Genomic DNA, 51,092 nt, shown 5'->3' on the forward strand with positions numbered 1-51,092 from the left:
ACATCGATTTGTTTAAATTGACCAGCAGCACACTCTAGCCACTCTTTCACTTCTTTACCGGTTACTTTCATCGCAACAAGTGTGTTCGGGTATAGGTAAAGGTCAGCAGCGTTACGGAAGGTTAGTTGACCAGATTCAACTTCAGTAAAGTTTGCTGGATCGTTTTTACGGCCGCCGGCTTTAAATGGTGCAGCTGCAGAAAGTACTGGAATATCAGAAAGATCAGGGTCACCTTGAATAAATCGTTCAACATAATCTTTCTGCGCTAGGTTTACGATTTGTACTGTTGGATCGTCTTGAACCAAAGCTAGGAAGCTGTACATTACATCATTCGCCTGACCAATTGGTTGATTAACGAACTCACGAGTCCCTTTGTGGTCAGCTTCGAGTGCTTTAACTATACCAGCGTCTTCTTTAGCTAGAGGTTTATTGTGCGCTTTATCGAAGATTGGACGTGCTTCAGACTGGCCGCTAACGACCGTCCACTTACCATCTTTTTCTTTCAATTCAAGGTCGATAACACCAACGTGGCTGCCCCAACGTCCTGGCATGACAGAAGCAACACCATTAATCGTGCCTTTCTCGTTGTCTACGCCTTGAATGTTATCAAAGCCTTTACCTGGGAAGACGGCATGGGAGTGACCAAATGCAATTGCATCGATACCTTTAACGTTAGCAAGGTAGTACGTTGAGTTTTCAGCGCCATACTTGTACGGGTCTGATGACACACCAGAATGAGCTATTGCGACAATGACATCCGCGCCTTCTTTTTTCATTTGAGGAATCAGTTTTTCGGCTGTTTCTTTAATGTCTTTGGCGACAACTTTGCCCTCTAAGTTCTTTTTATCCCAAACCATGATTTGTGGTGGTACAAAACCGATGTAGCCCACTTTAATTTTATGCTCGACACCATCTACATCTTTAAAGGTATGTGTTTTGATGACATACGGCTTAAAGTGGTGTTCCCCTGTTTTTTTATCGAAAACGTTGGCATTAATGTATGGGAAGTTTGCGTCGTTGATCGTTTCCGCTAAGAATTTAAGACCGTAGTTAAACTCATGGTTACCAATATTGCCCACATCATAATTGAGCTGGTTCATTGCTTTGTAAACAGGGTGGACTTCACCTGGCTTAATACCTTTAGCGGCCATGTAATCGCCCATTGGACTACCTTGGATAAGGTCGCCATTATCCACAAGAACGCTGTTTTCGACTTCTGCACGAGCTTGTTTAACGATAGTAGCAGCACGAGCTAGGCCAATCTTTTGTGATGGTTTGTCTTTGTAGTAATCGTAATCCATGACATTCGTGTGAATGTCAGTCGTTTCAACGATACGTAGTTTGATGGTATCAGCCATAGCTGGGCCAGCCATAGTTAACATACCACCGAGTACAGCAAGAGACAGAGGTTTCACTGCTACTTTCATTTTTAAGCTCCGATAGCGTTACGTTAGAAGTTGCATAATGTAACAAAATGAAATGAAACAATGCGGCTAATCACTATTAAAACGTGATCTTTACCAATTTCTTTATGGCGTTCTGCCTAGAGTCTCTCAAAAATGATCGATTCGTAATCACTTATAACAAATTTCCTTATCAGAAATTGATATAAAAAATGAAATTTTAGAATTTCCGGTAATATAACTACAACGCCATAATGCCCAAAGAGAAATGGAAAGGGTGACATTATGGCGAGCAAGGATACGATCTCTCAATTCCCACTGAGTAGTCGGCATGCACAGCGCAGCAATCGAACGGATCTGAATTCAATAGGGCAGAGTCTCCTTGGACAAGGTGAGGTTGCGCTTGTCGGTTCAGGGCCGGGCGATGTTGAACTATTGACACTTAAAGCGATTCGCTTTTTGCAGCAAGCCGATGTGGTTCTCTATGACTACCTTGTCTCGGACGAGATTATGGCGCTAGTGCCCAGCGACACCATTTTAGTTTGTGTCGGTAAGCGAGCTGGTCACCATAGTGTTCCGCAAGAGAAAACCAACCAGCTATTAGTCGACTTTGCTAAGCAAGGTCATCGTGTCGTTCGCATTAAAGGTGGTGATCCGTTCATTTTCGGCCGCGGTGGTGAAGAGCTTGAAGTTCTCGCCGATGCTGGTATCTCATTTCAAGTCATTCCAGGTATCACCGCTGCTGCGGGGGCAACCGCCTACGCTGGCATTCCATTGACTCACCGTGATTATGCTCAGTCTGCGATGTTCATTACCGGTCACTTAAAAGCAGAAAGCGATCAAATGGACTGGTCAACCCTCGCCCGCGGCAATCAAACGCTAGTGATATATATGGGGTTGATGAAGTCCAATTATATACAGAGTCAGCTTGTTGAGTATGGTCGCAGCCCAGAGACGCCGATCGCCATTATTGAGCGTGGCACTCAATCAACTCAAAGAATTTTTAAAGGACAGCTTGCTCAACTCGCTGAACTTGCTAAAGACGCGCAATCGCCGTCTCTTATCGTCATTGGTGAAGTGGTGTCCCTGTCAGAGAAGTTGGCGTGGTTCACTCCAGAGCCACAACAACAATCTCAACAACGCCAATTTGCATAACTCATTATTTGATTAGTCGAAGCTCATGATGAGCCTTAAAGGAAGCACTAACATGGACCAAGAACGTTTAACCCACCTAAAGCAGCTAGAAGCGGAGAGTATTCATATCATCCGTGAAGTTGCCGCTGAGTTTGATAACCCAGTGATGATGTACTCGATAGGTAAAGATTCATCGGTGATGCTACACCTTGCTCGTAAAGCATTTTACCCAGGTAAGATTCCATTCCCGTTGCTGCACGTAGATACCGATTGGAAATTCAAAGAGATGATCGAATTTCGCGATCGTACCGCAGAAAAGTATGGCTTTGAGCTTTTGGTTCACAAGAACCCAGAAGGTCTCGCTATGGGTTGTAGTCCATTTGTTCATGGCTCATCGAAGCATACTGACATCATGAAAACGCAAGGCCTAAAACAGGCGCTGAACAAGTACGGTTTTGATGCTGCATTTGGTGGTGCTCGCCGTGATGAAGAGAAGTCTCGTGCTAAAGAGCGTGTCTATTCATTCCGAGATAAAAACCACACTTGGGACCCAAAGAACCAGCGCCCAGAGTTATGGAAAACCTATAACGGGCAGATCAACAAAGGTGAAAGCATTCGTGTCTTCCCACTATCAAATTGGACTGAGTTGGATATCTGGCAATACATCTACCTAGAGAACATCGAAATTGTCCCGCTTTACCTAGCGGACAAGCGCCCAGTTGTAGAGCGCGATGGCATGCTGATCATGGTTGATGACGATCGTATGGAGCTTCAACCGGGTGAGAAGATTGAAGAGAAGAGTGTGCGATTCCGTACTCTCGGCTGCTACCCATTAACGGGTGCAATTGAGTCAGAAGCGAATACCCTGACCGGCATTATTGAAGAGATGCTAGTTGCGACTTCAAGTGAGCGACAAGGACGAGCGATCGACCACGATCAGTCAGGATCGATGGAATTGAAAAAGCGTCAAGGTTATTTCTAATAAGGATCTAAGGAAAGAAAATGAATAGCGCAGTTGAAGCTCAACTCGAAGAGCTTGGTATCGAAGGATACCTAAAACAACATCAATACAAATCACTACTTAGATTCCTAACTTGTGGTTCTGTAGATGATGGCAAAAGTACACTGATTGGCCGCTTACTGCATGACTCTAAGCAAATATATGAAGATCAGTTAGCAGCCGTTCACAATGATAGCCAACGTGTTGGTACAACGGGTGAGCGTCCTGATTTGGCATTGCTAGTTGATGGCCTACAAGCAGAGCGTGAACAAGGTATTACCATTGACGTAGCATACCGCTACTTCTCGACGCAAAAACGTAAGTTCATCATTGCAGATACGCCAGGACACGAGCAGTACACACGTAACATGGCGACAGGTGCTTCTACTTGTGATGTCGCAGTGATCTTAATTGATGCGCGTAAAGGTGTACTCGATCAAACACGTCGTCACTCGTTTATCTCAAACCTATTAGGCCTTAAGCACTTTGTTGTTGCGGTAAACAAAATGGATCTGGTTGATTACTCACAAGATCGTTTTGAACAGATTCGTGATGAGTACTTAGAGTTCTCGAAAAACTTGCAAGGTGAAACTGACATTCAGATTCTTCCACTGTCTGCCCTAGAGGGCGATAACGTGGTTGAAGCAAGTCAAAACCTAAGTTGGTTTGAAGGCCCGTCACTACTTGAGATTCTTGAAAATGTTGATGTTGACCAAGATAAAGAAATCGGTGAGTTCCGTTTCCCAGTTCAATACGTTAACCGACCAAACCTCGACTTCCGCGGTTTTGCCGGCACGATTGCATCGGGCTCAGTAAAAGTCGGTGATGAAGTTAAAGCGCTGCCTTCAGGTAAGACATCCAAAGTGGCTCGTATTGTCACATTTGACGGCGACTTAGAGCAGGCTCAAGCGGGTCTCGCGGTAACGCTGACGCTCGAAGATGAGATTGATATCAGCCGTGGTGACCTGATTGTACTAGAGAATGCGCAGGTAGAGTCGAGCAATCACTTGCTTGCAGATGTGGTTTGGATGACTGAGCAGGCGCTACAGCCAGGGCGTGAATATGATATCAAGATCGCAGGTAAGAAAACCGTTGGTCGCGTTGAATCCATTCGTCATCAATACGATATCAATAACCTGTCGACCCACAGTGCGGTTGAGTTACCACTTAATGGTATTGGATTGTGTGAGTGGACGCTAACCGAGTCTGTGGCACTGGATAACTATCTAGCCAGCCAAGACACAGGAGGCTTTATCATCATTGATCGCCTAACCAACGTTACCGTCGGTTCCGGCCTAGTGCGTGAGAGTCTATCTAGTGTCGAAACCAAAACGGCCGATATTTCAGCGTTTGAACTTGAGCTTAATGCTTTAGTTCGTAAGCACTTCCCGCACTGGGAAGCGAAAGATATCAGTCAATTGCTCAAGTAAACACTCAGAGTTACAAGGAAGCGTTATGTGGCAGCAAGGGTTTGTATTAGCAATTTTACTCGGCATAGTGACTTGCTTACTGACAACGCGAATCAAGCCAAGTCATATCTTTGCTGGCGCTGCATTTATTGCATTTCTGGCGGGCATGACTGACGTTAGTGAGATAGCGACCAATTTCACTAACTCTTCCTTGTTAACTTTAGTGCTGCTGATCTTAGCGTCAGCAGCACTAGAAAAAACCCGCCTAATTAGTTGGGTCGGCCGCTCTTTGTCCACTGGTTGTTTAGGCACCGTGGTGGCGAAGTTGGGCTTATCGACGGCATTATTGTCTTCATTTACTAACAATACAGCAGTGGTTGTTTCCTTGATTAGTGCGATTAAGCGCAATCAACAACATGCCCCGTCGAAACTGCTAATTCCGCTCTCCTACACCGCGATCCTTGGTGGTACCTTAACTTTGATCGGGACCTCCACCAACTTGATCATTAATAGCTTTGTTGAAGATGCAGGCTTACCAAGTTTGAGTTTTTTTGCTCCGACAATGATCGGTTTGTCAGTGTTGGCTGGCGGCTTGTTGATCTTGATCCCGCTCAGTTACTTACTGCCGAACTATGATGATCAAAACCAAGATGAACTGCCTTATTTCTTAGAGGCGAGGGTAGAGCCTGGATCGCCATTAGTCGGACGCAGTATTAGTGAAAACAATCTGCGCGCGTTAAGAAAACTGTTTTTAGCCGAAGTGGTGCGTGATGGAGAAACGATGCCATCCGTCGAGCCTGACTTTGTCTTGCAAGCTCGAGATAGGTTGCTGTTCTGTGGTGATATTGAAAGTGTTGCGACGTTGCAAGAAATTCAAGGCCTAACGCTATTTGGTCAGCACCACTTAAATGGCCAGGGCTTCGTTGAAGTCGTGGTGAGTTCATCGGCCAGTTTTTGTAATAAGACTTTAAAATCGAGTCACTTCCGCGATCGTTTCGATGCGGTTGTCGTTGCGATTCGTCGTGGTCATGAGCGCTTACAAGGTGGCTTAGGTAACATCACTTTGAATGCGGGTGATACCTTGGTGCTAGTACCAGGTAAGCGCTTTGAGCAAGAAAAGCAAGCGCATCGCAAAGAGTTTGTATTAATCAATGATTTAGATTCTAGTGCTCGTTTAGATGCCAACAAATCAGCGCTGGTGCTGGTGGGCTTTGCGAGTGTGATTGCATTAGCTTTGCTCGATATGGTGCCACTGATTAAAGGTCTATCTGTCTATTTACTGGCTGCTCTGCTTAGCGGAGTGATTCAACTGGGTGAATTACGTCGCCGTTTCCCGATCGATATTGTCGTTATCGTCGGTTCTGCACTCTCTATTGCCCAACTTATGTTGTCGACTGGCTTATCGGTCAGCTTAGGCCAGATGTTTATTGAAGGCTTTAACGGTTGGGGAGTATTTGGCGCACTGGTCGCGACTTACTTGTTAACGCTGATTTTGACTGAGCTTGTCACCAACAATGCGGCAGCAGCTTTGGCCTTTCCGATTGGCTATAGCATGGCGGTAGGCTATGGCGTCGACCCGATGCCTTTTATTATGGCAGTGCTGTTTGGTGCTAGCGCAAGCTTTATCTCTCCCTATGGCTATCAGACTAATTTACTGGTCTATAGCGTAGGTAATTATAAATTAACGGACTATGTTCGAATCGGGATTCCTATTTCAATTGTTTACTCTGTACTAGTGTTAACGCTTATCCCGATCTTCTTCCCGTTTTAAAAGGACGCAATTATGACGACGGAGACTCCCGTTAAAGACGAAAACGTAGTGTGGCATCAACATGCGATCGACAAAACGTTTCGTTCTCAGCTTAAAAAACAGAAGCCAGTTGTGCTTTGGTTTACTGGATTATCGGGTGCTGGCAAATCAACGGTTGCTGGTGCACTGGAAACTCGCTTAGCGAAGTCGGGTTACCATACTTATCTATTAGATGGTGATAACGTTCGTCATGGGTTATGTAGTGATCTTGGTTTCTCTGAGCAAGATCGCCGCGAGAACATCCGTCGTATTGGTGAGTTGGCTAAGTTAATGGCTGATGCAGGTCTGATTGTTTTGTCGGCGTTTATCTCACCGCACCGCGCGGAACGACAATTGGTAAGAGAAATGCTTCCACAAGGCGAGTTTCTTGAGGTGTTTGTTAATACGTCGCTTGATGTGTGTGAGCAGCGTGATCCGAAAGGACTATACAAGAAAGCGCGCGCAGGAGAGATTAGCAATTTCACAGGCATTGATTCTGAGTATCAAGTGCCACTGAATCCTGAGATAGACTTACTGGCGGGTGAAAAAAGTATTGAGGCATTAGTCGATGACTGCCTTGTTGCGCTACAAGAGCGTGGCATCATCGGCTAAAAATAAAAAACGCTTCCTAAGGAAGCGTTTTTTATATCTAATTCAACATCAAAGTATTCGATTATTCGAAACAAATCTCGATGAATGCATTACCCCACTGAGATGAGAAAGGCATGATGATGATCGAGCCTTCACATTTGTGGCGAATGGTATGGCCTTTACCTGATACAACAACAGGAGTTGCCATATCAAAATCAAAACCACTTTCCGCAAGGATACGTTTCGCACCGCCAGTCACCATGTTGGTGATTTCACCAACCATATCGGTCACTTCGTCATTTAAACCATTCGGGCGCTCGCCTAGCATGTTCTGCATGATTTCTAGAGCAAGGCTTTCGTCAAAGGTAATAGACATCGAGCCACGGCTTTGCGTGCCGACCATCCCTATTAAACCTGATACGTCCCCACGTGCAATTTCATCTTTCTTTACACGAGGTTTCTGTGGCTTCAATTCCAGTGAAGCCATCGTTTTTAAAACATTCATCAATGATGCTAAAAACGGGTTTACAAATTCAGCGCGCATAATCTTCTTCTATATCTTTAGTTCGCTTTGTCAGAGGAACATGACTGACAAATACCGTGTGATTCAATCACGTGATTAATGATGGTAAAGCCATGCTTTTCTGCATTATCTGCCAACAAGGCTACCAAACTATCATCTTGTAGTTCAATAACGTTACTGCATTTATCGCATATCAATAGATGCGAATAATGTTTATGAGCATTGCAAGAACAGCATTGGATGTAGCTATTGGTCGATTCAACGCGATGGATGAATCCTTGTTCGAGCAAAAAGTCCAATGCACGATAAACCGTTGGAGGCTTTGCTTGAGGTTCACTCAGCTTCAATTCTTCTAATAGCTCATAAGCACTGGATGCTTTCGGGCTTGCACAAATCAGCTCAAACACACGTTTTCGTTGAGTCGTGAGCCTTACGCCACGGGCAGTGCATATCTCTTCTATTTGTTTTACTAACTGCAGGTCCAAACTTATCACCATTACCAATGGACATTTTTAATAATATACCATTTATCGAGGTTTATCGTTCCTCATTTGGTAATATCTAATAGCTGTGTCAGTAAGTTACTCATTCTGGAAATGAATAGAACTGAAGGTAACTTAAGGCGTATAAGTTACCTTATCTACGAAAAAAACGATACCTACTTAGCGTAAATTGCTGATAACTCACTTTTGGCTTGTGGCTAAGATCTCTAATCCTCGGTCAAAATCAAATTCTTCCAATGCTTGGCTAAGTACAGAAAGCTCTCCTGATTTTTCCTGAATGTTTTCTTATCTGTGTGTATAATCGCGGATTCTGTTTTAACCACGATGCTCACTGTACAGCGAGACTCACTTTATGAAACCTGATAATACTAGTAAATTCGCGGCTAACCGCTTTTCAATAGCACCCATGTTGGATGGGATCTACTTTCTAGCAAAATAAAGGGTTTTGGTTGGTTGAGGCGTACCATAGGCGATCTGCGAATTTTCGGTACACCTTAAAATTGATTAGTACGCCTTGCTTCAGATACAAGAAAGCCGCCAGTGTAGGCGGCTTTGTTATTTCTGGTACTTCATAGATACATTTGACTATGTTGGCCAACGTAGTTAGATGTGACTATGCTCGAGCGAATTCCCTTGAACTACATGAAGTGATTATGAGTGCTCAAATGCTTGGTTGCGTTAACCAAAGCTCTTTAGAATCCCCACACCATATTCCCAACATCCATATTAAGATCAGTCCCTTTGTCCGTTTTTGCTTGGTCTACTGACACGGGCTTATCAGATTTAATTGTCAGTGATACTTCAGACTTGCTCTTCATTGTTTGTGGGGCCAGTGGTTGATAAGGGCGGTATTGATTTTGGGAGGTAAGTCCTCCGGCTTGATATCCCGTGTAACCTTGTTGTTCCGTTCGGTTATAAGTCTCATTAGTTGTGATACCTAACTTGGCGTTCTTGTCCTTAATCTTGTTAAGTTTTCCTGCCAATTTATCTACTTGTTCACCTGCTTCTTCGGTTTGCAACTTCCAACCTTCAGGGATTAGTGAGTCGGGCAGCATGTTAATGAGCTTTTTAAACTCGTTCCATAACCAACCAATACCTTCCCCAATTGCCTTAATAACTTTGTCTAGGCCATAGAACTTATCGACCAAGTAAGTAATGGCAACAACCGCCGCCATAACTGCTGCGACAATTAATCCAATTGGGTTACCTAAGATCACAGCATTTAACGCAATCAATGCAACTTTAAATAAAGCCACGGCTGCAACAATTTCGCGGAAGTACTGAGAAACAAAAATCACGCCCTTACCCAGAAAAACAAGCCCGTTATAGAGGCCTTTAACTGCTTGAGTGACTTTGGTGATGGTTTCATCTCGCCATTTGACATTCTTGAATTTATTCGTGAACTCGCCAAAGGCTTGAGTCGCTTTTTCCATGATAGGGGCGAGAGCTGCATACTTGATTGATTTGATACTTTCTTGAATACGTTGCAAAGCATCGTTGTAGGCTTCGGCTTTTGCTGCATCTTCCGCTTTTGCACCGCCGCCTAATTCGGCTAATTCTTTTCGTGACCTCGCTAAACCGTCTGTACCTTCTCGAAGAAGCAATAGCATTTGGCGACCGTCCTGACCAAAGGCAGCGTCAGCGAATGCCATTTGTTCTTGAGCGGTTTTAAGTTTTGAAAATGATGCTAAGAGTGCTTCATAAGCCTCTTGGGTATTTGCTGCACCGTCTAAGTCCTTGAATGCAGAATTACCACTCTTTTTGAGGTAAGAGCCCAGAGCGCCACTTCCCGTTTGTTGTAGGACACCTAGACGTTTAGTAAAGCGTGTTAAGGCCGATGACATTGTGTCTTCGTCAACACCTGCATGCGAAGCTTGTTTGCGCATGGCTTGCAGCTCACTAATGGATATTTTCAGAGTGGCAGATTTTTTCGCAAGAGCGTCCATTTCTGCTGCTGCACTGTTCACTTCAGTTACTAGGCCAGCAATACTCAAACCACCAAGCAAAGCGGCTCCTTTACCTGCTACAGCTCCACCGACTTTAGGTAGCTTTATTTTTCCATTGAGCTTTTGCATCGGTTTCATGATGCCTTGTAGCTTCGAGTACTTCTTTTGTAGTGAGGTAATCTCTTTGCCATGCTCTCTGTAACTCTTATTCAAGCGTTCATATTCGCTATCGAGCTTGTACACGGAAACACCGGACTTTTTGAGGCTTTTACGTAAGCCCATTAATCCTGTTTGGTATTGCTTTTGTTCAGTATTGAGTTTGTTCAACTTTTCTTGCTGCTTGGCGATTTTCGCAGTAAGGGCGGCACTCGGTGCCTGAAGCTGTTTCGCTTTCTTTTGCAGTTTATCTAGCTGCTCTTGTTCTGCTTTCAGAGCGAGTATATTTTTCTGCTTGGCCTTCTTAATGTCGTTAAAGCGATCAATCATAGCCATAGCGCTAGAGTCGTCTGCTTGAGCTTTTTGCACCTTCCTGATTTGCTTTGCATAGCGATCAGATTCGCTGCTCATACCTTTTAGGATAGGCTTGGTCTTATCTTTCATGCCCATCACGATAGAGAGATTCATCTTCATAGATATCCTTCCCAAAATAAAAAAAGAGAGCTTATTCGCTCTCTTCTTGTTCAGTTCTTTGTCGTGCTTTTTCTCGGAACAACAATAGGTCTTCGTAGCTGAGTCTGTCTATTTCGCTTGGTTGCCAGTGAAACACTGCTGCAATGTCAGCGTAATAGTCTTCTACGTGCTCTATTACAGTTCCGTATTGACGAAAAAAGAGGCGATAGTCGTCAGAATTGGTGCCCAGTTCTCAACAGGCATATTCATAGCATCGCGCTCATTGAGATTAGAAATTCTAGGTAACAGTACTTCACCTGCTTCAAATCTCATCTCACATACGTCAACGAGACTGAGCCCACGAAGGTTGCCTGAGTCCGGTTTACGCAAATCTAGCTTTTTAATCTCTACACCATCTTTTTCAATTGGAGTCGGCAGGTCAACGGGCTTCACTGTCGCTTTGTTCTTAGTTGGGGCTGTCATAGCCTAGCTCCTCTTTTAATTCGTTTAGCTTGGTCTTGCGACCACCCTTGCGTGGGTCAAGCTTCATTACCTGCTCAAATAGATCATGAGCTTCTTTTTTCTCGCCTGCGTCAAAGTGCCAATCACCGACCAGACGGAACATTTTCACTTTTAGTGGCGCATTGGTTGCCAGTTGTCCAGAGCGAAGGTCTTTAACAGCATTGATCAAGTACTCTCGCTTAAACTCTTTTTTCTTCTGAACAGCTTTGTGTGAGTATGTGAAAACAAGATCACAAAATGCTGTATGTCCATTAGTTCGCCATGTCATAGGAGGCTCTAAACCACCTTCGATAGCCAAGCGGAAATCATCATAGACTTCTTCAAATCGACCTAAATCAACTTGCCACAAGTAGAACCACCACATTACTTCAAGGTTGGCATAGTTGCCTTTGTGGGTTTCAAGCAGCCTTTCTACCAATGGGCGATACTTTTTCACCAGTTCTTGTTTGTACGGGTCTTTCTCCTTGGAGCCTGACAAGCTTTTCAAGAAGCCTAAGTCATTCTTCAAGGCCGCTTGAGTTTCTTCCCAAGGTTTATCAGCAAAAGCAGGACGAAGGTTAGAGCTCGCCTCTGGTTGCTTAATTTGCTCTGGCTTTTGTGGCGTTGACTGTAACTGGTGCTTTCTCTTCATGAGGATAGATAGCATGAGGTTACTCCTTACTGTGGAATCAGCTCTTCGCCGTTCAGCATGATTTCAAGCTGACCGTCTTTCACCGTGAGCGACAACGGATCTGCTGAGAAAGCTTCTTTAAGTGTGTACGTCTTACCACTATTGGTTTCTAGCGTGACGTTTTCATCAACCAAATTGGCGATTGCTTCTTCATCAGTATCTTTTGCATGAATAATGGTTGCCTTGATGAACGGTGCATCAGAGTATTCTTCTGAGTACCCTAAAACGCCGTCATCGCCCATTACAGGTGTGCGCTTTAGGTTACCAAAGCCAACCTCTGCACCTTCTTTAATTGGCAGTCGTCCTAATGAACCTGCTATTAGGACGGCACGGCTAGTAATTTTTGTTGACATAAGTTACTTCCTAAATTGAACCTTACCTGCGGTAATGATTAGACCATTCACGAACTGTGGAGAATCTTGGTAGTTCGCACGTTGTTTATTGGTATCGTCTAGCTCAACGATGAGTGACTTCTTGTAGCCGTCAAAGTCTTGAACAATACCGTTGTATTCCAGCTCTCGATACAGGGCGAGCAGCTCTGTTTTGAGCATGCTTGGTGTCACGATAACCTGACCGCGAGCAAACTTAGTTCCATCTTTTGCCAGTTTGTGTCGAGCGTATTTGCTGAGAATGCGTGAGCGTTGCTTCTGACGGAAATACATTGCTGTAGCAGGTGTCATTACATCGAGATAGCTGTTATCTGCAATACCAGCGGCGTTTTCTGTGTAAGCAGTAATAGGACGCTCAACCATGACTTCTTTTGCTGAGCTAACGGTGAAGGTACTAATACCTTCGTATAGCAACATATTGCGCTCTGCAAACGTCCATTCATTTGCAGCCTTTGAGTAAACGCCACTAAGCTTCAAAGTTTGCAAAGGTCGGCAAGGGTCAGTAGCTAGCGAAGGCGCAATTTGACCAACCCAAGCACCAATTGCAGCCGCATCACTGAGATCATTGTTTGCTGAATCACAGAATTGATTGATAGGCATAAAGCTAATCAACGGGCAATTACTCACAGTGGCGAAGGTGACTAGTTCTGCGTGTGTGCCTTTTTTCGGAATGTAAGCTAAACCGGGGATCTGGTTCATTGCGTCATAACGTTCTTCAAGCAACTCACCTAACTCTCGAATGGTTGTTTCATCATTGAGTGAGCACATGATGTGGTTATATTGAACATCCCCCAAAGCGGCTAGAGCACTGGTGATATCACCAGCGTCAACACTGACTGCGAAGATGGGCATAACTTCATCTTGTTTGCGGAAGTACTCCACCATTTCCACAATTTCAGAGGTTGCGCCATCTTTGCCGAAGTTCTCTGCGGCAATGGTTTCGTCCATACACAAAGTCACGGTATTTGGCCCAACTTTGGCACCTGCAATCGCATTACCAATGGCTAAGATGATTTGTTGTTCTTCTGCACTGTTCGCTAGGCTATTATCGATCTCGATAAAACAACCTGGTACACGAATATTGCTAGGAACTTCGTTGAAGCTAATACTCATTATTTAGCATCCTTCTTGATGGTCGTTTGTTTGGTCGAAGTGTCAACAACCGTGCAGTCACCATCGTTGACACGACGCAGCCAATAGGTGTTACGAGGTTTGCTTTCACCTGAAGTTTTTAAGGGTTCAAGCGTTTTAGGGTCTTTTACAGTGACGCCTTTTTTGGGCTTGATTGTGAATGTTGGTACTTTGTTTTTTTCCATTACGCTGCATCCTCTAGTGCAAAGTATTCCGCTGCCATTGCTAGTAGCTCTCGCTCTAGAGCTGGCGTCCAACCAATGAAGGTACGCTTTGGCATTGTGTAATTTCGTTTAGTCAGTGTGCCGCCTTTCCAGCGACCAACCTTGCTATCAAAAAAGCCGTTTACTCTAGTAGTAAATGACACCTGTGAACCTTCGTTGTGCTCGCGTCCTATATCGCCAGCCACACCTTTAATCCCGACTTCAAAATTATCTTCAGTCACAATGGTTCGCATTGAGCGACCAAACCCTAACAGCATGTTTCTGTTGTTGGCGGTATGTGCGCCTTCCAGACCTTCCCGAATTTTGACTTTCTTCCTTCGCGTTCGGCTTTGGTATGGGTTGTTATCAATATCTCGTTGAGCTCTTATCTGGGCTCGAAAGAATTGCCGTGCACGATTCGCCATTCTTCTGTTCAGGTCGAATTTTTCAGACGCAGTAAGCACTAAGCTCTCGACAACTTGAGTTAATTGTTCGGGCGTTTTTAGTGTGAGTTCTGACATGGCAAGTCATTCTCGTGACCAACAAAGTGAATCAGTTCACCTAACTCATCTTCATCAACTGCGGCTTCAAACTGGTTATCACATCGGTATAGATCACCGGCTTGTTTCCAATCGCCTTGTTCATCTTCGATCAGGTTGTATTCTTCTCGAATATCTAGCTTTAGCTTTATGTCGTAACGTCCTTTGTCTAGACGTTCGACAGCAAATGTCGGCATGGCTAAACCTTTCTCGCTTCGGTGTTGGTCATACTTGTTTAACCAACTGACAATATGCATAAACAGATTGTCCGGATTGAGCTTGGCATTTTGCACAAAGATAATGGCGGTGTACTCGACTTCAAAACCGTCAATTTCATCGCCTTGAGTGCAAAAAATAGCGCCGTCTTCAGCCCATGAATCAAAGCTTTTGGCATCAACAATATGCGTCTTAAAAAGGTCTGTTAGGTTTTGCAAAGCTTTCATCACACCCTCTCAAAACGGTAGGTTTCTTCACCATGAATGAGCATGTCTACCGCTTGGCGGTACTGGACTTCACACTCTTCTTTCTTGTCTGTTAGGGCCTCTTGCCTTTCTGCCGCGTCTTTGGTGGCATCACCGCTCATTTGGATGCTGATTAGCTGTGCGGCGGCAAGCGCAAACACGGCTTGCTTGTAGAGCGTCTCGCCTGACTCTTCATCATCAAATCGTGCTTGCGACAACTCAGCTAAGTTCGCAAAAGGTTCTAGGGTGTCTTTTAGCTCTGAATGAACTTTCACACGCGATACTTTTGCGTGGTGCAGAATGCCTGCCTCTGTCTCATTGCTTTGGAAATGGAACAGAGACTGAAACTCTGAAATTTTTAGCGCTGGATACTTGCCAGAAGCAGGTAGCTCAGAGTCGTAGATTTCGTTTTTGTTTCCGACATACTCAGCCATGACTCAACCTTATTCAGTGGGTTAGGGGATGCAGGCAACACTCGCGATTATCATTAAGTACATAAGCACACATGAAGCAGCGAGAGAGCCTGCATTTGTGGGGTGTTAGTCAATTAGTGCCAAGCACCTTCAATCCATAGTCGGACGTTCTTGAAGTCCACGGCAGCGGCCTTGCCTTTTTCTTCAATGACGTACGCCATATTCATAGATTCAAAGTTTTCAACTTGGTCTTTTTCATCGTTCTTCTTACCTAGTGAACGGCGAATGGAATCTTTTTGAATGTAGATTGATAGGTTTTTGTAACTGGTTACCATGATGCCCGTTGAAGGGAAGCCCGGCACTTTTACTGCAGGTAGACCACCATATGTACCAATAACCTGAATTTCTTCTACCTTGCTTTTCTCGCTTGGAGTATTGCCATGTGCTTCGTAGAACTTAGCTTTGTCGTACCCAAGCAGGTCAGAGCCGATAATTGCAACTAGGTCAGCATCGTCTTCACAAGCCGAGTGAAGCAGTGTTTTAACGTTCAATACGGCTAGGTCAAGGTTGATAAAATCGCCCTTTTCTTTACCAGCAGAGCCGTCACCACCTTCGCCAATACGAATAACACCTGAGCCTTCAATAACCTCTGAGATCAGTCGCCCTGCATTGTGTTCGCGCATGGCTTGGTACCAACCTTTATTGACATCTTCGCCGTTCGGGTTTGTTTCGCGATCAGTGTTTTTCTCTACGCGTTCACCATACCAGCCGATGGTGATTTGGTTCGCTGATATTTGATCGCGAGTTTCGGCAGAAATGATTTGATTAAAACGAGGCTCGTGAGCCCAAGCGTCCATTTTTTCGTAACGGATAGCTGTATCAAAGTTGGTTTGCTCACATACGTATGGCATCGCGCCCGCTTGTGAATGGTCTTTTGGTGTGCGTTTGCCATCGCCTGACGTATCAGTTCGGCTAGCAATCATTCCATTTACGCTCAGACCAATAGATTCACCTTTCTGGTTTTTAACCAGAATTACGTTGATTTTCTTCATGAACCAGTTGGAGTCACGAAGTTGTGCAACGACCTTTTGAGCACCGTTCGGAGTTACATTGAACTTTTGAGTCGCATCGGTAACTTCGTTTTGCTCAGCGGCAGTTTTAAGGAATGCGGCAAGTTTGATTTCAGTATTTCTTTCCATTGTTCGGCCTAATAAAGTTGTTATCTGTTAAGCGATGATTATCTGTTTAGTTACAGATATGGAGTTTCTTCGCCATCGGAGCCAGCAGGCTTGCGATCATGCTCATCTGTCTGTTTGCTGAGCGTTTGCAGTTGGTCTGTTAGTTCACCTACTTGAGTTGATAGGGTCTCGACTTGACCTTTAAGTTCGGTGACTTCGCCGCCTTCTTCTGGCGGTGTTTCTTCTTCACCATCTTGTTTGTTTTGAGCTGATAGGCAGGTAATCAACTGACCAATTTGTCCGCTAAGTTGTTGGTTCTGCTCAATGCTTTTCTCAAGCAGCTCTTCGGTTTTTTTAGACATTTCTTCCGGTTCCTCTAGGTTAGAAAGCTGCTCTTCGTGTCCATCAGGTGTGCTTTTGAGCAGGTTTAAAAATTTCGTTAATAGAGAGCGCTCTGATTGTGCCTCACTATCTTGAGAGAGTTTTTCAATATGGTTGAGTACTTGGCCTGTTGATACCTGCACGGCATCTTTTTCACTTGGTTGAGCAGAAAGGTGTACTTGCGTTGTCCCTAGTGATGCAGGCTTATCAGTGAAGGCAAGACCTGTTAGATATGCTTTACCAGTGTTCGCAAAGTCTTCTAAGTATTCACATGACGTATGCAGTAGCTGACCGTTTTCGATGTTTCTTAGTAAGAAAGAATTAGGCTTAATTTCTGCCCAAAGCTCATCATCGCGTTTTTCGACAGACAAAACAGAACCGCCTTTCCAGCTCCATTCAGAGTGGTCTTCATTGATTCGAGCTGTGTACTTTTTCGGGTCGTACGTTTCCGCAATGTCATCAATGACCTTTTGTGGAATGTCTCGCCCGTCAATAGTGGGGCCAGCTTTCAAAATGCAAATTGGCTCTGACTTGAACATCATTTCTCTCCTAAATTCGATGATTCCAATCTAACCAATGCCTTTGTCTTTTTGTATTTGTGCTGTTTCTAAATGGTGAATATAGAAAGCGCACAAGCTGAGTAATTCAGGGGGCTATAGCACTATGCAAGCATGGATACGAATGTTATTAGCGAAGCGCTATACACCACAGACCAAACGAAAGCTTTGGAATTGTTTTTGCGCCAACGAAAGCCGCCTGAAATTGCGGAGCAAGTTGGTGTGGCTACTCGCACGGTTCAGAAATGGATAACTCAGTTTGATTGGAAAAATCTGAGGGATGATGCACCCGTTGAATTAATGCTAAGGCAGCGTATTGCCTACTTGATGTGGGTAGACCATAAACTCGAATGCCAAGAGCGCGAGCTGAAGATGCTGCTAGAGCAGCACTACAAAAACCAGAAGTCAGAAGAGCGCTCTCGACCAGCGAGTTCTAGTGGTGGTGAGAATAAGCGAGGACGTAAATCAAATAAGGTTAAAAATGATATTTCCGGTATCACGAAAGAGATGCTGGATGAATACCGTGAAAAGACCTTCTTTGGCTACCAGAAAGAGATTCATGAGCACAAGCAAAACGATGAGATCAACGAGATTCGCTTTTATCTTAAATCTCGCCAGATTGGTTTGTCGTTCTATTTTGCATGGGAAGCGTTTGAAGATGCAGTGCTTAGCGGAGATAACCAGGTGTTTATTTCTGCGTCCAAGAAACAGGCGTACATCTTTAAAAACTACATTCGCAAGTTTGCCCTAGAGCTTGCTGGCATTGATTTAAAAGGTAAAGACGACATTGAATTAAGCAATGGCGCCAACCTTATTTTCTGTTCAACCAATGTTTCATCTTCTCAGGGCTTTAACGGTCATATGTATTGGGATGAGGTTTTCTGGATACCTCGCTTTGGGGCACTTGATGACTATGCAGGTGGTATGTCGATTCAGGCTCAGTACCGTACAACCTACATTTCAACCCCTTCTACTATGGCGCATGAGGCTTACCCGAAATGGTCTGGTAAGAAAGAAGACAATATTGACCTAAGCCATAAAGCACTGAAAGACGGTGCGCTTGGCCCCGACTACATCTTCCGTCAAATGATCACGGTTGATGATGCCATTGCCAAAGGCGGTGACAAGCTCTTCAACATGGAGAAGCTTAAACGTAAGTATCCGGTTAAAGAGGTATTCGACAACCTGCTTCGCTGTAAATTCTTGGATGATAGCGCCTCGTTCTTTGCGCTCAAGGCGTTGTTGGCTTGCAAGACAGATACTGACTTGTGGCAGGACGTTGACCACGATAAAGCGAGACCAGTTGGTAATGCAGAGGTTTTGGTTGGTTATGATCCAAGAGGTGGCGGCACTGGTGAAGGTTCGGATGATGCAGGTTTAGTGGTTGCTCTGAAGCCCAAAACCAAAGGCGGTGTATTTCGGGCTATTGAGAAACTTCGCTTGAAAGGTTCGAGTTATGAACAACAAGCTGAAACCATTCGAAGCATTACCGAAAAGTACAACGTGGTTTATTTAGCGATGGACACAGGCGGTGTGGGCTCGGCGGTAGCGGAGTTAGTACGCAAGTTTTACCCGGCTCTGGTTGAATTGAACTATTCACCAGAGATGAAGCGCATGATGGCATATAAAGCGCGAGAGATTATCAACAATGGACGCTTCTTGTTTGATGATGATTGGGATGACCTAGTGCATTCCTTCTTGATGATTCGCCAGCAAACCACCGATAAAAGCGGACAAGTTACCTTTGTTTCCAATCGTAGCAAGATAGGTTCGCATGCTGATTTAGCATGGGCCTCAATGCACGTTCTAGCGTGGGAACCAATAGATGTTAATGCAGATAACGATACAAGCGTAACGTTCTTCTAAGAACTGGAGAGAGCAAGTGATTGAGATTGAATTTTCTAAACCTGTAAGCGTGATGAATAGTGATATTCTGAGCTATTTAGAAGTGGCGTTAATCGACGGCTTATATGAGCCGCCAATACCGCTTGATACTTTGGCTAAGGCCTTGCGCGTGAACCCCATGCATGCCAGCGCAATAGAATTCAAACGTAATACGTTGATTTTGGCTATTGCGTTAAGTGGGTTGTTATCTCGCCAAGATGCAAAGCGCTTTATTCAAGATTACTTAACGTTTGGTAATGGCTACCTGCAAGTTATACGCAGTTTCCGTGGACTAGGTGAGCCTGTTAAGTTGAAGCATTTACCCGCGCTTTATATGCGTAGGCGTGAAGACTTAGGCTGGACATACAAACCACGCGCTTACGATGACGAAGGGCGTATTGACTATAAACATGGGCAAGTATTCCACTTGGGTGATTATGATATTGCTCAAGAGCTTTATGGCTTGCCAAGTCATGTGAGCGGCCTTACCTCTATCTGGCTAAATGAAGATGCAACTTTGTTTCGTCGTCAGTACTTCCGCAATGGTAATCATGCTGGTTACTTGCTGTATATGAATGAGCCAACAATGACCGCCAAGCAGGAAGAAGAGATCAAGAAACAGCTTCAGGCACAAGAAGGCATGGCATTCAAAAACCTGTTTGTTAATGCGAAAGGTAAAGATACCAAAGCACCGGAATTAAAAGCGATAGGGCAGGTTGAAGCGAAAGATGCGTTTAAGGATGTGAAGAACCAGACCATGACGGATGTATTGGCGCTTCATCGGGTCCCTATAGAGTTAATGAGTGTTCGCCGTGAGAGTATTACGTCACTCGATCTCAGTAAGGTTGATTGGTTGTTTCACAAGAATGAGCTTTTGCCGCTGATTGATATGATGCAAGAGTTGAATGAATTTACGGGGCAAGAGGTTATTACCCCGAATGAGTACATGCGTTTGGATGTGGCTTAGTATCGAGTATAGACAGATACATCTCTACTGCGGGGAGGGTTTGAGTTGTGCTTTTATCCATGTTTGTAGCGATAGCAGTTGTTGTGCGTTTTCAGCACAGGTTTGCAGGTTCGCTACATCTTCGGCTAGGACTTCGGCGTCTCGCTCGTAACTTGTAACGGTTTTGGCGGCACCATCAGAGACGGTGGAGGGCTGCTGAATACCGATTGCTCGATTATGCGCTCGCACTGATTCGGCGCGGATGTGCATCCAGTCAGGGTCATTAACAACGCACTGCTTATCACTGTTCTTTTGAGCATACTTGATCACCTTTTTTTCTATATCTCGAAATTCAATTCGAATATCAGGCTTTTGGTTAGCCAGTTTTACGGCTAATTGAAAAGCCTCGTCTTGTTTCTGTTCTACTTTGTCCCATAAGGCGTTTTGCGCTTTTAGGGCCTTAGCTTCTGTAGTCGTTACACCGTAGTCGTAGGAAAGGTAAGCAACACCACCAAGAACGACAGCAAAGGCAACAGCTTTAAACAGGGTTAGATATTTACTTAACATGGTCACTCTCCTTGCCAACCGTTTAGACAAACGTCTTGCTCTTTACTTCGGCGCTTAGGAATACCGGCACAGTTGCTTTTTTCTAGTCGGCAATCTTTACCATTCACAAACACCCAGCGCGGATACTCATTACAAGCACCAGTGCGATCACCTCGGTTAAATTTTTTAAGTAATGTAGAGCGAGCGAAGTTTCCTGCACCAAGGTTATAAACAAAGCTCACCATCATGTCGTATTCGCCTTGATTTGGCTTTTGTGTAATGAGCTTCTTAACCACTTTCTCTGCGGCAGCTACACTTTCAACAAACTTTTCCGCAGCTTGCTTTTCGGTGATATGTGTATCCTTGGTTACGCCTTTGGTATGACCTAAACCGACAGTCCAAACATTTGCACTGCATTGGTAGGACTTAAGGCGACAACCTTCCTCGTTAGCGATATGGCGTAAACCGTTTTCACTAACGCTTAGTTCTGAGTCAATGGTAAAGACAATGGCAAGAACGGAGGCAACAGAGCACACCGCCGCCTGTATTGCTTTGGTTTTTAGGCTCATACTGCACCGTCCTTTTGTGAGTTGAGTTTGTCTAGCTTGGCTTGATTGAGCTTTGTAGCTACTGAGTAATGGCGAAATGCCATAACGCCAGCCGCAATGCCTACCGTGACCGAAATGACTTGCAAGGTATCTATCACACCAAAGCTGATAATGGTTGCACTAATGGATGTGAGGACTTTCTTTAGGCCAGTCGCATCTAGCAAAGATATGGCGAGTGTTTTAGCCTCTGTTTGATTCATTGATTTTTCTCTCGTAGCTAGTGATTAGTGCCCCACAAAACCAGTGTATCGGGCTGAAATTTAAAGGGTACTTATGGCATTTCTAGCGCGGAGATATAGAAGTTTGGGAAGGTAAAAAGAACAAACCCAGCGGCTAGGCTGGGTTTGGTGGTTAGTTGGCTACGCCAGAAAGGTTTGGTCGCTTACCAAATGGGAAGTCTTGGGCTTCTGGGTAGTCACATAGAGCTTTTCGGTCTTGGAGTAACTGCAAAAACTGATCATTATTCTCGATTGGTGATGTTCTTAGTTCTACAGCGTATTGTTGATCTTTTTCATATTGGTCAATGCGACTCATGACTTTAGTCAGCTCATGGTTTCGCCATGCTTTTTCTTCTTCAATCTTCACTGGTCGGTGACGCTCAATATCATACTGCCAACCTACTTTATCAGTGAACCATGAATCAAACTGATTAGGTACTTCAAGTGTGTGAGTGTTCGGAATGGCACCTAACTGACTAATTTCATAATCAGCCGTATCATCGTTATTTTTTGCATAGGCCCACTTACCACGATGATCTTCAAACTTGGTCCATTGCCCATCAATTAACTTATAAGCAAATCCTTTCTCGGCATTGGGGGGGGCATTCCAAGAATGGTTTTCTGGCAACTCAAAGTTAAAATCAGCAACGACTTGATCACGGCCAAACTCATCATAGTAAAGTTCACCAATACGAATAGGGTACACTTTCCAACCGAGGTCTTGTCTGTATAGCACTGTCTCTGTATCAATATTGAACTCAGGTGGTTCGTCTAGGACTGCCCACTCTGGATAAGCTCCCTCTGGTTCACCAATAATGAAACGCTGTCCTGTGGGGGAATAAAACTTTCTCCACGTCATATCCTCTATTTCATCAGACCACGTCTTTGTCTCGCGATTATATTGAGCAATCATGCCTTTGGCACTTGGTGTATAAATACTTTGCGTAAAGTCTTCACCTAACGCAGTCCCCTTTGCTACATGCTCTTGACAGTTTTCTATCCACCAACCTTCCTTTGTTACTCGTGAAACATTCACTACCTGTGATTTTTTAAAGAAGTGAGTCATTAGGCCATCCTTACAATCCAGTTAACTTTACGGTGATTAATGGTATTTTTTAGTGCTCCAAATAATGCAATAACAACGGTGTGAGCGTGAGAGCCAATACTGACTGAATGAGCATGATTACCTGTTGTGGTTGTATTACTTGTACGTGTCGACTTGTTATATGTTCCTGCACCACCTTGTACTGCCCCAGCGTGATACATCTCTGTGTATTTATGGTAGTGATTGCCTGTTGTATTAGTGCTTTTAGTACCAAGATTAGCTGATGAGATGGTAGATCCCGGGTGACCATGCTCTTTGACTTCCCCTTCTTCATAGGCGCCTATTGTTTCTCCATCCTCTTTACCAATGACACCGCAGCCACGCATATCAGGAATAACGCCATCCACAAAGACTTTAGCGAGCTCTGGATACATAGTGGTATCAAAGGCTTGATTTTTCATAATGGCAAATCCACTGGGAGCTATATCTGTAAACCAAGGAATAGCTGCACCGACTGGAAATATCTTTGCTGCTAACTTTAGCCATAAGTTGCTTACCAGTTTGTCTATTACGTGGGGAACTCCCAATGCGTGGACGAATTTTTTCACTGTCAGAAATGAAGTATTGTCAGTTCCTTCTTCCACTTGCGTATTGGTTGTAATTTTTGCAATACCAGCTCGCTCTTCTGTTGCACTTTGGGTGCCAACGAGAGTCACACTAATATTCTCAATCGTTGAGGCTGCAAGGTTTAGTTCACATGCTTCAGTTACAATGGAGTTTTTCTGCTTATAGGTAATGACTTCACCATCACGGCTGTCGACCGCAAACAAGGTACCGTCATCGAGCCAATAGCCAAGCTCCTTTCCTTCAAACGCTTCCTTCCCATCCCAGACGGTTTCAAAGTGAAGTTGCGAGAGACCAATAACCTCTCCTCGGGTTATGGGTTTGCGCTGCACTTCATTGCGTAAGGCCGTTTGGTCTTTGCTCGGTGTATAGCCCTCAGTACCTATACTTATCTCAGCAATCTTGTAGCTAATACCAAGTTCGCCAGCTCGAATTGAGGCAGCAATACCCGCATCAGTGATCAACAAGCTCATTGTGTTACCTCATATTTGTGTAGGTTTCGAATGTGTCGGTAATTCGCCATTTGATGGCAAACACCAAATGTTGAGTGATAAATCCAAGCAATTTCAGTATGTGGTAATCGGTATTTTTCGAAAGCTTGCCATGCTTGAACGCTATAGTGACGGAATGAGTCATATAACGAGCCGTAGATAAGGTTAGGTGTTTTGACATCATCAAATACCAACCCACTTTGCTTGCCTGCTGTGGTGTTTAAAAGCTTTTTATAATCCTGAACCTTCCAGCCAAACCCTTGCTCTTCAAACTCTGTTAATAGTGACAATTCAATATCGTCATGGGTTTTCTTAAAGTCTTTCGCTATACCGTTAATGGTATTGGTCAGCTCTTCGTTTTCGGTATCTTGCCAGTATTCGCCTTGAGGCAGTAACCCACGGTACGCATCAGCAAAATCACCTTGGCTGTACTCAATGATTAAGTCGGAGGTGTCCATGTGACGGCTCCTAATACATGAATCTGGTTATTGGCGATTGCTACTTCACCGACAGGCGCTTTGACAATAAAGTTATTGGTCACAGCTGAAATTACTAACACAATTTCAGTGTTGGTGATGGATTCAGGCTTTTTGGTTTCTGGGCTTATCTTGCCCATTTTCCCTTTGACAAAGTTTTCTAGGGCCGCGACCACATCATCACGAATTGCTTGGTCTTCAATGCCCTGAATCTCTATAGCGAGTGGTGCTTTTTTTGGAAGGTGGGCAAACGGATGACAACCAGCGAGTCGGTTAGCTTCAAAGGTCTCTTGAACAAGATTGACCACTTCACTGCTTAGCGTTGGGTCGTTCTCACGTGCGCCAATGTAGACCTCTACCATGCCGCGCTCTGGCGTGTTATCGAGTGCCCAAGCAAAATCAACATCAGAGTGAGCCGATACTGCCCACACTTCGTAATCTTCTGACTTACCGATCAGTTCATTTTTCTCGAATGCCACGATTACTCGCGCTCGCCAGTGCTCTAGCTCTTCGATATCTGCACCACCTTCAATACCAAGCGATAAGGTATTATTAGGGTCGATACCGCTTAGCCCTTCGGTTAGGGTGAGTTTGGCGCCGTTTGGTAAATTACTGGCTGTTCCTGATTCAAGCGCAATGACTTCTACAGGCACATTGCTGTACTGCTCCTTAGTGGTTTCGTATTCTTTATCACCGTAGATTAGGCAAGTCCCTTTGGCGATCACCACGGTTCTACCTAGCTCAGTAAACTGCACTGTACCTTTCGCAAAAGTAGGCAGCAGTCGTGGTGTATTGTGGCGATTGGCATGCAGGTATAGCCATGCTTCAGAGCAGGTTTCAGGGTGCAGTTGTCTGAAAAGCAAATCTTGATAGCCATATTGCCCATAGCTGACGCCAGCAATGGCAGAAGCTATAGCTTTGGTGGCTGGGTTGCTTTGCCCTGTTGCTGCTGTCAGGTTAGCTTCAGCACGAGCGATTAAGCTCTCAAGGCTCACTTGTGTACTCATTTATCTACCTTCGATAGTGGAACATCAAATGTTGAGCCGTCCGTCAGGGTTATCATGACATTACGGCCCATTTGGTTTGGCTTCTCTCTCCAAACAGTGACTTCAATGGTTTTGGCGTGACCTTGTTGAATTAACCAGGCGAGAGCTTCTTCATAAAAGCGCTTAGCAAGCCTTAAGGTTTCATCGGTTAATTTGGCTCGTTTGAGTGTCCAGTCACGAGAGCCTACAATCTCTATTAGTTCGTTACTCCAAGTACCGCCGCGCTCATTGCTGTCCATTCGCGCACGGTCATTCTTGGTTGACTCGGCGTAGTTGTAGATGCTTTGTAGTACCGCATGAGTCATGCCTTCTTTTGAATCCACTGACTCGGTAAGCGCGTTCAATTTAAAATGGCTCATGCTTTGTTTGGCCCTTGTGTAGTCTTGGTGGTGTTGTCGTCTTCGTAATCGTGGTCATGCGTTTCGACTTCAACGCCGCCGAACGTACCAGACTGACCACTGACAGAGCCTGTAACTTCTGCATTCTTCGCCACACTCAGATTGCCGCCTATATCTACATCATTAGAAAACGTGGTTTTGTCAGCAATAACGTTTACCTGTGGCGCCTTAATAGAAACTTCATCCGCAGCTACGACATCGACCTTACCTTTGGTGGCGTAGACCTTAATTCCTTCCTCGGTTTGATGGATTAAGTTGCCCTTGTCATCGAGCATGGCGACCTCTCCGGGCTTTAAGTCGATTTGGTAGCGCTCATCTTCAACATTGACGGTAATCCCACGAGCGGTCACACCGCCAATAAACAGGTTGTAAGCCTTGGCTTCTGGTAGTGGTCGGCTCATAAAGCCGTAGTTGTGGACACGCTTAATTCGGTCATTGGTGCGGCCTGTTGCCGTTCTGATTTGCAGCATGCCCGTAGTTGCACCTGTCACCGTGCCTGTTCCGATCACGTTCTTGATGCGAGCCATTAATCGCTGTTGTTGCTGACGTTGAGCACTAGACATGACTTTGCTCCTTAAACGGTCTGACCAACTCAACGGAAGTACTCGCGGAGCTTTCGGACACCGATAGGCCAAGAGACTTAATCACCAGCATTTCACTAAAATTCTGCTCTTTGTCGATCACTCGAATCACTCGGTTTAATCCATCAATCGCAAGCTGAGGAAAGATATCTGCGACAGACGTTGAAGCGGTCAGGCTTTCCGCTATGGCTAAGTTGCTTTCATATTTGGCGCGAGATAAACACGCCTCACTGCTTTGCAGTTGGTCACAGGTAATGACCATCGTGCGCGTTCTATCAATGTTTGGGTTGGTAACTTGGGCGCTGGCATCATCCCACTGGCCCTGAACATCAATGGTATGAAACTGCTTATTGAAGGCGCGCTTTATCTTTAAGCTGTCTATGTTGTTGCCTGTTTCAAGGCCAACATTGTTAATCGTTGCATGCGCTGTGTTCTCAATAGTCAGTACACCATTTCGCTCGATGAGCATGTAGCCTTGTTCACGGATGAGCTGAGCAACATTTTCAACCGGAGACTCAGCGTTAATCTGAAACTCTTCAATCTTCGGCATGCCTTTAACGAGGCTCTTTACACCTAGGCTAAACGGCTTAGCCAGTTTTCTAAGCAGCTCTTCAACATTGAGGTGATAAAGCGCATCCATAGTGATGCGCGAGTCAATCATGTTGGCGCTCTTGGAACGTCCCACTATTGGCATAGTTAAAGCGCTTGCGCCTGTCTCGTTTTCTGCTTCATCTATCTGACCGATTAATATGGATTGGTCATTGAGAAAGAACTCAACCGACAACGGGCGATCAATCTTCATCGGTTCAATCGAGCAGTTAAATGTGTGGGCTAATTGCTCTGTCGAGTAGTTCAAGTTGGCTTGGTAGAAAATATGCTGCTTTCCGTCAATGTACATCGTGAGTTGATTCATCGTGCATCCCTCACCGCGATATCACCACGGATAAATAAAGGGTGCTGAAGTGCATTCATTTTGGTAATGACGTTCTCATTGGTGTACTCATCATGGGCTATGGTCAGCGCTGACTTAAAGTGAGGTAACTGCACTGTTCTGTGCGGCTTGGTTCCCTCTGCTACTTTGTCGTGCTGAGTCTGCACATTACTTTTTAGTGACGTGAGAGCGTCATAGAGCTCTATGCTTTCTTGCGTAGAGACTTGAGTGGTTTCCTTGATGCGGTCATCAACGCTGACAATTAGAGTTGAGAGATCACTTTGAATAATCTCTGGTTGCTTTTGGGCTAGGGTGATCTCAAAACTGTCATTGGCTTCTAGATCAGTCACGTCTTTACTCATCTTCACCGCGCCCGTTACCATCTGTACATTGTGGTGTTTGGTTGGGCTATCGGTTTTTAGTTCGCCAAGCATCAACGCTTGAGCACTGCGTGAGTTATCGACGGCTTCACTCTCGGAAGCAGGTTCTGATTGAACACCTTCAGACACCGTATCAACAGCGCTAGAAAACAGATCTGCGAACTCGGCAGGGTTAGTGCTCAAGCTGCTCACGGCTGAGAAGGCTTCATTTATCGCGAGGTTAATATCTTGCAGCGAATCATCGGCTAGGTTCAGGCGGTTAGTAATATCAACCAACACATTGAGCGCACTGGTTGTGTTGTTTTGTACTTCGTTGATTTGAGAAACATCCAGCCCTTTCACTTCTTCAACAAATGACTTCTTAGACAGGCTTTCTACTATGTCAGCTTGTGCCTTGGTGCGTACTGTTGTCGGTGCAGTGATGGAAGGCGAAGTACCAGAGCGCACGAACTTAAGACTTAGTGTTACTAAACCTTTTTTCGTACTGAAGCTTAGCGAGTGGTCTTCAAAGACTAGCGGTAGTTCACCTAACCAAGGGTGCTCAAGTTCCCCTTGTGGGTTTGCTTCAAGGTTATCAATGAGTGCATTCGCATCAGCAAGTGAACTCGCGCCCACGAACACAACTTCAAAGGTGAAGGCTCGGGCTTTCGTGCCCATGACTTTTATATGTGGTAGGTCAGTGTATGGGATTTCACTCACTTGCAGACGCTTACCACCATCAAAGGAGGTAGACAGGATATTGAGCTTAAGCCCATTCCATCTAGCGTGCTCGTGTTGTCGTTCCCACATGAGAAAACCCACCAATAGAAGAAAAAAAGGAAATAGGCAGCGATTGGAAACTTTAGGACGGGTTAGGGCGCTCAGCGCTCGTTCGGACTCACCCCTCCCTCCACACCAAAATTCCACACTGCAATTTTGCGATCCTAAAAGTGATCGTGTTTCGGTAGGGTTAGTAAAGCACAGCCCCCAATAAATCTACATTGAGGGCGGTTTTAGATAGGAGATCTAGAAATGACGCAAGATCGCTTTCGATCGTTCTCGATATCTAGCAAACAATTCTCAGTTAGACGTACTTTCTATTATCTCTATATTTGTAACACTTCTTGCGTTTTCTGTTGGGGTTATGTGAAGAGCCGTTCTGTTATTGTCGGTGGTAGCTTCTATATGCATGTTGTGAAAGGTGCGTTTTAGCGCTAAAAAACTGAAGTCTAGGCCGAACAGGTTAGGGATAACATTTGGGTGCGTAAAGCTTAGGTCATCAACATCATTGTCGGGTTTGTTAGTTATTGCTCTTTTATACTCTTCTGACGGGATGTCAAAGTCTAAAGTGGCAACATCCTTACCTAGCACTACCTCTTCCCCATCTAGCAGACTCGATATGAAGTCAATAGTTTCGTATTGTTCTGGTGTTATTTCGAACTCTCCATGTATCGGTGTTGCCAAGGAGTATGCTTCAGAGATTTTTCTATAACATTCGATGATATGAAGAATGCTAGCAATATTGGAAAAATAGTTGAGCTTATTCTCACTTTCGTCTGGTCGATTGTAAAATACGTCAGTTACATGTCCTTCTTCAAACTCAAAAGCGACACTTAGAATTCCTCCTTCATGAAGGATGTCCTTTGCCCAAAGTAGTTTGTTGAAGAATGGTAGTTTATGAATACTTTTTCCGTTCCAAACAGAGGTGTCAAAGTGGTAGTCGAATGTCATTGAAGAAGAGTTTACGTCAAAGAAAGCGGTGATTTTTAGAAGCTGGTTAAATGCTAATACGGTAAATTTTAAACCGTTTTTCAGAGAGACATATTTCCCTTTAAAAGTACCTAAATATACCTTTTCCGATTTGGAAATAGCATAGAGATCTACTTTGACCTTTGTTGATGCAGGCTCGATTGTTAGCTGGGAACCTTCGTTTAATTTACTGCCTAGTGCTTCAAACAATTTGGAACCGGTGAAATTGAAAGAGGTTGATTCCAGTGTTATAGGTTTTCCAGTACTTCTCATGATATCTAACTGTTTCTGAAAACTCTTTCCTTCAGCCGATGGCATGGATAAACCAAAGCTAGCATCATCAGTGTTGGCAGTGATCTTGCGGTGTTCTTTTCCATCAATGATATTTGTTTGTACAGAAAAACGTGGATCTAGAGCGTTGAGTTTAGCGTCAATGAAGTTAATTGCTTTAGATGCTTCCAGTAAGGGACTACTTCCACTAATGAATTCAAGGGTGTTCTTCATTACTCTTGAGTCCATATCTTCTTTTGGAATTAGTTCTTTTCCAATATTGTCTCTTATGAAAGCGTGAGCCGATTCTTTCCAACTTATTAGCGTTGCTACAGGATAACTGTCCTCATCTCGGTCTATTAATGTTGCGCATTGGGTGCATAGCCAAATGCCATTATCATAGCTCTTTCTAGATGCTTCAGACTGCTGGCTATCATAACGAGGCCCACCAGGAGAAGCAGCACAGATATGTGCAGCTATACCAATGTTTAATAGGGATTTACTATTGGCCTTTGCAGCTATAGTCAATTCTCTACAATTTGGATTTGAGCAGAAACCGTTGACATGTTCACGTAAGGAGCGTTTCACGCTCTCAGGGAAATCGTGCCTTTTGTGTGAGGATCTCATATAAAACTTGAATATAGCGGGAAACTGATAAGTAATGTAACTACTAATTTGATAGAAAAACAAGAGCATAAAATATTAATGGTTACTTAGGTTCAACTTTCAAAAAAACTCATCTGGTTCGCATCGCCTTTACACAGCTCTGGTTGCAATTTTGGATCAGGCGGTTGGCCTACGGTATCAATAATCCCTTCAACTGATGTTAGTGTGTGAAACCTTACTCCACAGTTAAAGTTCAAGCATTGCCAATAGGCTTTACGCGTCTCATTGGTCATTTCCTGAGAGGTGACGATACGGGTTTTGCATCCACATTTAGGGCAGGGCATTAGCACTGGCTTACTCCTTTGTCTCGGACACTATCATACCTACCTTGCTTGCGAGGTATAGGTAATGAGTCTGTTTCTATTGGTTGAATGTGGTCATCGGAAGGACCTTCCCAATTCATGAACTCTTCCCACTCTGGATTAGGGCCGTCCAGTTCCATTTTTAGGAAGAAGTTATCTACTATTTTTTGGCTTTTGAGTGGAATTCTACAGTTATTGCCACTGGACCAAGGGCGGTCGCTCCCGCTCCCTTCAGAAGCCTCCGACAAGTCGGAGTCTTTCTTAACTAACTTCCACTCTGTCTCACGGGTAAACACCACTAGACCAGAGCCCTCAAGCCCATCTGTAGCCGTGACAATTTCACCGTATTTGTTTTCACGCTCTTTCTTGAGCAACTTGATTGGACGCATAGAAGCGCTTAAGCGGTGACCGCCCATGTAATCCATGTAAACAGAAAAGAAGCCGTTATCTGCTGCTCTTCTTGCTTTCTCGAACAAACAAAACTCTTGCTCTTCATCAATGCGGCGAAGCTCACGCCAAATAGTGACAGGTGGAGTGCGCTGAAATTGAAACTGACGAAAACAGAAAGTGCGCGACCAAGCTGTAACGTTCTTTACTGTGTCTTGCAGTTTTGCTCTTTTGTTGTCGGTATCAGTCAAACCTTCAAGGGCGTGACCGTCTACGTTTTTGGAAATGTATTTCGCTAGATAGGCAACGGCGCCGCCAGAATCCTGATCAATAAACTTCGCATCAAAGCGAGCTTTCATTGCCTTGGTTTTAGGCGTACCGTCTTCAAAGAATAAGTCTTGTTTCTCACGGAATTGATATGCTTGCAGACCACCAACAAAAGCTTTTGCTTGCTCTAGTGGCATGAAGAATACACCGTGCCAGTGAGGGGTTCCGTCTTGGTGCGGTTCTACTACACGCATGCCGTAGTAAGTTAAAGCTCGGTAATCAGCCCAAGCTCGAAACAGCTCCCACCCTTTGCTTAACCATGCATGCGCATCTTTAGGTGTGCTGCCGTCAAAGTTAGGGTTTTCAATCCAGTATTTGCCATGTTTCTTTAAGCGGTGAAAACGACTCGGGGCAGTCATAGTGATGAATACAGCAATGTGATTATTGCTTTCTGCGTACTCTTGGCATCCAGCAATACGAGTCATTAACTCATGACGGCGGTTAGCTGGGTTACTCTGTGAAGAATCAACAACAGTTTGCAGATCAATGGTATCGCCGTTCTCTGACTCGATAGCCATGAGCTCTATCCATTCACGCTGTCTATCCTGTCGGATAGTCAGCCACTCACATGCGGAGATTGAAGCGTAGGGGGAACTATGCGGTGATACCATGCCAGCGGCACGGCGAGCATTCTCAAAAACCGCAACAGAAATACGGCCTATTGCTCTACGCCAGAATCCGTCATCCATCAAACGCACAATTGCTGAATAAGCTTGATTATCATCTTCTACATAAGTGAACTGAGGTAGCCACAGAGACGCACCAACAAACTCATTTACAAAAGATAGAGTCTGCATAGGTGATAAACCTTTTTCGGCTGCAAGACGAATGCGATTACCGCAGCGTCCTGCCATCTCAACGGCTAACTTAGCTCGCTTAATTTCATTATCTACTTTCCACCACGGCTCAGGCATAACAGAGAATGCAGCAGCAACCGCAACGCTTCTTTTCTCTATAAATTCAATCGCCTTTTTAAAGCCATACTTACGCAAACGGCTAGCCGCAGCCTTATCGATGTAATTACGAATATCAAACGGCAGTTTCAGCTTGTTTGCTGTTGTCGATGCAAATTCAAACACGCGCTCTCTAGGTGTTTGCTTTCCATCGTGTATCCACTCACCGTTTACAAATTCCAGTTGGGATGAGCCCTTTTGGTTTTCTAGGTACGCGATCAGCTCCCTGTGAATATTGCTAGGGAGCCGATTGAGTGGATTTTTTAGGTTAGTGTTATGCTGCTTCATGTGCTTCGCTAGATTTTTGAACAACTCGGGATGGTAGTCTTAGGGCCCTTTCCTTTAGTCGTATACGCCACTTATTATCAAGAACCTCTTTCGGTTTATCGTTTGGTTCTCCAATCAAAGGGCCTGAACACTCAGTCTCTGTACATCGGTAGCCCAGAGGGTTTGATTTTCGTTCGCCTTGATGAGATTTGTTTAACCCGTGCTTTTCACGCAGCCTTTGAATAATCAAAGCAGAACGGCGAGTTTTGTTAGGATCTACGTTTGTCATCCCTTCCATATCTGCGCACGGTTGGTGGCAAGGAGAAGTAGCAGCAACGGCATACTTACCATCTTCGGTGTAAATAGATTGGCTTTCGCAATAGTTGATATCTTCGGTCATGCTGTTACCCCCAACCATTTGCGGATTCAGTTCTTGAGTGGTAGTAAACAATGCTGCTTACATGTGAACGAGAAAACTCCATCTTGTCTGCAATTTGACTTGGAGTCAGTCCCTCATCATAGAGCTGACGACAAAGCTCTATTTCATGATCAGAACCTTTTGAATGTGGGTATAACTCTCCTTTTCTTCGAAGCGAAATTTTGTCATTTTCACCACGATACTTATTGAGAGTTTTTACACGATTTTTGATTGTTGGAACTGTTGCTTTTCTATACTCAAGTTGAGTCACTAACTGCGCGATCTCTTCGGTGGACTTTAGCCCCGCCCACTTCAAGATTACTTCATCCTCCTCACGCTTAAACTTTGGGTTACCCATGTTGTTGCATTTTCCGCAGCTTTTACGGTGACCACGTCTCAGATCTACGGTGTACTTTTCAGTGTGAATGTTCCCACACTCACATTTGCAAACTACGCCTTGACCTGGTTCTTGCTCGATAACTGTTAGCTTTCCGAAAGTTTGACCGAGAACATTGACGTAACTAGGGTGATGTTTTCCATATTGGTAATGTTCTTCACCGCGTTTAACTTGTTGAAACCATCCTTTAGCAATACTCATGCTGTCACTCCTAGTTTTTCTTTGGCGAACGCTAAGAAACTCGTTTGCATTGATGGTGTATTGAGGAACGTGTCTACATGTTCTGGAAAAATGTTCATGGTTACGCCCCAACCGCCTTTACCTAAGAAAGAAACCACAGCGCATTTTTCGTACGTCAAAGTGCGACCTTCAAAAATACGAATTTGGTCTTCGCCAAGGTGTAGAGAGGTAATTAACTTGCTCATGCTGTCACCTCATGACCAGCCGAAACGATATGGCTTAGGCCTTGCGGTATATCGAAACGGTTACCGTTATCCCAGATAAACCAAGCGTATTCACATGAGTCAGAGCCACCGCCAATAAAACGAGGGCGAGGTACAATGATTGAGCACTTTGGAGGGAAGCCGATATCAAACCAGAAAGGAAGGCGCTTTTTTGAACCCAAGTAATTAACGCGCTGAAGGTATGCCATTGTTCCATCAGGGGCTAACTCGCTAAGGCTTTTTCTAATGAATTCCTCTGTAAGTGAAAAAGGAGGATTCGTAATAATCACATCTTGAGTGCCAAAATCAGTTGTTAAGTAGTCAATGCCTTTATCTATTTCAGCAAATGACTTTTGGTTCATTGGTAGATCTACTTTGTTGTAGATCGCACCAGTACCTAAGCATGGCTCTAAGAACTTATCTGTTGAGCGTAGAGTTAACTTAGAAAGAAGAGCCTCAACACACTCATCAGGAGTAGGGTAAAGTTCACGTGGAATTGTTTTGCCATTTGTTGAACTCATCACGCCACCTCTACTTCTTCTTGCATTGCAATAAGCGCTAAGCCAGCTTGTGCATGAACATCATTCCACATGCGTATTAGATTACTTTGCAAGTTCTCTTGTCCCTCTACAGGGTTAGAGCGGAATTTATTGATATTAAGAGTTGCCACGTTCTGCCAATGAAGGGCCTCATCAACAGTGGTAATTTGAATTTTGATTGATTGTGTTTTCATGCCAACACCTCTCTCTTTTCACAGTGAGCTTTAGCAATGATTTCGACTAAGCGCTGTTGAACGTCTAACAATGCTTTCAAGGCATTTGGGCTATGTAGAAAAATGTGCTCATCAAGAAGCGGAGCAGGGTTGTCAGGTTGGTGATCAGCATTTATCTTGAACACGCGAATACAGATATCTCGTACGTCGCCAGAGTAATAAACAAAGGTCTGTACAAACTCCATGTGATTGATTGCCATAGCGGCAATTTCTAGGGCTATTGACGTAACGGAAGCAGATACGCTTGACGTCGCTTGAATCAGTTCACATGCGGTAGGTTCAACAACAAAAGAAGCTCTGTGGCTTTTTATTAGCTCACCTATCTCATCTTTGCTCAGAGAAGGCTCTGCAACGATCATCGGTTGATGAAGTTGTTTAATAGATAAAACATCACTTTGTAATGAAGAAAGCTGTTGTCTTATCTCTTGAAGAATTTCGATTTTCATAACTACACCCCTGTAGAAAGTTAAGAAAGACCCGGTAAAGCCGCTCCGTTTGCTATTAAGTCCACTCCCATTGCGAAGAATGGCTGTGCGCTGCCAGTGCGGTTTTCTAGGTCATTGATTAGAAGCACTAAATTGCTAATGCCTTTTTGTGCTTGGTTGATGATTTTGTTTCTGGTTGAACGTGGCAGGATTTGATCACCTGCATGTTCCAACGCCATACGTGAGAAATCTCCAGCGCATTCAGAGTTCTCAAGTACACGCTTCAAAAACGTTTCTTGGTCGTAATCACTTGCATCAACAGGGATGTGAGCCGCAGCTATATCGAGGTCTCGAAGAAGGGCTGAAAGGATAGAGTAGTCACCAGTCGCTTTGCTGATAGCGAACAACACAGGAACCTTTAACACTCTTGGCTGTTCTGGGTTCAGCATGTTTCGCATAACATTGCGCTCAATGCCGATTTCATCAGCTAAGTGGCACATGTTGTGTTTGTCAGCGAAGGCAACACAGGCTTCATCAAACTTGTGTTGTGCAGCGTCTACGTAGCTGCACATTGAACTATTCGCACCCATATCTAATACTTACCCTGTAGGAAGTGAAACGGAATGAACGGAATTAGTGCGTAGAGTGCACTTGGTCCCACTCTTCTTTTGCTTTTGCTTGCTGCTTTTCGATATGAGTAGCTAACTCGTCAACGTTGACGAAATAGTCACCATTGTTTTTGTCCGTTAGACGAAATGCTGGAATAGGAAAGGTGTGTGCGCGAATTCGCTCATGTGCAGTCTTAACCCTTAGGCCAAAGAACTCTTCGCAAATTTCACTAACTGGAATGATTGGTTTTCCAAAGGTTGCATGGAGCGCATATTTGATATTCATACATCACCTCATATAGAGACACGCCGCAAAGCGTGATAAAGTAAAATTAAGCAAACTAAAGTATCGGCTCTGTGGAATTTGCTTTACTTAGTTTGTTACGTTGCGTTATTTAGCTTTATTCTGCTTTAGCTTGCCATGTTGGTCAAGCTCATTTGGTGATCTATTTATGAAGGAATGGTTCTTAAGTTCGGATTTAATGGACTTACCTGGTATGCCAAATTCGTCTGCTGGCATTTCCCAGAAAGCCCGAAGAGAAGGCTGGAAGTCCCGTAAAACAAAGGGAATGTCTCGGGCGCTTGAATACCATATCTCAAGTTTTGACGAGCAAGATTTAGCAGAATTACGTGCGAAGTTTGGTGCTGAGGTTATTCCCGATAATGTGACGGAGATCTCTAACGTAAAAGCGATTAAAGACCTCTCCCAAGTCGGTGAGTTGTGCGCTGTTCCTGTCTATAACGTGTATGCCTCTTGTGGTTTTGGTGCTCAAAATGATGCTGAATATCAGTTAAGGACTGAGCTATTACCTTGCTCTCGTCTTAAGCAATATGGACTAAACGAGAACACTGCTCGAATTGTGATTTGTCATGGTGACTCGATGGAAGACACGTTGAGTGATGGTGACGAGGTTCTAGTAGACACAAGAGAGTTAGAACACCCAGTAAAACATGGCGTGTATGTCGTTCGAATCGGCAAGCATGTTTACATCAAACGTCTGAAATACGACATAATGGCTGAAGGTTATGAGGTCATTTCAGATAACAAAGAAGAGTATTTACCCTTTATCGTGAATGGCGAAAAGCTCCAAGAGTTCGCGGTAATAGGAAAAGTGGTCACCATCGTTATGAAAACGGTGGTCTAGAAAAACAAAGGCATCCGAAAGGGTGCCTTTTTTGTTGGCTAAGCAAATGACAAATAAATCAATAGAAAAGGAGGCCATTGATTTTGGTCCCTTTCAATTCTTTACTTTGGTTCTTTCAATATACGTGTTAGTGGCATTATTTGCTGAGAGCGTATTCAAGCTACCACCCGATGTGACTGAAATATTAGCAATTACCGATAACATTATATGTTTAGTGTTTCTTGCTGACTTCTTCATTCGGCTAAAGAGGGCAGAAAGTAAAAAACACTTTATGAAATGGGGGTGGATAGATCTGCTATCTAGTATCCCAATGCTTGATATGTTCCGTTACGGAAGAATTGTAAGAGTAGTGAGAGTCCTTCGGATATTAAGGGCTGTTCGATCAACAAAAATGATTCTCTACTATTTATTTCGCAACAAGACTCAGGGTACTTTTTCTTTAGTGTCTGCGGTGTCAGTAATACTTGTTATCTTTGGTGCTATCGCCATGCTTCAGCTTGAGAAAGGCATAGATGGTTCAAACATCCATAATGCTGGTGATGCTCTTTGGTGGGCTTTCGTTACGATTACGACAGTAGGTTATGGCGATTTCTATCCGGTGACCTATGAAGGAAGAATTGTTGCGGCTGTTCTTATGACCGCAGGAGTAGGCTTGTTCGGTACGTTTACAGGTTTTGTCGCATCTTGGTTCTTAGAAGAAGACTCAGACAAACAAGATATGCATGTGATCACAAATCTTCGCAATGAAATATCATCCTTAAAGGATGACATTGCCGACTTAAAAGCAGCCATTGATAACTCCCCAAATAGATGATTTATCCAGTTAGCTTAATGTTTAATGCTTTAAGAAATACCAACACTGATTTTATGAGAGAGTCGAGTGAATAAAAAAGCTTATTACCGAACGTTGATTACCCTCCAAAGGGAACTAGAGAGTGGCTCCTACAGTAGTTTGTTTAATACGGTAGATATCTTCAATCAAGTTCACCAAGATATTCATAACTTATCTTTTGAGACGTTTGATGGGAGCTCTAACACGGCAACCTTTCAACAGCACCGACAAGGAATTGTAAACTCAGTTAGAGAGGCCATAAGCAAAGATCAATCCTCAACCAATACAAGACAGCTTTTCCGCTGTTATATGGAATTAGAGCACCTGATTGAAACAAGCCACTCGGAATCGAGGCCGCACTTATCAGAGCAGCTTAGTAGTTTTCTGCATTGTGTTGATGAGTTCTTACAGGCTCACGAGAGCTATCGTGTCAGATATAAAATGGAACTGGCTTATAGACTCTCATTTGCGAGCATACGTGTAACGAGAGCGTACGATGATTTACTAAGAGCACTTAATACCATCCTAGAAGGTTATCTATCACAGCCTTTAGATAAGAACTTGCAGCAGCTAGAACTGTATTTATGCAATGTTCCGTCATTAAAGCAGTTTGGTAACAAGTTGGTTGCTTTGGACGAGATGTACACTGAGCTTGGTAATTTGTTCAATGTATCGCTATCCGACCATCCAATTGTTATTGAACACATTGAAGACGGAAGCTTACTTGCTCGTATTTCGGGTAATCAATTGATTGTTAATATTCTTACGGCTGTAATTAGTGCAGGCTCAGCCTATTACATCGCTAATTATCCAGCAAACAAAGATATTGTCGAGATGAAAGAAAAGGTTGAAACGCTCGATATGATGTTTGAGTTAAGTAAGAAGCTCAAGCAAGAGGGCCGCAACGTTGAAGATATGCAGGAAAATATTCACCGTACACTGAAGAAGTTAGCGAGTTCTAGTGACGTGCTGTTAAGTGATCAGCCTAGTATCGAAGTCAATGACAAGGTTTATGAGATGGATGAACAAAACAGTACGAAGTTGCTTGAGCAGAGTAAGCAAAAGCTTCTTGAAAACAAGCTCCTTAATCAAGAAGCGTAGTCAATGAGTATTGGTGTGTTTTATTTAGGGTAAGGTTGTAAGTAGATTTATGATTGATGTAAATATCGAAGAATTAAGAAAGGCGACCCCGCAAGTTATAGGAAACACCATTAGACAAATTGTTTCAGAATGGAATACAGAACAGAGGTATCTATCTCTCCTTGAGGGACATCCAGAGGCTGATAAAGAGCAGTATAAGAATGCATTACAAAAAGTAACGACAGCATCTAGTCAACTTAGTCAGGCTTCAACTGCCTTTAATAACAGCATGGTGAGTAATCGAAGTGCTAATCACTCTGAGGAAGTCCCTTCGCTTCTGTCTAAGCTAGAGATATTCTTAAAGCATTATAAGTCGCTTAAACTGTTAACCGATGAGTATTCTTCAATCCTTCGAGTGGAAGAACTGTTTATAAACCGTATTTCAGAGCTAGAAGTCTCTATTTTTGCAAATACTGAAAAACGCATTGAGGAGTTAACTAAGAAAGTTCGAGAAGATTTTCAAGAAGGACTTGACGAGCTTAAGGACTTTAAATCCACTTTAAAGCAGGCTGAAGATTTTGGAGTTAACATAGAGAATGAACTAAGCGCTGCAAGAAGTAAGGAAACATGGTTTATGAGATTCTTTATTGGTACGTTGGTTTGTATTCCTATAGCTGTCTTATTAGAACACTTTTATCTTACAGGCATTGAGGGGATAAACAGTTATATTTTGAAGGGAAGCATTATTACTTCTTTACTGTTTATCTCACTGTTTCATTTTTCTCAGTATCGAACCTACATGATGATTCGTCTGCGCTATACACACTTAGACGGCTTTTTGCGTGGAGGTAGCTCATTTGTGTCTCAACTAGTCCACTCAACAGACCCAGAGCTTGAACTGGAGACTAATAAAAAACTGGCTGATATGTTTATGAGTCTCGATGATATTCTTGAAATGGTTCATAAGAGCAAGCATCCAACAGAACTGACATTAGAAACGGCCGATAAAGTGTTCGAAACAATCAGCAAATTTAAAAAGTAAGGTAGTTTACGGTGCAGAATGTATTGATTGGGAGAGCATGAGAAGGCGTTTTGTTAGATAGTATTGTAAATGTTTAAATACAAAAAAGGAGCCAATAGGCTCCTTTTCACTGGAAGTCTTCAAGCTTAATTATGCTGCTTGCTTCTTTTCTTCGTTAGCCATGAACTTTTCAAAACTAACATGACCAACCACTTCAGCAATTTTATTAAGCTCTGCTTCAACAACATCTAATAAAGACATAATAGTCTTGTAGCTTTCATTACTCATAGTTGTACTCCTAGTGACCTCTCACTTGTATAGAAAATTATTTAACTACTTTAATAGTAGTAGTACCTTGAGTCTTTGCATTGTTTTGCTCTAAAAACTCATCAAGGATGCACATGTGATCGACAATGGCTTCATCATCACGATCAACTATTGCAATAGCGATATCTCGCATATAATCAGCAACTTGTTCAGCTTGTTTGGCTTCAGCACCTTTAGCTTCTTGGCGTAAAATTGCTGCAATTAAGTCGCATGTTTTAGCTAGAACAGTGAATGATGGGTTCACTAAGTCTAACTCGATAAACGGTAGATGAAGTACACTACGTGCAAACTTCACTAAATCCTGAATACGCTGATAAACAGCTTGCTCATTGGCTTGTTGCTTTTGTGTTGTCATTTTTGGGCCAGACTGATGTTTAGAAAATTGGCTCGGATTCTATGCCAATTCAGTCTAAATGTTAAGCAACAACTTGCAATAAATTGCGTTAAACTGCGATTTATTGCTTTTTGTTATGCCCACAGTATCACTTTGTACAACTCGTTAACAGCACTAAAAGTCAAAATTTGAACAATTTTGTGTGGTGAGCTTGAAATTTTATGAGCTCTTATTATGTAATTTGTGAGGAAATAACTGAGTATACACCTGCCACAGAATATTGAGGTTTCTGTGCCCTGTTACTTGAGCGACTTCTTCTATCGAGTAACCCAGCTCAAAAAGCCTACTGGCTCCTTCTCGTCTCAAATCATGATAGCGCAAGTCTTCTATCCCTAGGCTATTACGCACCCTCTGAAAGCCTGCTGTAACGCTTCGAGAGTTATACGGGAATATCCGGTCACCTTTGCGTTCTTGGCGTAAAACAATGTCCATAGATTCACCAAGCAAAGGAACAATCATATGGTTACCTTCTTTTTTTCGTGGGTCTTTACGATCACGAACTACAACGGTTCTATTCTCTTGATTTAGGTCTTCCCATCGTAGGCCGCATACCTCACCAATTCGCATACAAGTTAAGACGCTAAAGTCTAAAATGTCGATAAATGGAATACGAGTAGGGCCATTAGGTCTATAGTTTTCGCGCTCAAGCAAACCTTGCTTTAGCTTCTCAAGTTCGCCTTCAGTTGGTCTTCTGGTACGCCTTTCGGATTTACCCACTAACTTCATATCAATGAGTACCGGCACTGCTTCTTCAAAGACAGCGTAGTTCGCCTCAATGTTAAAAACAGGGTTCGCCTTTTTCATTACAGAACGCAGGTAAGCAACATCATGATAAATGGTCACTGGTTTTGCGCCTGCTCCCTTTCTATCTTTACAGTGTTGAATGAGATCAGCGGTAGTCAGGCTATTAGTTTGAACATTGGCGATATTACAATCACGGAGCATTTTAATGACGTACTGCTTGGTACGCCCTGTGTTATCCCACAAGTCGCGCTCTGCTATATAACAATCGAGTAGCTCTGCAATGGTGGTAGGCCTTTGAGTTTTAAGACCTTTAATTTCAATCTCAGAAACTTGGTTCTTTGCCCAAGCCGTAGCAATCGCTTTTTTCTTATGTGTTTTGGCAAATCGGTGTACAATTCGCCCATTCTTTTTGACAGTAATTGTCGCTTTATAGCGCTTCTCGCCACTGGCGAGCGTCCGAGTTTGAATGCTAAAAGAAGCCATCGTTATTTCTCTTAAAGGCGTACCGACTAAGTAAATTAAAGGTGTACTATAGGTGTACCATGAACGGCAAAATTACGCAATTCAACGCAAAGCGCAGCAAAACTGAGTTTGAGTGAATCCTTTATGAACCTAGATAAATCAAAGAACCCCAATAGATTTAAGGCTAATCGTTTTAGCATTGCTCCGATGTTGGATTGGACGGATCGTCATTGCCGTTACTTCCACCGTTTGTTGACTAACGAAACTCTGCTTTATACAGAGATGGTTACAACAGGTGCGATCATTCATGGTAAAGGTGACTTCCTAGCGTACAACCAAGAAGAGCATCCCGTAGCGCTACAGCTAGGTGGTTCAAACCCACAGGATTTAGCGACTTGTGCCAAGCTGGCGGCAGAGCGTGGCTACGATGAAATTAACCTCAATGTAGGTTGCCCGTCTGACCGAGTACAGAACGGTCGCTTCGGTGCATGCTTAATGGGCGAGCCTCAGCTGGTGGCAGATTGCGTTGCAGCAATGCGTGATGTGGTTGATGTTCCAGTAACAGTCAAAACGCGTATTGGTATTGATGATCAGGATTCGTATGAGTTTCTGACCGACTTTGTGTCTATCGTGTCAGAGAAGGGTGGCTGTGAGCAGTTCACCATCCATGCCCGTAAAGCTTGGCTGTCAGGTTTAAGTCCGAAAGAGAATCGTGAAATCCCACCACTAGATTACCCTCGTGCCTATCAGCTAAAGAAAGATTTCTCTCACTTAGTGATTGCTGTCAATGGTGGCGTGAAAACGTTACAGGAGACCAAAGAGCACTTGCAGCATCTTGATGGTGTAATGGTTGGTCGCGAAGCGTATCAGAACCCATATATTCTTGCTGAGGTCGATCAGCAAATCTTTGGTTTAGATAAGCCAATTAAAGAGCGCACTCAAGTGGTTGAAGAGATGTATCCATACATTGAGCAACAGCTGTCGAACGGGGCTTACTTAGGTCATATCACTCGTCATATGCTTGGTTTGTTCCAAAACATGCCGGGTGCACGTCAATGGCGTCGTTACATTAGTGAAAATGCTCATAAACCCGGTTCGGGTATCGAGGTCGTTGAAGCTGCGTTGGCTAAAATACCAAAAGAGTTAGATGTGTAAAAAATACCACTAAGCTTGGTTAAATTTACCAACTTGAATGATTGAAAAGAGCGCTATTTATTGGCGCTCTTTTTTATTGCTTGTAATTCAATTGTTTAGGTTTTTTTTGGAGTTGGCATACATCCTGAAAGTAGATTGAGTGAGAACTAAGGAGAATCATATGTTTGAACTGATCTTTATTTTGGTATTTGTGGCGACACTATTGGTTACTGGCGTAACTATGGTAACGGTATTTGCAGGTGTGGCTTTTTCATTGGTTGTGATGTTGCTGCTAGGGATGATTGGCGCAGTGATTAAACTGATCCCGTGGCTTATGGTTATTGCTCTGGGGATCTGGTTTTTCAAGAACCATGTCGCTCAACCGAGATAATTGCATCTGGTAAGATAAATTTTGCTGGCTAGACGATTGAATATGATAGAATTTGAGCAATGTCATATTTATCTAGCCATCAACAGCTTGTCTGGTCACGCTGATTGACGCAAATATTTGGAGAGTTCACCTCATGGGTTTGAAAACCGTCACTGCATTAGCTGCTGTTATTTCTACATCAGCCTTCGCTGAATCATCACTAACGACTAAGTTAGGCGCAGAGATGTGGTGGCCAAGCACGGAAGTTAATGAAGCGAAACGTGATAGTACTACCACGCCTACTGTATATGCGGCGATCGAACATGATGTTAAGTATGTGCCAGATGCCCGTATCCGTTATGGTTCGGTTGATGCCGATTACATGGCGTTTGATAAACTAGATGTGACGCTTTATTACCGAATCCTTGAACATGACTTGATGCACTTTGATGCGGGTATTACGGTTAGCGACTTAGGCAATACTAAATATGTTGAAGCTGTGACAGGTGAGCAGCGAACTTTTGATGAGACGATTTGGGCTTGGTATGGTTATGCAGAGCTGACTGTACCCAATACTAACTTCGATATTATCGGTGAAATGAACTTCGGTAACAGCAGTGGTATCAAGAGTACTGACCTCATGGCGGGTATGCAGTACCGTCTACCATTAGGCTCTAATACGCTAGCGATTCGCGGTGGCTACCGTGTGATCGACTTAGAGTCTAAAGATATCTTCAGCGCCAATGAAAATTCAGATCTAGGCAAGCCATTTATCTTCGCGAATGGTTTCTTCCTTGGTGCTGAGTTCGCATTTTAATTGCGATACAAAATTGCTTAAAACGCCGCTTTCTAAAGCGGCGTTTTTTTATACCTATTCATTATATCTGCCCATTTCATTTAGCACTTTTTTTCTGATTGACCATGCTTAGTAAGGAATAATTTTTTTAACCTCAGAGAAAGGAATCTCATGACGATTACTGAACTTCGAAATCTTTATCGAGAGCAGCAACTCATTGAAGCCATTATTGAACCTTCCGCTCAAGAGGGGAGTTGGATAGTGGAATTTCGTCATGCCCGAGGTGGGTTTGTGCTCCTGACTGACTCTCACGGGGAAGAGTGTCACTACGTTGATCTCGACCTCGCTTCAAAATCAGCAATGGCGGTAGGGTTTAAGCAGGTTCGTGTCGAAGCGAAATAGTCGCCGCTGACTAAACTTTCTTCGTTCTTTAATTCAAAAAGTTATAAAACATTCACTTCTATTCTTTCTTGTTATTAAAAAGAGTGGTTAATCTATCATCACGCAATGAATAGGGATGTCGAGACCATGTCTTTAAACAAGAATGTGTCCTCTCAAGGAAACACACCACAAGAACTACCGTCAATCGCAGCGCCGTTGAATGATCAGCAGCTAAGCTCGTTACAACAAACTGTCGCGGATCTATCTACTCAGCAACTAGCTTGGGTAAGTGGTTATTTTTGGGGGTTAGCACAAGCTCAACCAGCGGCGGCATCTGCGCCGATCAATCAGGCTGCAGCAGCAGTAGTCGCTAAGCCTGCAGGTAAACTATCAATTATTTTTGCTTCTCAAACGGGTAACGCTAAAGGTGTTGCTGAAGCGTTAGAGCAAGAAGCGAAAGCTCAAGGTATTGCCGTTGAGTTGTTTGACGCCAGTGATTACAAAGGTAAGAACCTCGCCAAAGAAACGCATGTTATTTTTGTCGCTTCAACTAATGGTGAAGGTGAAGCTCCAGACAATGCAATTGAGCTCCATGAGTTCTTGCAGTCAAAGAAAGCACCTAAATTGCTAAATCTACAGTACGCCGTGATTGGTTTAGGGGATTCAAGTTATGAATTCTTCTGCCAGACGGGTAAAGACTTTGATGCCTTTTTATCTAAGTTAGGTGCGACGCCGTTTATTGATCGCATTGATTGTGATGTCGACTACGAAGCCTCTGCTTCTGAATGGCGCGCAAAAGCACTAGATAAAGTAAAAGAGGCACTTTCTTCAGGCGCTGAAGCTGAAGTGGTTCAACTACCTGTAGGTCAAGCTGCACCTGGTCACTCTCCTTATAATAAGCAGAACCCATATACGGCCACTTTGCTGACTAGCCAAAAAATCACTGGTCGTGATTCAGGCAAAGATGTTCGCCATGTTGAAATTGATTTAGGTGAGTCAGGGTTAACCTATCAACCAGGTGACGCGTTGGGTGTTTGGTTTGAAAACAGCTCTGAATTGGCTAATGCCATCCTCAATAAAGTCGGCCTTTCTGGTGTAGAGAGTGTTGAAGTTGATGGTGAGAGTCTTTCAATTCACAGTGCGCTTGTCAGCAAATATGAAATTACGGCCGCTAACCCGCAGCTTGTGACTAAGTTTGCTGAGTTATCGGCGAGTAAAAAGCTTGAGAAGCTGGTGGAAGATAAAGATAAGCTTCGCGAATACGCAGGTAACACTCAAGTTGTTGATGTGCTAGCTGAGAAGAAAACCAAACTTTCCGCTGAACAGTTAGTTGGCCTACTTCGTCGTTTAACGCCGCGCCTATATTCGATTGCATCAAGCCAAACAGAAGTCGATGACGAAGTTCATTTAACAGTTGGCTTGGTTGAATATGACAAAGGTGATGAAAAACGCTTTGGTGGTGCGTCGAGCTTCCTATCTCAACGTTTAGAAGAAGGCGGTGAAGTGAAAGTGTTTGTTGAAAACAATAATAACTTCAAACTACCACAAGATGACAATACACCATTAATCATGATTGGGCCGGGAACCGGTATTGCTCCTTTCCGTAGCTTTATTCAAGAGCGTGACAATCGTGATGCTGAAGGTAAGAACTGGTTATTCTTTGGTGACCGTACCTTTACTCAAGATTTTCTCTATCAAGTTGAATGGCAAAAGTACCTAAAGTCAGGTGTACTTAACCGTTTAGATGTCGCGTTTAGTCGTGACCAATCTGAAAAAGTCTATGTACAACATCGTATCTTAGAAAATGCAGAGCAAGTGTGGCAGTGGGTCCAAGAAGGAGCATACATCTATGTATGTGGTGATGCGACTCGTATGGCTAAAGATGTCCATGAAGCACTAGTTATTGTTGCGGAGCAACAAGGCAAGATGTCGCGTGATGACGCTGAAGAATTTATTAATGAGTTGCGTAAAGCGAAACGTTACCAAAGGGATGTGTACTAATGACTTTTTCTACTGACAATAATAAACAGGTGGTATTAGACCAAGAGTTAGGAAAGCTTTCCGATAACGAACGTCTAAAAACACAAAGTAATTTCCTGCGCGGGACGATTGAGCAAGATCTTCAAGACAGAATTACTGGTGGTTTTACCGCAGATAACTTTCAACTAATTCGTTTCCACGGTATGTATCAACAAGATGACCGTGATATTAGAAACGAACGTGCTAAGCAAAAGCTAGAGCCTTTGCATAATGTAATGCTTCGAGCTCGTATGCCAGGGGGCATCATCACACCAAAGCAGTGGCTAGCGATTGATAAATTTGCAACAGAACAATCTCTGTATGGCAGTATTCGTCTGACCACACGTCAAACGTTCCAGTTCCACGGTGTTCTGAAGCCGAACATCAAGCTGATGCACCAAACGCTGAACAGCATTGGTATTGATTCCATCGCGACAGCGGGTGACGTTAACCGAAATGTTTTATGTACCACTAACCCAGTTGAATCTGAGCTACACCAAGAAGCTTACGAATGGGCGAAAAAAATCAGTGAGCATTTATTACCTAAGACTAAAGCGTATGCGGAAATTTGGTTAGATGGTGAAAAAGTAGAAACAACCGACGATGATGAGCCAATTCTAGGTAAGACTTACCTACCTCGTAAGTTCAAAACAACGGTTGTGATTCCGCCGCAAAACGATGTTGATGTTCATGCTAACGACCTGAACTTCGTCGCTATTGGTGAGAACGGCAAGCTGGTGGGCTTTAATGTCTTAGTCGGTGGCGGTCTAGCAATGACTCACGGTGATACTTCTACTTATGCTCGCCGTGCCGATGACTTTGGTTTTGTTCCATTAGAAAAGACACTTGATGTTGCAGCTGCAGTCGTAACGACTCAACGTGACTGGGGTAACCGTTCAAACCGTAAGAACGCTAAAACTAAATACACACTAGACCGTGTTGGTATTGATGTATTTAAAGCGGAAGTAGAAAAGCGTGCTAACGTTAAGTTTGGCGATAGCCGTCCATACGAGTTCACAGATCGTGGCGATCGTATCGGCTGGGTTGAAGGTATCGATGGTAAACACCACTTAGCGTTGTTTATTGAAAACGGTCGTCTACTGGACTTCCCGGGTAAACCATTGAAAACCGGTGTTGCTGAAATTGCCAAGATCCATAAAGGTGATTTCCGTATGACAGCGAACCAGAACTTAATTGTTGCTGGTGTGGCTAAGAGCCACAAAGCGAAGATAGAGAAGATTGCGCGTGAGCACGGTTTGATTGATGATAATGTCAGTGAACAGCGTAAAAGCTCAATGGCGTGTGTGGCATTCCCAACTTGTCCTCTAGCAATGGCAGAGGCGGAACGCTTCTTACCTCAGTTTGTGACTGATGTAGAAGGCATCCTTGAGAAACACGGTTTGCCAAAAGAAGAAAATATCATCCTTCGCGTTACAGGTTGTCCAAATGGTTGTGGCCGCGCAATGTTGGCCGAAATTGGTTTAGTGGGTAAAGCGCCTGGTCGTTATAACCTTCACCTCGGTGGTAACCGAGCGGGAACGCGTATTCCGAAGATGTATAAAGAGAACATCACAGACAAACAGATACTTGAAGAAATTGATCAGCTAGTTGGCTGCTGGGCTAAAGAGCGTGAAGCTGACGAAGGGTTTGGTGATTTCACAATCCGAGCTGGAATCATCCAAGAAGTTAAAGTATCTAAGAGGGATTTACATGCTTGATTCTGTTGCTTCCAAACCGAAGTTAGCAGAACTGCTCTCATTGACTAAGACGGAGCAGATTCTCCGTCTTGCAGAAATTAATGCGGAGTTAGAACAGCTAACTGCACAGCAAAGAGTTGCTTGGGCACTCGAAAACCTAGAAGGTAAGTTCGTCGTATCATCAAGCTTTGGTATCCAAGCTGCGGTTATGCTACATCTTGTTACTCAGCAGAAACCTGATATTCCAGTTATATTGACGGACACAGGTTATTTGTTTCCGGAGACGTACCGTTTCATTGATCAATTAAGTGATCAGTTGACACTGAACTTAAAAGTGTACCGCTCTGCGCAAAGCGCGCACTGGCAAGAGGCGCGTTACGGTAAATTGTGGGAACAAGGTATCGATGGTATAGAGAAGTACAACAAGATTAATAAAGTGGAACCTATGCGCCGTGCTTTAGATGAGTTAAAAGCGGGGACATGGTTTTCTGGTTTGCGCCGTGAACAATCTAAATCACGTACCAACTTACCAATTCTCTCTGTGCAAAATGGTGTGTTCAAGTTCTTACCAGTGATCGACTGGAGTAATAAAGATGTTCACTACTATTTAGAAGAGAACGGACTTTCATACCATCCACTATGGGACGAAGGCTACCTTTCGGTGGGGGATACCCATACCACTAAGAAGTGGGAACCGGGAATGGCAGAAGAAGAAACGCGTTTCTTTGGTTTGAAGCGAGAATGTGGTCTCCATGAAGATGATAGAGAGCAAGATGGTTCGGGAATCTGATCTGTTTGCTTATATATAGAAAGAGAAGGGTCGCGAAAGCGGCCCTTTTTGTATCTCCAAATGGCAAATGTGGATAAGTCTGTGGGTATTGTGTTTGTTTTCTAGGGGTAAAGATGGATAAATAAGGCTTTGGATGAAAGTTGGTCTGTTAATCGTTGTTTTTGCAATTTTTTCAAAATAACGCTTGCCAATGTGAGCGCGATCTCTATAATGCCTCCTCGTCGACAGGGCAAGAGCTCACAAGGGTTCAAGAAAGGTTGACACGGTTAAGTAGCCAAGCGGAAACGTTTGAAGAAAGTTTGAGAAAAGTGGTTGACACTAAACTTTAACTCGCTACAATAGCCGCCTCTTTCGAAGTGATGTAAGTCACAAAGGAGAGAAGCTCTTTAAAAATATAGACCTATCAATCTGTGTGGGCACTCGTTGATGATAATCCAATTAGAAGCTTAGGCTTCAAATTAGGTTTCAATGAAACGAAGTGACCAAACGAGATTAGCTTTCTTTGAAAAAGGAAACTTAGTCTTGGCACAGTCAATTCATTATCGTTCTGTTGGAACGATAATAGCTTTAAAATTACACAGTGGTTTTGAAGTCAGTATTCATTAAGCCTTACCCTATTAATTTAGGGAATCAAAACTTTTAAATTGAAGAGTTTGATCATGGCTCAGATTGAACGCTGGCGGCAGGCCTAACACATGCAAGTCGAGCGGAAACGACTTAACTGAACCTTCGGGGAACGTTAAGGGCGTCGAGCGGCGGACGGGTGAGTAATGCCTGGGAAATTGCCCTGATGTGGGGGATAACCATTGGAAACGATGGCTAATACCGCATAATGCCTTCGGGCCAAAGAGGGGGACCTTCGGGCCTCTCGCGTCAGGATATGCCCAGGTGGGATTAGCTAGTTGGTGAGGTAAGGGCTCACCAAGGCGACGATCCCTAGCTGGTCTGAGAGGATGATCAGCCACACTGGAACTGAGACACGGTCCAGACTCCTACGGGAGGCAGCAGTGGGGAATATTGCACAATGGGCGCAAGCCTGATGCAGCCATGCCGCGTGTATGAAGAAGGCCTTCGGGTTGTAAAGTACTTTCAGCAGTGAGGAAGGTTCATACGTTAATAGCGTATGGATTTGACGTTAGCTGCAGAAGAAGCACCGGCTAACTCCGTGCCAGCAGCCGCGGTAATACGGAGGGTGCGAGCGTTAATCGGAATTACTGGGCGTAAAGCGCATGCAGGTGGTTTGTTAAGTCAGATGTGAAAGCCCGGGGCTCAACCTCGGAATTGCATTTGAAACTGGCAGACTAGAGTACTGTAGAGGGGGGTAGAATTTCAGGTGTAGCGGTGAAATGCGTAGAGATCTGAAGGAATACCGGTGGCGAAGGCGGCCCCCTGGACAGATACTGACACTCAGATGCGAAAGCGTGGGGAGCAAACAGGATTAGATACCCTGGTAGTCCACGCCGTAAACGATGTCTACTTGGAGGTTGTGGCCTTGAGCCGTGGCTTTCGGAGCTAACGCGTTAAGTAGACCGCCTGGGGAGTACGGTCGCAAGATTAAAACTCAAATGAATTGACGGGGGCCCGCACAAGCGGTGGAGCATGTGGTTTAATTCGATGCAACGCGAAGAACCTTACCTACTCTTGACATCCTCAGAAGAGACTGGAGACAGTCTTGTGCCTTCGGGAACTGAGAGACAGGTGCTGCATGGCTGTCGTCAGCTCGTGTTGTGAAATGTTGGGTTAAGTCCCGCAACGAGCGCAACCCTTATCCTTGTTTGCCAGCGAGTAATGTCGGGAACTCCAGGGAGACTGCCGGTGATAAACCGGAGGAAGGTGGGGACGACGTCAAGTCATCATGGCCCTTACGAGTAGGGCTACACACGTGCTACAATGGCGCATACAGAGGGCAGCCAACTTGCGAAAGTGAGCGAATCCCAAAAAGTGCGTCGTAGTCCGGATTGGAGTCTGCAACTCGACTCCATGAAGTCGGAATCGCTAGTAATCGTGGATCAGAATGCCACGGTGAATACGTTCCCGGGCCTTGTACACACCGCCCGTCACACCATGGGAGTGGGCTGCAAAAGAAGTAGGTAGTTTAACCTTCGGGAGAACGCTTACCACTTTGTGGTTCATGACTGGGGTGAAGTCGTAACAAGGTAGCCCTAGGGGAACCTGGGGCTGGATCACCTCCTTATACGATGATTACTCACGATGAGTGTCCACACAGATTGATATGTCTTTATTAGAGCTTTGAGGGGCTATAGCTCAGCTGGGAGAGCGCTTCGCTGGCAGTGAAGAGGTCATCGGTTCGATCCCGATTAGCTCCACCATTCTTACTTAGTAAGAATCTAGTGTCCCGTTCGTCTAGAGGCCTAGGACACCGCCCTTTCACGGCGGTAACAGGGGTTCGAC

At 44.0% G+C, this 51,092-nt stretch carries 58 protein-coding genes, 1 tRNA gene and 1 rRNA gene (1 of these 60 running past the window's edge); 20 read left to right on the forward strand and 40 right to left on the reverse strand.

Annotated elements, in window-relative coordinates:
• On the reverse strand, positions 1-1,427 hold the 5' portion of the coding sequence (cpdB, locus tag ACU01J_RS03575) for a 2',3'-cyclic-nucleotide 2'-phosphodiesterase (protein ID WP_481084426.1). The gene continues 535 nt to the left of window position 1, outside the view; 1,427 of the gene's 1,962 nt are visible here — the first part of the coding sequence; its start codon is at positions 1,425-1,427; the stop codon falls past the left edge of the window.
• A 261-nt stretch (positions 1,428-1,688) separates the two neighbouring features.
• Between cpdB and cobA the strand changes: the two genes are divergently transcribed.
• Genes cobA through cysC form a run of 5 tightly spaced genes read left to right on the forward strand, consistent with a single transcriptional unit; the run spans position 1,689 to position 7,347 of the window.
• Positions 1,689-2,558 (forward strand): uroporphyrinogen-III C-methyltransferase, encoded by an 870-nt coding sequence (gene cobA, locus ACU01J_RS03580; RefSeq protein ID WP_481084427.1) that lies wholly within the window; start codon positions 1,689-1,691, stop codon positions 2,556-2,558.
• Between the two features lie 28 nt (positions 2,559-2,586).
• Positions 2,587-3,519, forward strand: a complete 933-nt coding sequence (gene cysD, locus ACU01J_RS03585; protein WP_134834315.1) for a sulfate adenylyltransferase subunit CysD — start codon at positions 2,587-2,589, stop codon at positions 3,517-3,519.
• A 20-nt stretch (positions 3,520-3,539) separates the two neighbouring features.
• Positions 3,540-4,967 (forward strand): sulfate adenylyltransferase subunit CysN, encoded by a 1,428-nt coding sequence (gene cysN / locus ACU01J_RS03590; protein WP_481084428.1) that lies wholly within the window; start codon positions 3,540-3,542, stop codon positions 4,965-4,967.
• Between the two features lie 25 nt (positions 4,968-4,992).
• Positions 4,993-6,717: an SLC13 family permease gene (locus ACU01J_RS03595; protein ID WP_481084429.1), complete on the forward strand. Its 1,725-nt coding sequence runs from the start codon at positions 4,993-4,995 to the stop codon at positions 6,715-6,717.
• A gap of 12 nt (positions 6,718-6,729) precedes the next feature.
• Positions 6,730-7,347 (forward strand): adenylyl-sulfate kinase, encoded by a 618-nt coding sequence (gene cysC, locus ACU01J_RS03600; RefSeq protein ID WP_481084430.1) that lies wholly within the window; start codon positions 6,730-6,732, stop codon positions 7,345-7,347.
• A 61-nt stretch (positions 7,348-7,408) separates the two neighbouring features.
• Here cysC and ACU01J_RS03605 read toward each other — a convergent pair whose 3' ends face one another.
• From ACU01J_RS03605 to ACU01J_RS03670, 14 genes are all read right to left on the reverse strand, one after another.
• On the reverse strand, positions 7,409-7,870 hold the full coding sequence (locus tag ACU01J_RS03605; RefSeq protein WP_004410369.1) for a chemotaxis protein CheX: 462 nt from the start codon (positions 7,868-7,870) through the stop codon (positions 7,409-7,411).
• A 17-nt stretch (positions 7,871-7,887) separates the two neighbouring features.
• Entirely contained in the window at positions 7,888-8,352 is a 465-nt protein-coding gene (gene zur, locus ACU01J_RS03610) for a zinc uptake transcriptional repressor Zur (protein WP_071816269.1), read from the reverse strand.
• Positions 8,353-9,044: 692 nt separating this feature from the next.
• Positions 9,045-10,928, reverse strand: a complete 1,884-nt coding sequence (locus ACU01J_RS03615) for a hypothetical protein (RefSeq protein ID WP_481084431.1) — start codon at positions 10,926-10,928, stop codon at positions 9,045-9,047.
• A 31-nt stretch (positions 10,929-10,959) separates the two neighbouring features.
• A complete protein-coding gene (locus ACU01J_RS03620; RefSeq protein ID WP_481084483.1) occupies positions 10,960-11,157 on the reverse strand; it encodes a GpE family phage tail protein in 198 nt (65 codons plus the stop codon).
• A complete protein-coding gene (locus ACU01J_RS03625) occupies positions 11,103-11,390 on the reverse strand; it encodes a phage tail assembly protein (RefSeq protein WP_481084432.1) in 288 nt (95 codons plus the stop codon). Before ACU01J_RS03625 ends, ACU01J_RS03620 begins: the two co-directional genes overlap by 55 nt.
• Positions 11,374-12,075 carry a phage terminase small subunit gene (gene gpM, locus ACU01J_RS03630; protein ID WP_481084433.1) on the reverse strand — a complete coding sequence of 234 codons (702 nt, stop codon included), beginning with the start codon at positions 12,073-12,075 and terminating at the stop codon, positions 11,374-11,376. The genes ACU01J_RS03625 and gpM overlap by 17 nt, the downstream gene beginning before the upstream one ends.
• An 11-nt stretch (positions 12,076-12,086) precedes the next feature.
• Complete coding sequence (locus ACU01J_RS03635) at positions 12,087-12,452, reverse strand: phage tail tube protein (protein WP_171368962.1); 366 nt, start codon at positions 12,450-12,452, stop codon at positions 12,087-12,089.
• A gap of 3 nt (positions 12,453-12,455) precedes the next feature.
• Positions 12,456-13,601, reverse strand: a complete 1,146-nt coding sequence (locus tag ACU01J_RS03640; protein WP_481084434.1) for a phage tail sheath subtilisin-like domain-containing protein — start codon at positions 13,599-13,601, stop codon at positions 12,456-12,458.
• Positions 13,601-13,804, reverse strand: a complete 204-nt coding sequence (locus tag ACU01J_RS03645) for a DUF2635 domain-containing protein (protein ID WP_481084435.1) — start codon at positions 13,802-13,804, stop codon at positions 13,601-13,603. Before ACU01J_RS03645 ends, ACU01J_RS03640 begins: the two co-directional genes overlap by 1 nt.
• The gene (locus ACU01J_RS03650) at positions 13,804-14,343 is read right to left on the reverse strand and encodes a phage virion morphogenesis family protein (RefSeq protein ID WP_481084436.1); all 540 of its coding nucleotides are present in this window, start codon (positions 14,341-14,343) and stop codon (positions 13,804-13,806) included. The genes ACU01J_RS03645 and ACU01J_RS03650 overlap by 1 nt, the downstream gene beginning before the upstream one ends.
• The gene (locus tag ACU01J_RS03655) at positions 14,325-14,804 is read right to left on the reverse strand and encodes a phage tail protein (protein ID WP_171349329.1); all 480 of its coding nucleotides are present in this window, start codon (positions 14,802-14,804) and stop codon (positions 14,325-14,327) included. The genes ACU01J_RS03650 and ACU01J_RS03655 overlap by 19 nt, the downstream gene beginning before the upstream one ends.
• Entirely contained in the window at positions 14,804-15,256 is a 453-nt protein-coding gene (locus ACU01J_RS03660; protein ID WP_481084437.1) for a head completion/stabilization protein, read from the reverse strand. The genes ACU01J_RS03655 and ACU01J_RS03660 overlap by 1 nt, the downstream gene beginning before the upstream one ends.
• 113 nt (positions 15,257-15,369) lie before the next feature.
• On the reverse strand, positions 15,370-16,434 hold the full coding sequence (locus ACU01J_RS03665; RefSeq protein WP_481084438.1) for a phage major capsid protein, P2 family: 1,065 nt from the start codon (positions 16,432-16,434) through the stop codon (positions 15,370-15,372).
• A gap of 50 nt (positions 16,435-16,484) precedes the next feature.
• Positions 16,485-17,333 carry a GPO family capsid scaffolding protein gene (locus tag ACU01J_RS03670; protein ID WP_481084484.1) on the reverse strand — a complete coding sequence of 283 codons (849 nt, stop codon included), beginning with the start codon at positions 17,331-17,333 and terminating at the stop codon, positions 16,485-16,487.
• Between the two features lie 132 nt (positions 17,334-17,465).
• Here ACU01J_RS03670 and ACU01J_RS03675 point away from each other — a divergent pair, with 132 nt between their 5' ends.
• On the forward strand, positions 17,466-19,217 hold the full coding sequence (locus ACU01J_RS03675; protein ID WP_481084439.1) for a terminase large subunit domain-containing protein: 1,752 nt from the start codon (positions 17,466-17,468) through the stop codon (positions 19,215-19,217).
• 16 nt (positions 19,218-19,233) lie between these two features.
• Positions 19,234-20,202, forward strand: coding sequence for a phage portal protein (locus ACU01J_RS03680; RefSeq protein ID WP_481084440.1), 969 nt, complete (start codon positions 19,234-19,236; stop codon positions 20,200-20,202).
• A gap of 24 nt (positions 20,203-20,226) precedes the next feature.
• Here the strand turns inward: ACU01J_RS03680 and ACU01J_RS03685 are convergent, their stop codons facing one another.
• From ACU01J_RS03685 to ACU01J_RS03790, 22 genes are all read right to left on the reverse strand, one after another.
• A complete protein-coding gene (locus ACU01J_RS03685; RefSeq protein ID WP_481084441.1) occupies positions 20,227-20,748 on the reverse strand; it encodes a hypothetical protein in 522 nt (173 codons plus the stop codon).
• Positions 20,749-20,750: 2 nt separating this feature from the next.
• A complete protein-coding gene (locus tag ACU01J_RS03690; protein ID WP_481084442.1) occupies positions 20,751-21,296 on the reverse strand; it encodes a lysozyme in 546 nt (181 codons plus the stop codon).
• A complete protein-coding gene (locus ACU01J_RS03695; RefSeq protein WP_481084443.1) occupies positions 21,293-21,535 on the reverse strand; it encodes a hypothetical protein in 243 nt (80 codons plus the stop codon). Before ACU01J_RS03695 ends, ACU01J_RS03690 begins: the two co-directional genes overlap by 4 nt.
• 151 nt (positions 21,536-21,686) lie before the next feature.
• A complete protein-coding gene (locus ACU01J_RS03700; protein ID WP_481084444.1) occupies positions 21,687-22,619 on the reverse strand; it encodes a hypothetical protein in 933 nt (310 codons plus the stop codon).
• The gene (locus ACU01J_RS03705) at positions 22,619-23,695 is read right to left on the reverse strand and encodes a phage tail protein (RefSeq protein ID WP_481084445.1); all 1,077 of its coding nucleotides are present in this window, start codon (positions 23,693-23,695) and stop codon (positions 22,619-22,621) included. The genes ACU01J_RS03700 and ACU01J_RS03705 overlap by 1 nt, the downstream gene beginning before the upstream one ends.
• Positions 23,692-24,171 (reverse strand): hypothetical protein, encoded by a 480-nt coding sequence (locus ACU01J_RS03710; RefSeq protein WP_481084446.1) that lies wholly within the window; start codon positions 24,169-24,171, stop codon positions 23,692-23,694. Before ACU01J_RS03710 ends, ACU01J_RS03705 begins: the two co-directional genes overlap by 4 nt.
• Entirely contained in the window at positions 24,153-25,196 is a 1,044-nt protein-coding gene (locus ACU01J_RS03715; RefSeq protein ID WP_481084447.1) for a baseplate J/gp47 family protein, read from the reverse strand. Before ACU01J_RS03715 ends, ACU01J_RS03710 begins: the two co-directional genes overlap by 19 nt.
• Positions 25,193-25,594, reverse strand: a complete 402-nt coding sequence (locus ACU01J_RS03720) for a phage GP46 family protein (RefSeq protein ID WP_481084448.1) — start codon at positions 25,592-25,594, stop codon at positions 25,193-25,195. The genes ACU01J_RS03715 and ACU01J_RS03720 overlap by 4 nt, the downstream gene beginning before the upstream one ends.
• Positions 25,591-26,196 (reverse strand): phage baseplate assembly protein V, encoded by a 606-nt coding sequence (locus ACU01J_RS03725; protein ID WP_481084449.1) that lies wholly within the window; start codon positions 26,194-26,196, stop codon positions 25,591-25,593. Before ACU01J_RS03725 ends, ACU01J_RS03720 begins: the two co-directional genes overlap by 4 nt.
• Positions 26,189-27,127 carry a phage tail protein gene (locus tag ACU01J_RS03730; RefSeq protein ID WP_481084450.1) on the reverse strand — a complete coding sequence of 313 codons (939 nt, stop codon included), beginning with the start codon at positions 27,125-27,127 and terminating at the stop codon, positions 26,189-26,191. Before ACU01J_RS03730 ends, ACU01J_RS03725 begins: the two co-directional genes overlap by 8 nt.
• Positions 27,124-28,314, reverse strand: a complete 1,191-nt coding sequence (locus tag ACU01J_RS03735) for a DNA circularization N-terminal domain-containing protein (protein WP_481084451.1) — start codon at positions 28,312-28,314, stop codon at positions 27,124-27,126. Before ACU01J_RS03735 ends, ACU01J_RS03730 begins: the two co-directional genes overlap by 4 nt.
• Positions 28,315-28,584: 270 nt before the next feature.
• A complete protein-coding gene (locus ACU01J_RS03740) occupies positions 28,585-30,051 on the reverse strand; it encodes a hypothetical protein (protein ID WP_481084452.1) in 1,467 nt (488 codons plus the stop codon).
• 191 nt (positions 30,052-30,242) lie between these two features.
• A complete protein-coding gene (locus ACU01J_RS03745) occupies positions 30,243-30,479 on the reverse strand; it encodes an ogr/Delta-like zinc finger family protein (protein WP_481084453.1) in 237 nt (78 codons plus the stop codon).
• On the reverse strand, positions 30,473-32,446 hold the full coding sequence (locus ACU01J_RS03750) for a replication endonuclease (RefSeq protein ID WP_481084454.1): 1,974 nt from the start codon (positions 32,444-32,446) through the stop codon (positions 30,473-30,475). Before ACU01J_RS03750 ends, ACU01J_RS03745 begins: the two co-directional genes overlap by 7 nt.
• Positions 32,433-32,825, reverse strand: coding sequence for a hypothetical protein (locus tag ACU01J_RS03755; protein WP_481084455.1), 393 nt, complete (start codon positions 32,823-32,825; stop codon positions 32,433-32,435). The genes ACU01J_RS03750 and ACU01J_RS03755 overlap by 14 nt, the downstream gene beginning before the upstream one ends.
• A gap of 4 nt (positions 32,826-32,829) precedes the next feature.
• Complete coding sequence (locus ACU01J_RS03760) at positions 32,830-33,441, reverse strand: hypothetical protein (protein ID WP_481084456.1); 612 nt, start codon at positions 33,439-33,441, stop codon at positions 32,830-32,832.
• Entirely contained in the window at positions 33,438-33,665 is a 228-nt protein-coding gene (locus tag ACU01J_RS03765) for a hypothetical protein (RefSeq protein ID WP_481084457.1), read from the reverse strand. Before ACU01J_RS03765 ends, ACU01J_RS03760 begins: the two co-directional genes overlap by 4 nt.
• Positions 33,662-34,204: a DNA methyltransferase gene (locus tag ACU01J_RS03770; protein ID WP_481084458.1), complete on the reverse strand. Its 543-nt coding sequence runs from the start codon at positions 34,202-34,204 to the stop codon at positions 33,662-33,664. The genes ACU01J_RS03765 and ACU01J_RS03770 overlap by 4 nt, the downstream gene beginning before the upstream one ends.
• On the reverse strand, positions 34,204-34,416 hold the full coding sequence (locus ACU01J_RS03775; protein WP_481084459.1) for a hypothetical protein: 213 nt from the start codon (positions 34,414-34,416) through the stop codon (positions 34,204-34,206). The genes ACU01J_RS03770 and ACU01J_RS03775 overlap by 1 nt, the downstream gene beginning before the upstream one ends.
• Positions 34,413-34,901, reverse strand: coding sequence for a hypothetical protein (locus tag ACU01J_RS03780; protein ID WP_481084460.1), 489 nt, complete (start codon positions 34,899-34,901; stop codon positions 34,413-34,415). Before ACU01J_RS03780 ends, ACU01J_RS03775 begins: the two co-directional genes overlap by 4 nt.
• 20 nt (positions 34,902-34,921) lie before the next feature.
• On the reverse strand, positions 34,922-35,470 hold the full coding sequence (locus tag ACU01J_RS03785; RefSeq protein WP_006073114.1) for a phage regulatory CII family protein: 549 nt from the start codon (positions 35,468-35,470) through the stop codon (positions 34,922-34,924).
• Between the two features lie 43 nt (positions 35,471-35,513).
• On the reverse strand, positions 35,514-35,774 hold the full coding sequence (locus tag ACU01J_RS03790; protein WP_481084461.1) for a pyocin activator PrtN family protein: 261 nt from the start codon (positions 35,772-35,774) through the stop codon (positions 35,514-35,516).
• A gap of 166 nt (positions 35,775-35,940) precedes the next feature.
• Between ACU01J_RS03790 and ACU01J_RS03795 the strand changes: the two genes are divergently transcribed.
• The 4 genes from ACU01J_RS03795 to ACU01J_RS03810 all read left to right on the forward strand — a co-directional run bounded on the left by ACU01J_RS03795 (position 35,941) and on the right by ACU01J_RS03810 (position 39,587).
• Complete coding sequence (locus ACU01J_RS03795) at positions 35,941-36,633, forward strand: helix-turn-helix domain-containing protein (RefSeq protein WP_481084462.1); 693 nt, start codon at positions 35,941-35,943, stop codon at positions 36,631-36,633.
• A 34-nt stretch (positions 36,634-36,667) separates the two neighbouring features.
• Entirely contained in the window at positions 36,668-37,447 is a 780-nt protein-coding gene (locus tag ACU01J_RS03800; RefSeq protein ID WP_481084463.1) for a potassium channel family protein, read from the forward strand.
• A 66-nt stretch (positions 37,448-37,513) separates the two neighbouring features.
• Positions 37,514-38,566, forward strand: a complete 1,053-nt coding sequence (locus ACU01J_RS03805) for a hypothetical protein (protein WP_481084464.1) — start codon at positions 37,514-37,516, stop codon at positions 38,564-38,566.
• 49 nt (positions 38,567-38,615) lie between these two features.
• Positions 38,616-39,587, forward strand: coding sequence for a hypothetical protein (locus tag ACU01J_RS03810; RefSeq protein ID WP_481084465.1), 972 nt, complete (start codon positions 38,616-38,618; stop codon positions 39,585-39,587).
• 129 nt (positions 39,588-39,716) lie between these two features.
• Here the strand turns inward: ACU01J_RS03810 and ACU01J_RS03815 are convergent, their stop codons facing one another.
• The 3 genes from ACU01J_RS03815 to ACU01J_RS03825 form a co-directional block, all read right to left on the reverse strand.
• Positions 39,717-39,854, reverse strand: a complete 138-nt coding sequence (locus ACU01J_RS03815) for a hypothetical protein (protein ID WP_481084466.1) — start codon at positions 39,852-39,854, stop codon at positions 39,717-39,719.
• Between the two features lie 37 nt (positions 39,855-39,891).
• Entirely contained in the window at positions 39,892-40,248 is a 357-nt protein-coding gene (locus ACU01J_RS03820; RefSeq protein WP_481084467.1) for a hypothetical protein, read from the reverse strand.
• 198 nt (positions 40,249-40,446) lie between these two features.
• The gene (locus tag ACU01J_RS03825) at positions 40,447-41,514 is read right to left on the reverse strand and encodes a tyrosine-type recombinase/integrase (RefSeq protein WP_481084468.1); all 1,068 of its coding nucleotides are present in this window, start codon (positions 41,512-41,514) and stop codon (positions 40,447-40,449) included.
• A gap of 123 nt (positions 41,515-41,637) precedes the next feature.
• On the opposite strand from ACU01J_RS03825, the gene dusA reads away from it, so the two are divergent.
• The 9 genes from dusA to ACU01J_RS03870 all read left to right on the forward strand — a co-directional run bounded on the left by dusA (position 41,638) and on the right by ACU01J_RS03870 (position 51,010).
• Positions 41,638-42,648 (forward strand): tRNA dihydrouridine(20/20a) synthase DusA, encoded by a 1,011-nt coding sequence (gene dusA / locus ACU01J_RS03830; protein WP_481084469.1) that lies wholly within the window; start codon positions 41,638-41,640, stop codon positions 42,646-42,648.
• 160 nt (positions 42,649-42,808) lie between these two features.
• A complete protein-coding gene (gene pspG / locus ACU01J_RS03835) occupies positions 42,809-43,018 on the forward strand; it encodes an envelope stress response protein PspG (protein WP_481084470.1) in 210 nt (69 codons plus the stop codon).
• 133 nt (positions 43,019-43,151) lie between these two features.
• Entirely contained in the window at positions 43,152-43,814 is a 663-nt protein-coding gene (locus tag ACU01J_RS03840; protein ID WP_481084471.1) for a TIGR04219 family outer membrane beta-barrel protein, read from the forward strand.
• 150 nt (positions 43,815-43,964) lie between these two features.
• Entirely contained in the window at positions 43,965-44,195 is a 231-nt protein-coding gene (locus ACU01J_RS03845; protein WP_053438841.1) for a hypothetical protein, read from the forward strand.
• Positions 44,196-44,321: 126 nt separating this feature from the next.
• Positions 44,322-46,175 carry an assimilatory sulfite reductase (NADPH) flavoprotein subunit gene (locus tag ACU01J_RS03850; protein ID WP_481084472.1) on the forward strand — a complete coding sequence of 618 codons (1,854 nt, stop codon included), beginning with the start codon at positions 44,322-44,324 and terminating at the stop codon, positions 46,173-46,175.
• Positions 46,175-47,911 (forward strand): assimilatory sulfite reductase (NADPH) hemoprotein subunit, encoded by a 1,737-nt coding sequence (cysI, locus tag ACU01J_RS03855; protein WP_481084473.1) that lies wholly within the window; start codon positions 46,175-46,177, stop codon positions 47,909-47,911. Before ACU01J_RS03850 ends, cysI begins: the two co-directional genes overlap by 1 nt.
• Entirely contained in the window at positions 47,904-48,680 is a 777-nt protein-coding gene (locus tag ACU01J_RS03860; protein ID WP_481084474.1) for a phosphoadenylyl-sulfate reductase, read from the forward strand. The genes cysI and ACU01J_RS03860 overlap by 8 nt, the downstream gene beginning before the upstream one ends.
• Before the next feature lie 641 nt (positions 48,681-49,321).
• Positions 49,322-50,874 (forward strand): 16S ribosomal RNA (locus tag ACU01J_RS03865).
• Between the two features lie 60 nt (positions 50,875-50,934).
• Positions 50,935-51,010 (forward strand) — tRNA-Ala (locus tag ACU01J_RS03870).
• The last annotated feature ends 82 nt before the right edge of the window (positions 51,011-51,092 follow it).

Source organism: Vibrio sp. 2433-A1 (genome assembly GCF_056726085.1).

Bases quoted from the DNA above. Each gene is read 5' to 3' on its own strand.
- cobA (WP_481084427.1), top strand. From the start codon at position 1,689: ATGGCGAGCAAGGATACGATCTCTCAATTCCCACTGAGTAGTCGGCAT.
- cysD (WP_134834315.1), top strand. From the start codon at position 2,587: ATGAGCCTTAAAGGAAGCACTAACATGGACCAAGAACGTTTAACCCAC.
- cysN (WP_481084428.1), top strand. From the start codon at position 3,540: ATGAATAGCGCAGTTGAAGCTCAACTCGAAGAGCTTGGTATCGAAGGA.
- ACU01J_RS03595 (WP_481084429.1), top strand. From the start codon at position 4,993: ATGTGGCAGCAAGGGTTTGTATTAGCAATTTTACTCGGCATAGTGACT.
- cysC (WP_481084430.1), top strand. From the start codon at position 6,730: ATGACGACGGAGACTCCCGTTAAAGACGAAAACGTAGTGTGGCATCAA.
- ACU01J_RS03605 (WP_004410369.1), bottom strand. From the start codon at position 7,870: ATGCGCGCTGAATTTGTAAACCCGTTTTTAGCATCATTGATGAATGTT.
- ACU01J_RS03615 (WP_481084431.1), bottom strand. From the start codon at position 10,928: ATGAAGATGAATCTCTCTATCGTGATGGGCATGAAAGATAAGACCAAG.
- ACU01J_RS03625 (WP_481084432.1), bottom strand. From the start codon at position 11,390: ATGACAGCCCCAACTAAGAACAAAGCGACAGTGAAGCCCGTTGACCTG.
- gpM (WP_481084433.1), bottom strand. From the start codon at position 12,075: ATGCTATCTATCCTCATGAAGAGAAAGCACCAGTTACAGTCAACGCCA.
- ACU01J_RS03635 (WP_171368962.1), bottom strand. From the start codon at position 12,452: ATGTCAACAAAAATTACTAGCCGTGCCGTCCTAATAGCAGGTTCATTA.
- ACU01J_RS03640 (WP_481084434.1), bottom strand. From the start codon at position 13,601: ATGAGTATTAGCTTCAACGAAGTTCCTAGCAATATTCGTGTACCAGGT.
- ACU01J_RS03645 (WP_481084435.1), bottom strand. From the start codon at position 13,804: ATGGAAAAAAACAAAGTACCAACATTCACAATCAAGCCCAAAAAAGGC.
- ACU01J_RS03650 (WP_481084436.1), bottom strand. From the start codon at position 14,343: ATGTCAGAACTCACACTAAAAACGCCCGAACAATTAACTCAAGTTGTC.
- ACU01J_RS03655 (WP_171349329.1), bottom strand. From the start codon at position 14,804: ATGAAAGCTTTGCAAAACCTAACAGACCTTTTTAAGACGCATATTGTT.
- ACU01J_RS03660 (WP_481084437.1), bottom strand. From the start codon at position 15,256: ATGGCTGAGTATGTCGGAAACAAAAACGAAATCTACGACTCTGAGCTA.
- ACU01J_RS03665 (WP_481084438.1), bottom strand. From the start codon at position 16,434: ATGGAAAGAAATACTGAAATCAAACTTGCCGCATTCCTTAAAACTGCC.
- ACU01J_RS03670 (WP_481084484.1), bottom strand. From the start codon at position 17,333: ATGTTCAAGTCAGAGCCAATTTGCATTTTGAAAGCTGGCCCCACTATT.
- ACU01J_RS03675 (WP_481084439.1), top strand. From the start codon at position 17,466: ATGGATACGAATGTTATTAGCGAAGCGCTATACACCACAGACCAAACG.
- ACU01J_RS03685 (WP_481084441.1), bottom strand. From the start codon at position 20,748: ATGTTAAGTAAATATCTAACCCTGTTTAAAGCTGTTGCCTTTGCTGTC.
- ACU01J_RS03690 (WP_481084442.1), bottom strand. From the start codon at position 21,296: ATGAGCCTAAAAACCAAAGCAATACAGGCGGCGGTGTGCTCTGTTGCC.
- ACU01J_RS03695 (WP_481084443.1), bottom strand. From the start codon at position 21,535: ATGAATCAAACAGAGGCTAAAACACTCGCCATATCTTTGCTAGATGCG.
- ACU01J_RS03700 (WP_481084444.1), bottom strand. From the start codon at position 22,619: ATGACTCACTTCTTTAAAAAATCACAGGTAGTGAATGTTTCACGAGTA.
- ACU01J_RS03705 (WP_481084445.1), bottom strand. From the start codon at position 23,695: ATGAGCTTGTTGATCACTGATGCGGGTATTGCTGCCTCAATTCGAGCT.
- ACU01J_RS03710 (WP_481084446.1), bottom strand. From the start codon at position 24,171: ATGGACACCTCCGACTTAATCATTGAGTACAGCCAAGGTGATTTTGCT.
- ACU01J_RS03715 (WP_481084447.1), bottom strand. From the start codon at position 25,196: ATGAGTACACAAGTGAGCCTTGAGAGCTTAATCGCTCGTGCTGAAGCT.
- ACU01J_RS03720 (WP_481084448.1), bottom strand. From the start codon at position 25,594: ATGAGCCATTTTAAATTGAACGCGCTTACCGAGTCAGTGGATTCAAAA.
- ACU01J_RS03725 (WP_481084449.1), bottom strand. From the start codon at position 26,196: ATGTCTAGTGCTCAACGTCAGCAACAACAGCGATTAATGGCTCGCATC.
- ACU01J_RS03730 (WP_481084450.1), bottom strand. From the start codon at position 27,127: ATGAATCAACTCACGATGTACATTGACGGAAAGCAGCATATTTTCTAC.
- ACU01J_RS03735 (WP_481084451.1), bottom strand. From the start codon at position 28,314: ATGTGGGAACGACAACACGAGCACGCTAGATGGAATGGGCTTAAGCTC.
- ACU01J_RS03750 (WP_481084454.1), bottom strand. From the start codon at position 32,446: ATGAAGCAGCATAACACTAACCTAAAAAATCCACTCAATCGGCTCCCT.
- ACU01J_RS03755 (WP_481084455.1), bottom strand. From the start codon at position 32,825: ATGACCGAAGATATCAACTATTGCGAAAGCCAATCTATTTACACCGAA.
- ACU01J_RS03760 (WP_481084456.1), bottom strand. From the start codon at position 33,441: ATGAGTATTGCTAAAGGATGGTTTCAACAAGTTAAACGCGGTGAAGAA.
- ACU01J_RS03765 (WP_481084457.1), bottom strand. From the start codon at position 33,665: ATGAGCAAGTTAATTACCTCTCTACACCTTGGCGAAGACCAAATTCGT.
- ACU01J_RS03770 (WP_481084458.1), bottom strand. From the start codon at position 34,204: ATGAGTTCAACAAATGGCAAAACAATTCCACGTGAACTTTACCCTACT.
- ACU01J_RS03775 (WP_481084459.1), bottom strand. From the start codon at position 34,416: ATGAAAACACAATCAATCAAAATTCAAATTACCACTGTTGATGAGGCC.
- ACU01J_RS03780 (WP_481084460.1), bottom strand. From the start codon at position 34,901: ATGAAAATCGAAATTCTTCAAGAGATAAGACAACAGCTTTCTTCATTA.
- ACU01J_RS03785 (WP_006073114.1), bottom strand. From the start codon at position 35,470: ATGGGTGCGAATAGTTCAATGTGCAGCTACGTAGACGCTGCACAACAC.
- ACU01J_RS03790 (WP_481084461.1), bottom strand. From the start codon at position 35,774: ATGAATATCAAATATGCGCTCCATGCAACCTTTGGAAAACCAATCATT.
- ACU01J_RS03795 (WP_481084462.1), top strand. From the start codon at position 35,941: ATGAAGGAATGGTTCTTAAGTTCGGATTTAATGGACTTACCTGGTATG.
- ACU01J_RS03810 (WP_481084465.1), top strand. From the start codon at position 38,616: ATGATTGATGTAAATATCGAAGAATTAAGAAAGGCGACCCCGCAAGTT.
- ACU01J_RS03815 (WP_481084466.1), bottom strand. From the start codon at position 39,854: ATGAGTAATGAAAGCTACAAGACTATTATGTCTTTATTAGATGTTGTT.
- ACU01J_RS03820 (WP_481084467.1), bottom strand. From the start codon at position 40,248: ATGACAACACAAAAGCAACAAGCCAATGAGCAAGCTGTTTATCAGCGT.
- ACU01J_RS03825 (WP_481084468.1), bottom strand. From the start codon at position 41,514: ATGGCTTCTTTTAGCATTCAAACTCGGACGCTCGCCAGTGGCGAGAAG.
- dusA (WP_481084469.1), top strand. From the start codon at position 41,638: ATGAACCTAGATAAATCAAAGAACCCCAATAGATTTAAGGCTAATCGT.
- pspG (WP_481084470.1), top strand. From the start codon at position 42,809: ATGTTTGAACTGATCTTTATTTTGGTATTTGTGGCGACACTATTGGTT.
- ACU01J_RS03840 (WP_481084471.1), top strand. From the start codon at position 43,152: ATGGGTTTGAAAACCGTCACTGCATTAGCTGCTGTTATTTCTACATCA.
- ACU01J_RS03845 (WP_053438841.1), top strand. From the start codon at position 43,965: ATGACGATTACTGAACTTCGAAATCTTTATCGAGAGCAGCAACTCATT.
- ACU01J_RS03850 (WP_481084472.1), top strand. From the start codon at position 44,322: ATGTCTTTAAACAAGAATGTGTCCTCTCAAGGAAACACACCACAAGAA.
- cysI (WP_481084473.1), top strand. From the start codon at position 46,175: ATGACTTTTTCTACTGACAATAATAAACAGGTGGTATTAGACCAAGAG.
- ACU01J_RS03860 (WP_481084474.1), top strand. From the start codon at position 47,904: ATGCTTGATTCTGTTGCTTCCAAACCGAAGTTAGCAGAACTGCTCTCA.